The organism is Streptomyces sp. PH9007 (assembly GCF_059813725.1).
On record NZ_CM187440.1, the window covers coordinates 4883442 to 4939734 of the forward strand.

Annotated in this window: 60 protein-coding genes and 3 tRNA genes (2 of these 63 only partly in view); 55 read left to right on the top strand and 8 right to left on the bottom strand. The window is 72.4% G+C overall.

The genetic code is table 11. The annotated features are described in order from the left end of the window. The 13 genes from ACTFAP_RS22605 to ACTFAP_RS22665 all read left to right on the top strand — a co-directional run. On the top strand, window positions 1-388 hold the end of the coding sequence (locus ACTFAP_RS22605; protein ID WP_500467269.1) for a sensor histidine kinase. The gene continues 2414 nt to the left of window position 1, outside the view; 388 of the gene's 2802 nt are visible here — the last part of the coding sequence; its start codon lies off the left edge, out of view; it ends in the stop codon at window positions 386-388. Between the two features lie 10 nt (window positions 389-398). Continuing rightward, complete coding sequence (locus tag ACTFAP_RS22610; protein WP_046725836.1) at window positions 399-812, top strand: roadblock/LC7 domain-containing protein; 414 nt, start codon at window positions 399-401, stop codon at window positions 810-812. 106 nt (window positions 813-918) lie between these two features. Continuing rightward, window positions 919-1497: a DUF742 domain-containing protein gene (locus ACTFAP_RS22615; protein ID WP_500467270.1), complete on the top strand. Its 579-nt coding sequence runs from the start codon at window positions 919-921 to the stop codon at window positions 1495-1497. Continuing rightward, complete coding sequence (locus ACTFAP_RS22620; protein WP_046724918.1) at window positions 1478-2071, top strand: GTP-binding protein; 594 nt, start codon at window positions 1478-1480, stop codon at window positions 2069-2071. Before ACTFAP_RS22615 ends, ACTFAP_RS22620 begins: the two co-directional genes overlap by 20 nt. 119 nt (window positions 2072-2190) lie before the next feature. Further along, window positions 2191-2970, top strand: a complete 780-nt coding sequence (locus ACTFAP_RS22625; RefSeq protein ID WP_386534643.1) for a fumarylacetoacetate hydrolase family protein — start codon at window positions 2191-2193, stop codon at window positions 2968-2970. Next, window positions 2967-4454 carry a glutamate--tRNA ligase gene (gene gltX, locus ACTFAP_RS22630; protein WP_500467271.1) on the top strand — a complete coding sequence of 496 codons (1488 nt, stop codon included), beginning with the start codon at window positions 2967-2969 and terminating at the stop codon, window positions 4452-4454. The genes ACTFAP_RS22625 and gltX overlap by 4 nt, the downstream gene beginning before the upstream one ends. 208 nt (window positions 4455-4662) lie before the next feature. Then, window positions 4663-4848, top strand: a complete 186-nt coding sequence (locus ACTFAP_RS22635; protein ID WP_030738474.1) for a hypothetical protein — start codon at window positions 4663-4665, stop codon at window positions 4846-4848. Window positions 4849-4885: 37 nt separating this feature from the next. Beyond that, window positions 4886-5626, top strand: coding sequence for a hypothetical protein (locus tag ACTFAP_RS22640; protein WP_500467272.1), 741 nt, complete (start codon window positions 4886-4888; stop codon window positions 5624-5626). Continuing rightward, entirely contained in the window at window positions 5623-6528 is a 906-nt protein-coding gene (locus tag ACTFAP_RS22645) for a DUF6895 family protein (protein ID WP_500467273.1), read from the top strand. Before ACTFAP_RS22640 ends, ACTFAP_RS22645 begins: the two co-directional genes overlap by 4 nt. Beyond that, entirely contained in the window at window positions 6525-7625 is a 1101-nt protein-coding gene (locus tag ACTFAP_RS22650; RefSeq protein WP_500467274.1) for a serine hydrolase domain-containing protein, read from the top strand. Before ACTFAP_RS22645 ends, ACTFAP_RS22650 begins: the two co-directional genes overlap by 4 nt. Window positions 7626-7693: 68 nt before the next feature. Beyond that, a tRNA-Gln gene (locus ACTFAP_RS22655) sits at window positions 7694-7765 on the top strand. Window positions 7766-7787: 22 nt separating this feature from the next. Next, a tRNA-Glu gene (locus ACTFAP_RS22660) sits at window positions 7788-7860 on the top strand. Between the two features lie 24 nt (window positions 7861-7884). Further along, window positions 7885-7957, top strand: a tRNA-Glu gene (locus tag ACTFAP_RS22665). Between the two features lie 52 nt (window positions 7958-8009). On the opposite strand, the gene ACTFAP_RS22670 is transcribed toward ACTFAP_RS22665, so the two are convergent. Beyond that, window positions 8010-8645: a MerR family transcriptional regulator gene (locus tag ACTFAP_RS22670; protein WP_500467275.1), complete on the bottom strand. Its 636-nt coding sequence runs from the start codon at window positions 8643-8645 to the stop codon at window positions 8010-8012. A gap of 129 nt (window positions 8646-8774) precedes the next feature. On the opposite strand from ACTFAP_RS22670, the gene ACTFAP_RS22675 reads away from it, so the two are divergent. Continuing rightward, window positions 8775-9260 (top strand): DUF4188 domain-containing protein, encoded by a 486-nt coding sequence (locus ACTFAP_RS22675; protein WP_390123675.1) that lies wholly within the window; start codon window positions 8775-8777, stop codon window positions 9258-9260. A 103-nt stretch (window positions 9261-9363) separates the two neighbouring features. Here the strand turns inward: ACTFAP_RS22675 and ACTFAP_RS22680 are convergent, their stop codons facing one another. After that, window positions 9364-10098, bottom strand: a complete 735-nt coding sequence (locus ACTFAP_RS22680) for an IclR family transcriptional regulator (protein ID WP_030738456.1) — start codon at window positions 10096-10098, stop codon at window positions 9364-9366. 152 nt (window positions 10099-10250) lie between these two features. Between ACTFAP_RS22680 and leuC the strand changes: the two genes are divergently transcribed. The 5 genes from leuC (at window position 10251) to ACTFAP_RS22705 (ending at window position 13688) form a co-directional block, all read left to right on the top strand. Next, entirely contained in the window at window positions 10251-11675 is a 1425-nt protein-coding gene (leuC, locus tag ACTFAP_RS22685) for a 3-isopropylmalate dehydratase large subunit (protein WP_400013000.1), read from the top strand. Window positions 11676-11678: 3 nt separating this feature from the next. Then, on the top strand, window positions 11679-12272 hold the full coding sequence (leuD, locus tag ACTFAP_RS22690) for a 3-isopropylmalate dehydratase small subunit (protein WP_495682134.1): 594 nt from the start codon (window positions 11679-11681) through the stop codon (window positions 12270-12272). Between the two features lie 162 nt (window positions 12273-12434). Then, the gene (locus tag ACTFAP_RS22695; RefSeq protein ID WP_495682135.1) at window positions 12435-12689 is read left to right on the top strand and encodes an SCO5555 family protein; all 255 of its coding nucleotides are present in this window, start codon (window positions 12435-12437) and stop codon (window positions 12687-12689) included. Window positions 12690-12814: 125 nt separating this feature from the next. Continuing rightward, the gene (locus ACTFAP_RS22700; RefSeq protein ID WP_030738446.1) at window positions 12815-13381 is read left to right on the top strand and encodes an HU family DNA-binding protein; all 567 of its coding nucleotides are present in this window, start codon (window positions 12815-12817) and stop codon (window positions 13379-13381) included. Window positions 13382-13484: 103 nt separating this feature from the next. Continuing rightward, complete coding sequence (locus tag ACTFAP_RS22705) at window positions 13485-13688, top strand: hypothetical protein (protein WP_453857115.1); 204 nt, start codon at window positions 13485-13487, stop codon at window positions 13686-13688. Here the strand turns inward: ACTFAP_RS22705 and cofC are convergent. Next, window positions 13660-14319 (bottom strand): 2-phospho-L-lactate guanylyltransferase, encoded by a 660-nt coding sequence (gene cofC / locus ACTFAP_RS22710; RefSeq protein ID WP_436978497.1) that lies wholly within the window; start codon window positions 14317-14319, stop codon window positions 13660-13662. The genes ACTFAP_RS22705 and cofC overlap by 29 nt on opposite strands. 188 nt (window positions 14320-14507) lie before the next feature. Between cofC and ACTFAP_RS22715 the strand changes: the two genes are divergently transcribed. The 3 genes from ACTFAP_RS22715 to ACTFAP_RS22725 are packed head-to-tail and all read left to right on the top strand — an operon-like array spanning window position 14508 to window position 17523. Next, on the top strand, window positions 14508-15347 hold the full coding sequence (locus tag ACTFAP_RS22715) for a lysophospholipid acyltransferase family protein (RefSeq protein WP_400012998.1): 840 nt from the start codon (window positions 14508-14510) through the stop codon (window positions 15345-15347). Then, a complete protein-coding gene (locus ACTFAP_RS22720) occupies window positions 15344-16345 on the top strand; it encodes an NAD(P)H-dependent glycerol-3-phosphate dehydrogenase (RefSeq protein ID WP_390123687.1) in 1002 nt (333 codons plus the stop codon). Before ACTFAP_RS22715 ends, ACTFAP_RS22720 begins: the two co-directional genes overlap by 4 nt. Before the next feature lie 35 nt (window positions 16346-16380). Beyond that, a complete protein-coding gene (locus ACTFAP_RS22725) occupies window positions 16381-17523 on the top strand; it encodes a D-alanine--D-alanine ligase family protein (RefSeq protein WP_390123689.1) in 1143 nt (380 codons plus the stop codon). A gap of 94 nt (window positions 17524-17617) precedes the next feature. Here ACTFAP_RS22725 and ACTFAP_RS22730 read toward each other — a convergent pair whose 3' ends face one another. Both ACTFAP_RS22730 and ACTFAP_RS22735 read right to left on the bottom strand, forming a co-directional pair. After that, window positions 17618-18142 carry a DUF3515 family protein gene (locus tag ACTFAP_RS22730; RefSeq protein WP_495682140.1) on the bottom strand — a complete coding sequence of 175 codons (525 nt, stop codon included), beginning with the start codon at window positions 18140-18142 and terminating at the stop codon, window positions 17618-17620. Window positions 18143-18161: 19 nt separating this feature from the next. Beyond that, window positions 18162-18395 (bottom strand): Lrp/AsnC family transcriptional regulator, encoded by a 234-nt coding sequence (locus ACTFAP_RS22735; protein ID WP_390123693.1) that lies wholly within the window; start codon window positions 18393-18395, stop codon window positions 18162-18164. 132 nt (window positions 18396-18527) lie between these two features. Here ACTFAP_RS22735 and ACTFAP_RS22740 point away from each other — a divergent pair, with 132 nt between their 5' ends. Both ACTFAP_RS22740 and thiD read left to right on the top strand, forming a co-directional pair. Continuing rightward, window positions 18528-19496, top strand: a complete 969-nt coding sequence (locus ACTFAP_RS22740; RefSeq protein WP_200363863.1) for a thiamine-phosphate kinase — start codon at window positions 18528-18530, stop codon at window positions 19494-19496. A 14-nt stretch (window positions 19497-19510) separates the two neighbouring features. Further along, entirely contained in the window at window positions 19511-20338 is an 828-nt protein-coding gene (gene thiD, locus ACTFAP_RS22745; RefSeq protein WP_500467276.1) for a bifunctional hydroxymethylpyrimidine kinase/phosphomethylpyrimidine kinase, read from the top strand. A gap of 120 nt (window positions 20339-20458) precedes the next feature. On the opposite strand, the gene rpmB is transcribed toward thiD, so the two are convergent. Then, complete coding sequence (gene rpmB / locus ACTFAP_RS22750; protein ID WP_078576355.1) at window positions 20459-20644, bottom strand: 50S ribosomal protein L28; 186 nt, start codon at window positions 20642-20644, stop codon at window positions 20459-20461. A gap of 221 nt (window positions 20645-20865) precedes the next feature. Between rpmB and ACTFAP_RS22755 the strand changes: the two genes are divergently transcribed. The 12 genes from ACTFAP_RS22755 (at window position 20866) to mutM (ending at window position 32189) form a co-directional block, all read left to right on the top strand. Next, window positions 20866-22506 carry a DAK2 domain-containing protein gene (locus ACTFAP_RS22755; protein ID WP_500467277.1) on the top strand — a complete coding sequence of 547 codons (1641 nt, stop codon included), beginning with the start codon at window positions 20866-20868 and terminating at the stop codon, window positions 22504-22506. Between the two features lie 80 nt (window positions 22507-22586). Further along, window positions 22587-24866 (top strand): ATP-dependent DNA helicase RecG, encoded by a 2280-nt coding sequence (gene recG, locus ACTFAP_RS22760; protein ID WP_500467278.1) that lies wholly within the window; start codon window positions 22587-22589, stop codon window positions 24864-24866. 108 nt (window positions 24867-24974) lie between these two features. Next, window positions 24975-25511: a wHTH domain-containing protein gene (locus ACTFAP_RS22765; protein WP_500467279.1), complete on the top strand. Its 537-nt coding sequence runs from the start codon at window positions 24975-24977 to the stop codon at window positions 25509-25511. Window positions 25512-25620: 109 nt separating this feature from the next. Next, on the top strand, window positions 25621-26670 hold the full coding sequence (locus tag ACTFAP_RS22770) for a phage baseplate protein (protein ID WP_500467280.1): 1050 nt from the start codon (window positions 25621-25623) through the stop codon (window positions 26668-26670). A 109-nt stretch (window positions 26671-26779) separates the two neighbouring features. Further along, entirely contained in the window at window positions 26780-27205 is a 426-nt protein-coding gene (locus ACTFAP_RS22775) for a DUF6227 family protein (RefSeq protein ID WP_390123707.1), read from the top strand. 159 nt (window positions 27206-27364) lie between these two features. Further along, on the top strand, window positions 27365-28000 hold the full coding sequence (gene rsmD, locus ACTFAP_RS22780) for a 16S rRNA (guanine(966)-N(2))-methyltransferase RsmD (RefSeq protein ID WP_500467281.1): 636 nt from the start codon (window positions 27365-27367) through the stop codon (window positions 27998-28000). Between the two features lie 32 nt (window positions 28001-28032). Beyond that, complete coding sequence (coaD, locus tag ACTFAP_RS22785) at window positions 28033-28506, top strand: pantetheine-phosphate adenylyltransferase (RefSeq protein WP_390123894.1); 474 nt, start codon at window positions 28033-28035, stop codon at window positions 28504-28506. Window positions 28507-28543: 37 nt separating this feature from the next. Then, entirely contained in the window at window positions 28544-29599 is a 1056-nt protein-coding gene (locus ACTFAP_RS22790) for a F0F1 ATP synthase subunit B (protein WP_500467282.1), read from the top strand. A 186-nt stretch (window positions 29600-29785) separates the two neighbouring features. Then, on the top strand, window positions 29786-30367 hold the full coding sequence (locus tag ACTFAP_RS22795; RefSeq protein ID WP_495682144.1) for a YceD family protein: 582 nt from the start codon (window positions 29786-29788) through the stop codon (window positions 30365-30367). A 2-nt stretch (window positions 30368-30369) separates the two neighbouring features. Continuing rightward, on the top strand, window positions 30370-30543 hold the full coding sequence (gene rpmF, locus ACTFAP_RS22800) for a 50S ribosomal protein L32 (protein ID WP_030738386.1): 174 nt from the start codon (window positions 30370-30372) through the stop codon (window positions 30541-30543). A 19-nt stretch (window positions 30544-30562) separates the two neighbouring features. Beyond that, window positions 30563-31336: a ribonuclease III gene (gene rnc, locus ACTFAP_RS22805; protein WP_390123715.1), complete on the top strand. Its 774-nt coding sequence runs from the start codon at window positions 30563-30565 to the stop codon at window positions 31334-31336. Continuing rightward, complete coding sequence (gene mutM / locus ACTFAP_RS22810) at window positions 31329-32189, top strand: bifunctional DNA-formamidopyrimidine glycosylase/DNA-(apurinic or apyrimidinic site) lyase (RefSeq protein WP_390123717.1); 861 nt, start codon at window positions 31329-31331, stop codon at window positions 32187-32189. Before rnc ends, mutM begins: the two co-directional genes overlap by 8 nt. A 49-nt stretch (window positions 32190-32238) precedes the next feature. Here the strand turns inward: mutM and ACTFAP_RS22815 are convergent, their stop codons facing one another. After that, window positions 32239-33168: a CAP domain-containing protein gene (locus ACTFAP_RS22815; protein ID WP_495682146.1), complete on the bottom strand. Its 930-nt coding sequence runs from the start codon at window positions 33166-33168 to the stop codon at window positions 32239-32241. A 134-nt stretch (window positions 33169-33302) separates the two neighbouring features. Between ACTFAP_RS22815 and ACTFAP_RS22820 the strand changes: the two genes are divergently transcribed. The 5 genes from ACTFAP_RS22820 (at window position 33303) to ftsY (ending at window position 41315) form a co-directional block, all read left to right on the top strand. Then, window positions 33303-33614 carry an acylphosphatase gene (locus tag ACTFAP_RS22820; protein WP_400012978.1) on the top strand — a complete coding sequence of 104 codons (312 nt, stop codon included), beginning with the start codon at window positions 33303-33305 and terminating at the stop codon, window positions 33612-33614. Window positions 33615-33950: 336 nt separating this feature from the next. Continuing rightward, window positions 33951-34157, top strand: a complete 207-nt coding sequence (locus tag ACTFAP_RS22825) for a hypothetical protein (protein WP_019435509.1) — start codon at window positions 33951-33953, stop codon at window positions 34155-34157. 226 nt (window positions 34158-34383) lie between these two features. Further along, window positions 34384-38490: an AAA family ATPase gene (locus ACTFAP_RS22830; RefSeq protein WP_500467283.1), complete on the top strand. Its 4107-nt coding sequence runs from the start codon at window positions 34384-34386 to the stop codon at window positions 38488-38490. Window positions 38491-38606: 116 nt separating this feature from the next. Next, on the top strand, window positions 38607-40031 hold the full coding sequence (locus ACTFAP_RS22835) for a sugar porter family MFS transporter (RefSeq protein ID WP_495682148.1): 1425 nt from the start codon (window positions 38607-38609) through the stop codon (window positions 40029-40031). Window positions 40032-40076: 45 nt separating this feature from the next. Continuing rightward, window positions 40077-41315 carry a signal recognition particle-docking protein FtsY gene (ftsY, locus tag ACTFAP_RS22840; RefSeq protein ID WP_495682149.1) on the top strand — a complete coding sequence of 413 codons (1239 nt, stop codon included), beginning with the start codon at window positions 40077-40079 and terminating at the stop codon, window positions 41313-41315. Window positions 41316-41408: 93 nt separating this feature from the next. Here ftsY and ACTFAP_RS22845 read toward each other — a convergent pair whose 3' ends face one another. Beyond that, window positions 41409-42098 carry a bifunctional DNA primase/polymerase gene (locus ACTFAP_RS22845; RefSeq protein WP_495682150.1) on the bottom strand — a complete coding sequence of 230 codons (690 nt, stop codon included), beginning with the start codon at window positions 42096-42098 and terminating at the stop codon, window positions 41409-41411. A gap of 334 nt (window positions 42099-42432) precedes the next feature. Between ACTFAP_RS22845 and nsdA the strand changes: the two genes are divergently transcribed. From nsdA to lepB (ACTFAP_RS22915), 14 genes are all read left to right on the top strand, one after another. Next, window positions 42433-43956, top strand: coding sequence for a transcriptional repressor NsdA (gene nsdA / locus ACTFAP_RS22850; RefSeq protein WP_495682151.1), 1524 nt, complete (start codon window positions 42433-42435; stop codon window positions 43954-43956). A gap of 323 nt (window positions 43957-44279) precedes the next feature. Then, window positions 44280-45569, top strand: coding sequence for an ammonium transporter (locus ACTFAP_RS22855; RefSeq protein WP_400012973.1), 1290 nt, complete (start codon window positions 44280-44282; stop codon window positions 45567-45569). Further along, complete coding sequence (locus ACTFAP_RS22860; RefSeq protein WP_030738355.1) at window positions 45566-45904, top strand: P-II family nitrogen regulator; 339 nt, start codon at window positions 45566-45568, stop codon at window positions 45902-45904. Before ACTFAP_RS22855 ends, ACTFAP_RS22860 begins: the two co-directional genes overlap by 4 nt. Window positions 45905-45960: 56 nt before the next feature. Further along, window positions 45961-48531, top strand: a complete 2571-nt coding sequence (locus tag ACTFAP_RS22865) for a [protein-PII] uridylyltransferase (protein WP_495682152.1) — start codon at window positions 45961-45963, stop codon at window positions 48529-48531. A 78-nt stretch (window positions 48532-48609) separates the two neighbouring features. After that, a complete protein-coding gene (gene ffh, locus ACTFAP_RS22870) occupies window positions 48610-50163 on the top strand; it encodes a signal recognition particle protein (protein ID WP_500467284.1) in 1554 nt (517 codons plus the stop codon). Window positions 50164-50228: 65 nt separating this feature from the next. Next, window positions 50229-51644, top strand: a complete 1416-nt coding sequence (proS, locus tag ACTFAP_RS22875) for a proline--tRNA ligase (RefSeq protein WP_495682154.1) — start codon at window positions 50229-50231, stop codon at window positions 51642-51644. A gap of 110 nt (window positions 51645-51754) precedes the next feature. Continuing rightward, the gene (locus ACTFAP_RS22880; RefSeq protein WP_030738346.1) at window positions 51755-52372 is read left to right on the top strand and encodes a hypothetical protein; all 618 of its coding nucleotides are present in this window, start codon (window positions 51755-51757) and stop codon (window positions 52370-52372) included. 237 nt (window positions 52373-52609) lie between these two features. After that, window positions 52610-53059, top strand: coding sequence for a 30S ribosomal protein S16 (gene rpsP / locus ACTFAP_RS22885; protein ID WP_030738344.1), 450 nt, complete (start codon window positions 52610-52612; stop codon window positions 53057-53059). A 1-nt stretch (window position 53060) separates the two neighbouring features. Then, entirely contained in the window at window positions 53061-53300 is a 240-nt protein-coding gene (locus tag ACTFAP_RS22890) for an RNA-binding protein (protein ID WP_019435522.1), read from the top strand. 102 nt (window positions 53301-53402) lie between these two features. Beyond that, window positions 53403-53954 (top strand): ribosome maturation factor RimM, encoded by a 552-nt coding sequence (gene rimM, locus ACTFAP_RS22895; RefSeq protein WP_390123744.1) that lies wholly within the window; start codon window positions 53403-53405, stop codon window positions 53952-53954. Next, window positions 53951-54760, top strand: a complete 810-nt coding sequence (trmD, locus tag ACTFAP_RS22900; RefSeq protein WP_400012966.1) for a tRNA (guanosine(37)-N1)-methyltransferase TrmD — start codon at window positions 53951-53953, stop codon at window positions 54758-54760. Before rimM ends, trmD begins: the two co-directional genes overlap by 4 nt. Window positions 54761-54893: 133 nt before the next feature. After that, entirely contained in the window at window positions 54894-55244 is a 351-nt protein-coding gene (gene rplS, locus ACTFAP_RS22905) for a 50S ribosomal protein L19 (RefSeq protein ID WP_030738334.1), read from the top strand. A 33-nt stretch (window positions 55245-55277) separates the two neighbouring features. Further along, a complete protein-coding gene (lepB, locus tag ACTFAP_RS22910) occupies window positions 55278-55979 on the top strand; it encodes a signal peptidase I (protein ID WP_400012964.1) in 702 nt (233 codons plus the stop codon). After that, window positions 55972-56293 carry the start of a signal peptidase I gene (gene lepB, locus ACTFAP_RS22915; protein WP_400012962.1) on the top strand. Its footprint extends 848 nt past the window's final position, so only the first 322 of its 1170 coding nucleotides appear in the window; its start codon is at window positions 55972-55974; its stop codon lies off the right edge, out of view. The genes lepB (ACTFAP_RS22910) and lepB (ACTFAP_RS22915) overlap by 8 nt, the downstream gene beginning before the upstream one ends.

Consider the following 56293-nt stretch of genomic DNA (forward strand, 5'->3'; position numbering starts at 1 on the left):
GGAATTCCGTGGTACGACCGGGGCGGGGCTGCCCCGTCGCACACCGCCGGGAACGCAGCGGCACGACCACGCCGAAGCGGCTCCGGCGCAGACACCGGCATCCGGGGAGGCGCAGTGGGACCGTGGGCCACGCCGCGAGGCGCGGCCCGGTGGCACCACCTCCGCCGGACTCCCCAAGCGGGTGCCCCGGGCGAATCTGACCGAGCACGCGCCGGCGGAGCCGGGGGCGGCCGACGGGCCGCAGGTGTCCCGTGATCCGGAAGATGTCCGCGGCAGGCTCAGCAACCTGCACCGCGGTGTACGACAGGGCCGGGGCGGCAGTGACCGCACCGGCCGGAACGAACCGCAGGGCCCCGGCCCTGGTAACACATACGATCAGGAGCGTTAGTGTGAGCCCGATGAGCCAGGCGGCGCAGAACCTGAACTGGTTGATCACCAACTTTGTGGAGAACACTCCTGGGGTGTCGCATACGGTGGTGGTGTCGGCTGACGGTCTTCTGCTGGCGTTGTCCGAGGGTTTTCCCCGGGATCGTGCGGATCAGTTGGCTGCGGTGGCGTCTGGGTTGACGTCGTTGACGGCTGGTGCGTCGCGGATCTTCGAGGGTGGTGCGGTGAATCAGACGGTGGTGGAGATGGAGCGTGGTTTTCTCTTCATCATGTCGATCTCGGATGGTTCGTCGTTGGCGGTGCTGGCGCATCCGGATGCGGATATCGGTCTGGTGGGGTATGAGATGGCCCTTCTCGTCGACCGCGCCGGTACCGTACTGACGCCGGATCTGCGTGCCGAGCTCCAGGGCAGCCTGCTCAAGTAGCGGGCTGCTTGTGCGGATTGGGCCCGCGCACCATAAGGTGCGGGGGTGATGGCGAAGCGGTGAGCGCGTTTCGCGCGGGTCGACGAAGGCAGTCGGAGGAGGACACGTGACAACGCCCCCAGGCGGACAGTACGGCAACGACTTTCCGGCGCAGCCGCACAGCGGCGGGCAGTCCGGACGGTTCAACTTCCCCTCGGCGCCCAGCGGCGGTCACCGGCGCGCCGCGCCGGACCATCGCCCGGCGCCGGACCGGCGTGCCGAGGCGGCGCCCCCGCAGCGGCAGCCGCAGTCTCAGCCGCAGCCGCAGCCCGAACAGCCCAGGCGGCGCTCCTTCGACAGTGAGCCCCAGCCGCTGGTGCGTCCGTACGCCATGACGGGCGGCCGGACCAGGCCGCGTTATCAGCTGGCGATCGAGGCGCTGGTGTCCACCAGCGCCGACCCCGCACAGCTCGGCGGCCAGCTTCCCGAGCACCAGCGGATCTGCCAGCTGTGCTACGAGGTCAAGTCCGTCGCCGAAGTCTCCGCCCTCCTCTCCATTCCTCTCGGTGTCACCCGGATTCTGGTGGCCGATCTGGCTGAGGCTGGGCTTGTCGCGATTCACCAGCCGGGCCATGAGGGGGAGCCCGGCGGTCAGCCTGATGTGACACTGCTCGAAAGGGTGCTCAGTGGACTTCGCAAGCTCTAGCGGTGCGGGCCGTTCGGCTCCTTCCCGTTCCACTACTTCTGCGAAGATTGTGGTCGCGGGTGGGTTTGGTGTGGGGAAGACCACGTTTGTCGGTGCCGTGTCGGAGATCAATCCGCTGCGTACCGAGGCCGTGATGACGTCCGCGTCCGCCGGTATTGATGATCTGACGCACACCGGTGGTAAGACGACCACGACGGTGGCGATGGACTTCGGTCGTATCACGTTGGATCAGGATCTGATTCTGTATCTCTTCGGTACGCCGGGGCAGGATCGTTTCTGGTTCATGTGGGACGACTTGGTGCGTGGTGCCATTGGTGCGGTGGTGCTGGTGGATACGCGTCGTCTGGCGGATTGTTTTCCGGCGGTGGATTACTTCGAGAACAGTGGTCTGCCGTTCGTGATCGCGTTGAACGGTTTCGACGGGCATCAGCCGTATTCTCCGGAGGAGGTGCGGGAGGCGTTGCAGATCGGTCCGGATGCTCCGATCATCGTGACGGACGCGCGGCATCGTGCGGAGGCGAAGTCGGCGTTGATCACCCTCGTCGAACACGCCCTCATGGCCCGCCTGCGCTGAACCCCGTGTTCACCCACCGCCACGCCCGGTGGTCTCCCCGTGCTGGGGAGACACCGCCGCGTGGCGGTTGGCTAGTCTGAGGACAAAGATCCCAGCAGCCAGTGAAGGGCAACGCAGCCGTGCGCATCGCCAGATTCTCCATCGACGGCACCGTCGGGTTCGGTGTGGTGGAGGGGGAGCCCACCGACGAGGACGGGCTCGTACTCGACATCATCAAGGGCCACCCCTTCGCCGAATTCGAGCGCTCGGGCCACCGGGTCCCGCTCAAGGCGGTCCGGCTGCTGCCGCCCGTACTCCCCAGCAAGGTCGTCGCGATCGGCCGCAACTACGCCGAGCACGCCCGTGAGCTGGGCAACGAGGTCCCGGACGTTCCGGTCGCCTTCTTCAAGCCCTCCACCTCGGTGATCGGCGACGGCGACGCCATCCGGTACCCCTCGATCTCCCAGAACGTCCATCACGAGGCCGAACTGGCCGTGGTCATCGGCCGGATGTGCAGGGACGTGCCGCGCGAACGCGCCAAGGACGTCATCCTCGGCTACACCTGCGCCAACGACGTGACCGCGCGCGACGTCCAGGACCGCGAGAAGCAGTGGGCGCGGGCCAAGGGCTTCGACACCTCCTGCCCGCTCGGCCCCTGGATCGAGACGGACCTGGACCCGGCCGACCTCGCCATCATGTGCACCGTGAACGGCGAGCAGCGGCAGCTCGGGCGCACCAGCGAGATGGTCCGTACCGTGGAGGACCTGATCGTGCACATCACCGAGTCGATGACGCTGCTCCCGCAGGACGTCATCCTCACCGGCACCCCGGCCGGCGTCGGCCCGCTGCACGCCGGCGACGAGGTCGCCGTCTCCATCGAAGGCATCGGCACTCTCACCAACAAGGTCGTCAAGGCGTGACTAGTCCCACCACCCCCTCCGTCCGTGTGCGCTTCTGCCCCTCCCCGACGGGCAACCCCCATGTGGGCCTGGTGCGCACCGCCCTGTTCAACTGGGCCTTCGCCCGCCACCACGGCGGCACCATGGTCTTCCGCATCGAGGACACCGACGCGGCCCGTGACTCCGAGGAGTCCTACACGGCGCTGCTGGACTCGCTGCGCTGGCTGGGTCTCGACTGGGACGAGGGCCCCGAAGTGGGCGGCCCGCACGCCCCGTACCGGCAGTCGCAGCGGATGGACCTGTACGCGGATGTCGCGCGCCGGCTGCGCGAGGCGGGGCGGGCGTACCCCTGCTACTGCACCACCGCCGAGCTCGACGAGCGCCGCGAGGCCGCCCGGTCCGCCGGGAAGCACTCCGGGTACGACGGGCACTGCCGCGACCTGAGCGCGGAGCGGATCGCCGCGTACGAGGCCGAGGGCCGGACCCCGATCATCCGCTTCCGGATGCCGGACGAGCGGATCACCTTCACCGACCTGGTGCGCGGCGAGCTGACGTTCGCGCCCGAGCACGTCTCCGACTACGGCATCGTGCGCGCCAACGGCGCACCGCTGTACACCCTGGTCAACCCGGTGGACGACGCGCTCATGGAGATCACCCACGTGCTGCGCGGCGAGGACCTGCTGTCCTCGACGCCGCGGCAGATCGCGCTGTACGCGGCGCTGGCCGAGATCGGCGTCGGCTCCGGGCACACCCCCGCCTTCGGGCATCTGCCGTACGTCATGGGGGAGGGCAACAAGAAGCTCTCCAAGCGCGACCCGGAGTCCTCGCTCAACCTGTACCGCGAGCGCGGCTTCCTGCCCGAGGGCCTGCTGAACTACCTCTCCCTGCTGGGCTGGTCGATCGCCGAGGACCGGGACATCTTCAGCGTCCAGGAGATGGTGGAGGCCTTCGAGATCGGTGACGTCAACGCCAACCCGGCGCGCTTCGACCTGAAGAAGGCCGAGGCGATCAACGCGGTGCACCTGCGCGAGCTGCCGCAGGCCGCGTTCGTCGAGGCGTGCGCGCCGTGGCTGGCGGCGCCGTACGCGCCGTGGAAGCCCGAGGCGTTCGACCGGGCGGCGTTCGAGGAGCTGGCGCCGCTGGCGCAGACCCGGCTGACGGTGCTCTCCGACATCACGGCCAATGTCGACTTCCTGTTCCTGGACGCCCCGGTGGAGGACGAGAAGTCCTGGCAGAAGGCGATGAAGCCGGGCGCGGAGCAGGTGCTCGCCGCGGCGCGGGACCGGCTGGCGGAGGCCGACTGGAGCTCGGCCGAGTCGCTGAAGGAGGCCGTGCAGACGGCCGGTGAGGCGCACGGGCTGAAGCTGGGCAAGGCGCAGGCGCCGGTCCGGGTGGCGGTCACCGGCCGCACGGTCGGGCTGCCGCTGTTCGAGTCGCTGGTGGTGCTGGGGCGCGAGCGCACGCTGGCGCGGGTCGAGGCGGCGCTGGTCAGGCTCGCGGGCTGAGTACGGGCTGAGCGTGGGCTGAGTACGGGCAAGGACGGGCGGGCCCCGTCGCGGTGAGTGCCGCGGCGGGGCCCGCGCGCGTGCGGCGGCGTGCGCGTCCGCCGCAGCGGGCCGGCTCCTCAAAATGCGACATATCGGGTGATGCCGTAGCGTTTTGCTTCGTCAGTATCGCTGACATAGCAACGCACCCGATATGAGGAGGCAATGCATGCTCGCGCAGAAGACACTCCCGCTCGTCGCCGACCCCGCCGAGGCCGCCGCCGCCCAGGCCCTGATGACCGAACCGGAGGCGCCGCTGAGCGACGCCCCGCTGTACTCGCCGGAGGCAGCCGGGTTCCTCCTGCTCCTCCTGCTGCTCTCGCCGAAGACTCCCATGGAGCCGGGCGACAAGTGAGCCGGATGCCGGCGCACGGCGGACGGAGGGAGCACCCGTGACGACGGGACCCGCCGAACGCACCGCCCGTGCCACGTACACGGAAGCGACCGCCGCGCTGGCGAGCTGTGTCCTCGATGCCCTGCGGGGCGTCGGGGACACAGCCCCGCTCGCACGGTTCGCCGAAACCGCGAGCGACCCCAAGGCGGCACTGGCGGCCGTACGCGTCCTGGGGGCCGACGTCCTCGCCCCGTACGCCCTCACCGGCGGCAGCCCGCACCCGCGAGACCTGGCCGTCATCAGCCAGGCCGCCGCGGTCTTCCCCGCACCCGTGTTCACCGCGCCGCCCCCCGAGGGCCCGATCGAGAACTGGGCCATCGCCTGGCGCGACTGGGCCACCGACCGGCTCATCGCCGCCCTCGGCGACGCGGCGGCCCGGGAGAGCCCGCGGCCGCCCACCGGGGAGACCCTCACCGACGCCACCGACTGGCCCCGCTGGGCCGCCGGTTGTGCCCGGCTGGCCCCGCTCACCCTCCCCGGCGTCGGCGGGCCCGTGCCGGCCGCCGTGCGCAGCCACCCCGTACCGCTGGCCCGCGCCACCACCCGCGCCCTGCTGCGCCGCGACTACCCCACCGCGGCCCGGCTGCTGCGCTGGCTGGCCGCCGCCCAGCGCGACGGGGTGACCCTCGCGCTGGAACCCGACCGGATCACCGAGCACATCGCCCTGCACGCCGCCGGCGAGCCGCGCCTCGCCCTCGATCTGGCGGTGGCCCGGCTGCTGCTGGGGAGGACCGCATGACCGCCGCCGTCACCCCGATCGCCCACCAGGTCGCCACCCGCGCCTTCGGCTGGCTGCTCGCGCACCGCGACCACGGCGCGCTGCCCGAGGGCACCACGGCCGACCTCGGGGACCCCAACAGCGTCTACAAGCCGCTGGGCGAGGCCGCCCTGGCCGGCTCCCTGGTGCTGCGCGAATCCGCCGCCGGCAGCGAGAGCATGCGCGCCGCACGCGAACTGCTCGACTTCGGCTGGCGGCAACTGCGCGAGGGCGACCTGCTGTACGAGCGGCAGCTGCGCCACGCGCTGCTCACCGACCCGCTGGAGATGTACGCCCACTTCACGCGCGCCGGCTACCGCCACGACGGGATGGACGCCCTGCTGCGGCACAACGCGGCGCTGCGCTCGGTGCGCGCCGCCGAGGTGGTGCCCAACCGCCGGCTGGCCATCGCCAACGCGGCCCGGCTCGCCGGACTCGACTACGGCTTCGACTGGGCGGCGCTGACCCGCGCCACCTGGCTGGGCGCCACCCCCGAGCCGTGGGCCATCGACTGGATGACCGCCTACTCGATGACCCACACGGTCTTCCACCTCACCGACTGGGGCGCCCGCCCCGAGGGCCTGCCGGAGGAGATCGCGAGCTACCTCACCACCTGGCTGCCGGTGTGGACGGACATCTGGCGCGAGGTCGCCCAGTGGGACCTGGTCGCCGAGCTGATGATCGTCGGCTCCTGTCTGCCGGAGCCGGTGTGCGACCCCGCCGACTGGGCGGCGCTGGCGGCCGTCCAGCACCCGGACGGTCTGGTGCCGCGCGACGGCGATCCGGTCAGCGAGGACCCGGCGCGGCGGTTCGCCGATCACCAGCACACCGCCGTGGTCGCGGCCGTCGCCGGGAGCATCGCGGTCTCCCGCACGCTCGCGTGAGCGGGGTGCGGCGGCAGGCGCGGGCGGTGGCCGGGCCGCTGCTCGCGCCGCTGGCCGCCGCCGCGCCGGGCGCCAGCGCCGTGGCGGTGGCGGCGCACCTGGCGGGGGAGCGGCTGCTGGCGGTCGGCGGCAGCACCGCCCACGGCGCCGCCGGCCTTCCGGCCGGCCCGGAGACGCGGTTCGCCCTCGGCTCGGTGACCAAGACCTACACGGCACTGCTGCTGGCGGAGCTGGTGGCCGGCGGCGACGTCCGGTACGACGACCCGATCGACCGCTATCTGCCGCCCGGCGCGGCCCCGTACCGGCGGATCGGTGGCGCTCCCATCACGCTGCTGCACCTGGCCACCCACACCTCGGGGCTGCCCCGGCTGCCGCCCGGGCTGCTGCGCCGGGCGCTGCCGCGCTGGTTCTCCAATCCCTACGCGGAGTACGGGCCGGGTGATCTGCTGGCGGCGCTGGCGCACACCCGGCCGTTCGCCGCCCCCGGTACCCGGGTGCGCTACTCGAACTTCGGCGTGGGGCTGCTGGGCATGCTGCTGGCCCGCGCGGCGGGGGAGCCGTTCGGCGGGTACGAGCGGGTGCTGGCGGCGCGAGTGCTCACCCCCCTGGGTCTGCTGCGCACCGGCGGGGACGGCGCGGCGGCGGAGGACGCCACCGGCTACTGGCACGGCCGGGCCAGGCCGCCCTGGCGGATCCCCGGGCTGGCCGGGGCCGGGGTGCTGCACGCCGGGGCGGACGAGCTGCTGCGCTACCTGGAGGCGCTGCTGGACCCGGAGCGGGCGGTCGGCGGGAGCCCGCTGGCCACCGCGCTGGCGGAGGTGGCCAGGCCCCGTCTCGTGGTGCGTCCCGGGGAGGACCGGATCGCCCTGGTCTGGAACGCCAGGCAGCGCCCCGGGCATGTGCTGTGCTTCCACTCGGGGGGCACCCGGGGCAGCACGGCGTTCGTGGGGTTCAGCCCCGAGCGGCGGGTGGCGCTGGTCGCGGTGGCCAACAGCGCGCCCGCGCTGAACGGCGCGTTCATCCAGCGGGCGTACCTGCTGCTGAGAGAACTGGCGGGCGGGACAACTCGTTTTGGAGCACCGTCGCCGATCGGGTAATGTTCTTCCTGTCGCCGGGACAGACCGGCGGACGCCAAGCAAAACTTCTTCCGGAAGTTGCGATTTGGTGGGCTATGGTGTAATTGGCAGCACGACTGATTCTGGTTCAGTTAGTCTAGGTTCGAGTCCTGGTAGCCCAGCGCGATCTGTTCGCAGATCAAAGCCCCCGTTGTGTAGCGGCCTAGCACGCTGCCCTCTCACGGCAGTAGCGCCGGTTCGAATCCGGTCGGGGGTACGGATCCTTCGGGATCTTGTGTGGGCCCCCGTTGTGTAGCGGCCTAGCACGCCGCCCTCTCAAGGCGGTAGCGCCGGTTCGAATCCGGTCGGGGGTACGCGAACAGAGCCCCCCTTCTCACCTCGGTGAGAAGGGGGGCTTTTCGCTGTTCAGGGGCGGTGCCCCAGGTGCTGGGAGGCGGTCTCGGCCTGGGCGAGGCGGCGCAGGCTCAGCAGCACGGGTTCGTAGAGCACGGTGAGCGCGACGGCCGCCTCCAGCTGGGTGGTCGGCGAGCTGAACTCACCGATGAGCGCCACCTCGTGCCCGGCGAGCCGGCCGGCGGCCTCGCCGTACGGCAGCAGTTGCTCGAGGGTGCACGGGTAGCCGAGCCGCAGCAGCGCGGTGAGGGCGGAAACCAGCGCCTGGTGGGCCGGGTTGCCCGGCACGACGCGCCAGCCCAGCCGCCGCTGGAGCTCCTCGGCGAGGGTGCGGGCGGCGGCGACGGTCTCGTCGTTCTCCCGTGGCGGCGCGGGGTGGGGGAGGGCGGCGATGGCGGTGCCGATCCGGGTGAGCTGATCGCTCTCCTCGTCCTCGACGGCGGCGAGCACCTCCCTGGCGGTGGCCACCGGGATGCGGCCGACCTGCACCAGCGCCCGGACCAGCCGCAGCCGGCGCAGATGCTCCTCGCCGTACTCGGACTGGGTGGCGGTGATCCGTTCGCCCGGTGGCAGCAGCCCTTCCCGCAGGTAGTACTTGATCGTCGCGGTGGTCACTCCACTGCGCTCGCTCAGCTCCGCGAGCCGCATACGGCCCCAGCTCCTCTTTTTTTCCGGGATCCCCTTGCCAGGATGCGTTGGAGAGTGCGACTATCCAATCATGGATAGCGCGACTATCCAATGCTGCGTGGATGGATTGACTCGGAGAGCGGGGACGGCATGAGCGGCAAGATCGTTGAGGGCCGGATGACGGCGGCGGCCACGGGGGAGGTCACGCTGTTCCTGATCGGCATGCGGATCAACAGCTTCTGGCGGGTGCGCCACTGGGGGCCGGTGCTGAGGGCGATGCCCAGGATGCTGAGCGAGCTGTCCCGCGATCCGGACAGTGGACTGCTCGGGTACCGGCTGCTGTGGGGCGGGCCGCGGCTGATCTACGTGGTGCAGTACTGGTCCTCCCACGAGCGGCTGATGGCGTACGCCTCGGCGCCGGACGGGGAGCACCGCCCGGCCTGGGCGGCGTTCAACCGGCGGATACGGCAGGGCCGGGGCCGGGTGGGCTTCTGGCACGAGACCTATGTGGTCCCGGCCGGCGCGCACGAGTCGATCTACCGGAACATGCCGCCGTTCGGCCTGGGCGCCGCGGGCGGGGTGATACCCGTGGAGCGGCGTGGGGAGAGCGCGGCCGAGCGCCTCGGCCGGGTCTGACCGGTCACCCGGGCCCGGAGACGGGGCGCGGCCGTCGGCGCGAGGCAGGTCGGGGCAGGGCAGGGTGGGGCGGTGCGCGCCCCGATGGTCTCGCCGTGGGCGGTCAGTGGCCCCCGCCGCGCTTGAGCGCCTCGGTCAGGCGTCCGGCGGCGTCGATCAGGGCCTGGGCGTGCATCCGGCCCGGGTGCCTGGTCAGGCGCTCGATGGGCCCGGAGACGGAGACGGCCGCCACCACCCGGTTGGACGGGCCGCGGACCGGGGCGGACACCGAGGCCACCCCCGGCTCCCGCTCGCCGATCGACTGGGCCCAGCCCCGGCGGCGCACTCCGGACAGCGCCGTGGCGGTGAACCGCGCGCCCTGCAGCCCGTGGTGCAGCCGCTCGGGCTCCTCCCAGGCCAGCAGGATCTGCGCCGCGGAACCGGCCTTCATCGGGAGGGTGGAGCCCACCGGCACGGTGTCCCGCAGTCCGGACAGCCGCTCCGCCGCCGCGACGCAGATGCGCATGTCGCCCTGCCTGCGGTACAGCTGAGCGCTCTCCCCGGTGAGATCCCGCAGATGCGTCAGCACCGGTCCGGCCGCCGCCAGCAGCCGGTCCTCGCCGGCCGCCGCCGCCAGCTCGGCCAGGCGCGGGCCCAGGACGAAGCGGCCCTGCATGTCACGGGCGAGCAGCCGGTGATGTTCCAGGGCGACCGCCATGCGGTGCGCCGTGGGCCTGGCCAGTCCCGTGGCCGACACCAGACCGGCGAGCGTCGCCGGACCGGACTCCAGCGCGCCGAGCACCAGGGCCGCCTTGTCCAGTACACCCACTCCGCTGGAGTCGCCACGTGAATTGTCCATGCAACGATACTCGCGTCTCACACTGTGAAACGCAAGTTCCTTTTTTCCGAGAAGGCGCCACCCTGGACTGCCAGGGTCCGCAAAGGGGTGGACCCGGCCACCGTCCGGTACGCGGGGAGCGGACGGCGGCCATGTGGAGCGGAGGGAATGCGATGGGACGGACACTGGCGGAGAAAGTCTGGGACGACCATGTCGTCCGGCGTGCGGAGGGAGAGCCCGACCTGCTCTTCATCGATCTCCATCTCCTGCACGAGGTGACGAGCCCGCAGGCGTTCGACGGGCTGCGCAAGAGCGGCCGTACGGTGCGCCGCACCGACCTCACCATCGCCACCGAGGACCACAACACCCCCACCCTCGACATCGACAAGCCGATCGCCGACCCGGTCTCCCGCACCCAGCTGGAGACCCTGCGCAAGAACTGCGCCGACTTCGGCGTCCGGCTGCACTCGCTGGGCGACGACGAGCAGGGCGTGGTGCACGTGGTCGGCCCGCAGCTGGGGCTCACCCAGCCGGGCACCACCGTGGTCTGCGGTGACAGTCACACCTCCACCCACGGGGCGTTCGGCGCGCTGGCGTTCGGCATCGGCACCAGCCAGGTCGAGCACGTGCTCGCCACCCAGACGCTGCCGATGGCGCCGTTCCGGACCATGGCGATCACCGTGGAGGGCGAGCTGCCCGAGGGCGTCACCGCCAAGGACCTGATCCTGGCGATCATCGCCCGGATCGGCACCGGCGGCGGCCAGGGCTATGTCATCGAATACCGCGGCGAGGCCATCGAGAAGCTCTCGATGGAGGCCCGCATGACCATCTGCAACATGTCCATCGAGGCGGGAGCCCGGGCCGGCATGATCGCCCCGGACGAGACCACCTTCGGCTACCTGCGCGGGCGTGACCACGCCCCCCGCGACGCCGAGTGGGACGAGGCGGTCGCGTACTGGAAGACGCTGCGCACCGACGAGGACGCCGTCTTCGACCACGAGGTCGTCATCGACGCCACCGCCCTGGCGCCGTTCGTCACCTGGGGCACCAACCCCGGACAGGGCGCTCCGCTGTCGGCCGCCGTACCCGACCCGGAGCAGTTCACCGACCCCAGCGAGCGGTTCGCCGCTCAGAAGGCGCTGGAGTACATGGACCTGTCCGCCGGGATGCCGCTGCGCGAGATCTCCGTGGACACCGTCTTCGTCGGTTCGTGCACCAACGGCCGCATCGAGGACCTGCGCTCCGCCGCCGCCGTGCTCAAGGGCCGCAAGGTCGCCGACGGGGTACGGATGCTGGTGGTCCCCGGATCCGTCCGGGTGGCGCTGCAGGCCGTGCACGAGGGCCTGGACAAGGTGTTCACCGCGGCCGGCGCCGAATGGCGGCACGCCGGCTGTTCCATGTGTCTGGGCATGAACCCCGACCAGCTGGCCCCCGGCGAGCGCTCCGCCTCCACCTCCAACCGCAACTTCGAGGGCAGGCAGGGCAAGGGCGGCCGTACCCACTTGGTCTCCCCGCAGGTCGCCGCCGCCACCGCGGTCACCGGCACCCTCGCGTCCCCGGCCGATCTGGCCGGCGTTCCCGTCCCCGTGGAGGTCTGAGCCATGGAAGCATTCACCACCCACACCGGCCGGGCCGTCCCGCTGCGCCGCTCCAACGTCGACACCGACCAGATCATCCCGGCCCACTGGCTGAAGAAGGTCACCCGGGACGGCTTCGAGGACGGCCTGTTCGAGGCGTGGCGCAAGGACCCGGAGTTCGTCCTCAACCGGCCGGAACGCTCCGGCGCCACCGTGCTGGTGGCCGGCCCCGACTTCGGCACCGGCTCCTCCCGTGAGCACGCCGTGTGGGCGCTGCAGAACTACGGCTTCAAGACGGTGATCTCCTCCCGCTTCGCGGACATCTTCCGGGGCAACTCCCTGAAGAACGGTCTGCTGACCGTGGTGCTCCCGCAGGAGACCGTCGAGGCGCTGTGGCGGCTCACCGAGTCCGACCCGGCCGCGCCCGTCACCGTCGACCTGGTCACCCGCACCGTGACCGCCGAGGGCGTCGAGGCCGGGTTCGAGCTGGACGAGAACGCCCGCTGGCGGCTGCTCGAAGGGCTCGACGACATCAGCATCACGCTCCAGAACGAGGACGCGATCGCCGCCTTCGAGGCGCGCCGGCCCGGGTACAAGCCGCGCACCCTCACCCACTGACTCCCGCCCCGCCGGGCCCCGTTCACCACGGCCCGCAACCGCCCGCCCCCAACCGGCCCGCCGGATGGGGGCGGTGGTCGTTCCGGCACCGAACGACACGTCAGGACACGGCCTTTGGGGGCTTACCGGGCGAGAGCGGATGCAAAGTGGCACAATCGGCGTATGGAACGCGACGGTCAACCTGAGCTGTACGACCTCGTCGCCGCTCGGCTGAAAGAGGCGCACCGTGCGGTGCGCACCGCACAAGTGCCCGAGCCCGTACGGCAGGCCCTCACCCGGAAGCTGCTGGTGATCACGGCGGCGGCCAAACAGGACCTGCCGGGCGCCGCCCGCCGTCTGGAACGGCTGATCGCGGACATCGACGCGGGGCGGATGCCGCCCGATCCACCCGGCCACGGCCGCGATGGAACCGCGTGATGGTCGAGTTCGTTGCGACACAAGGGTGATTAGCCCGTTTCACGTTTGATTTGCGGAATATATCTGCCTAACGTGCGAAAAAGCTTGAACAGATTCGTTCCAGCCATGCCTGCGAAGGGGAAGACGTGAACAAGGCGCAGCTCGTAGAAGCGATTGCAGACAAGCTCGGCGGCCGCCAGCAGGCCGCGGACGCGGTGGACATCGTCCTCGATGCCATCATCCGGGCAGTGGTGGCCGGCGAGCGCGTCTCGGTCACCGGTTTCGGGTCGTTCGAGAAGGTCAACCGCCCCGCCCGCTACGCGCGCAACCCGCAGACCGGGGAGCGGGTGCGGGTCAAGAAGACCTCCGTCCCCCGCTTCCGCGCCGGCCAGGGTTTCAAGGACCTGGTCGCCGGTACCAAGAAGCTCCCCAAGAACGACGTCGCCGTGAAGAAGGCCCCCAAGGGCAGCCTCTCGGGTGGCACCACCACCAAGAAGGCGGCCGCGAAGAAGGCCACCGCCAAGAAGACCACGGCGAAGAAGACCACCGCCAAGAAGACCACCGCGAGGAAGGCCACCACCAAGAAGGCCACCGCCAAGAAGACCACGGCGAAGAAGGCCCCGGCCAAGAAGACCACCGCCAAGAAGGCCCCGGCCAAGCGGGCCTCCGCCCGCAAGACCACCGCCAAGAAGGCCACCGCGCGCCGCGGGTGAGCCACGGCGCCCAAGCCTCCGTCCCGCGGGCCGGACTCCCCCACCGGGGAGCCCGGCCCGCGCGCTTGTGTCCGGCCCCCGCCCGCCGCACTACGATGCCCGCATGCAGGCCACCGCGTACACCTACGACTCCGGCACCCGCAGCGGCAGCGTGCTGCTGGACGACGGCACCCCACTGGACTTCGGCCCCGACGCCTTCGACGCCGGAGGGCTGCTGCTGCTCCGCCCCGGCCAGCGGGTACGCGTCGAGACCGAGGACGGCACCCCCGCCGCCCCCATCACCCTGGTGACACTCCAGACACTGTGACCGCGCGGACTCCGGCCGCCGTGCGCGGCCCCACACCCAGCGCCAGCGCCCGCCGCAGATCCGCCCCGGTGTCCACGTCCTGACGCACGCTCTCCACCCCGGCCAGCGTCAGCTCCACCGCACCCGAATCACGGTGCCGCGCCCGGGACGCGCCCTCGAACGCCGGCGCAAGCGCCGTTCCGGGGCCCGCCGTCAGCACCGTGGTGCCCACCCCCGCCGCGTCCGCCACGAACGCCCGCGGATGCCCGGCCGCCGCCGTCAGCACCCGTGCCAGCTCCGCCGGACGCAGCGCCGGCAGATCCGCGCCGAGCGCCGCCACCGCGGCGGGCGCGCCCCGCTCGCGCACCACCCGCTCCCCGTGCGCCAGCGCGGCGTTGAGGCCACCACGCGGCGCGTCCGGCACGACGCGCGCCCCCAGGCGCGCCAGCCGCCGCGCCGCCAGCGGATCATCCGTGACAACCGCCACATCCCGTACCGCCACGCACGCCAGCGCCGCGGCCACCGTGTCCTCGGCGAAGGCCAGGACCAGGGCCGATCGCCGCTCCCCGGCACTCACCGCCACCAGCCTGCTCTTCGCCCGTCCCAGCGGCTTCAGCGGCACGATCAGCGACCATCCGACCTGCTGTGGCATGACGTTTCCCTCCCCGGCTTCCGCCTGTCCGACCAGTCTGCCTGCCCGTCGCGGGCCCCGGGACGTAAGGTCACAGGATGCCCACGGGGTCACAGTGCCCCGCTGGACAGCCAAACCGCCTGGAGCGACACTTGTCCGGCGCTCCCGCAAGGCCGTGCCGGAGCAGTGCAAGAGGAGATGGTGTCCGAGTGTCCCGCCGCAGAATCGGCCTCTATTACCGATGCGCCGCGTTTCTGGTAAAGCCCCCGATGCTGATCCTGTTCAAGCGGGACTGGCGGGGCCAGGAAAACATTCCGGACCACGGCGGATTCATCACCGCCGTGAATCACAACTCCTATCTCGACCCGCTCTCCTACGCCCACTTCCAGTACAGCACCGGGCGGGTGCCCCGTTTCCTCGCCAAGGTCGGGCTGTTCAAACGGGGCTTCGTCGGGTTCATGATGCGCGGCACCGGCCAGATCCCCGTCTACCGGGAGAGCTCGGACGCCGCCGGCGCCTTCCGCGCCGCCGTCGACGCCGTCAACAGCGGGGAATGCGTCGCCTTCTACCCCGAGGGCACCCTCACCCGCGACCCGGACCTGTGGCCCATGGCGGGCAAGACCGGCGCCGCGCGCGTCGCCCTGCTCACCCACGCCCCGGTGATCCCGGTGGCCCAGTGGGGCGCGAACGAGGCCATGCCGCCGTACGCGAAGGACCACAAGGTACGGCTGTTCCCGCGCAAGACCCTCACCGTGGTGGCCGGCCCCCCGGTGGACCTGAGCGACCTGTACGAGTGCGAGCCCTCCGCCGAGGTGCTGCGCACGGCGACCGAACGGATCATGGACGCCGTCACCGGACAACTCGCCGTCATCCGGAAGCAGCCCCCGCCGGACCGCCGCTACGTGTACGACCGGGACCGTACCGAGCCCGCGGAGCACCTGGAGCACCCGGAGCCCGCGGGGCCGGCGGCCGTTCGGCCGGACAGCACCGGGCCCGCCGCCCCGGCGTCCCTGAAGCAGAGCAAGGACATCAAGGAGATCAGCGAGTGACGCGCGTCGCCGTCTTCGGCAATGGTTCCTGGGGAACCGCCTTCGCCATGGTGCTGGCCGACGCCGGTGCCAGGGTGGCGCTGTGGGGCCGCCGCCCCGCTCTCGCCGAGACCATCAACACCACTCGGGTCAACCCGGACTATCTGCCCGGCGTCCGGCTGCCGGACGGCGTGCGGGCCACCGCCGACCCCGCCGAGGCGGCGGACGGCGCCGAGTTCACCGTGCTCGCGGTGCCCTCCCAGACACTGCGGGAGAACCTCGCCGCCTGGACTCCGCTGCTGCCCCCGGACACCGTGCTGGTCTCCCTGATGAAGGGCGTGGAACTGGGCACCAGCAAGCGCATGAGCGAGGTCGTCGCGGAGGTGACCGGCGCCGGCCCGGAGCGCATCGCCGTGCTGTCGGGCCCGAACCTCGCCCGCGAGATCGCCGAGCGGCAGCCCGCCGCCTCCGTGGTCGCCTGCCGCGACGAGGACGTCGCCCGCCGCCTCCAGGCCGCCTGCCACACCGGGTACTTCCGCCCGTACACCAACACCGACGTGGTGGGCTGCGAACTCGGCGGCGCCGTCAAGAACGTCATCGCGCTCGCCGTGGGCATCGCCGGCGGCATGGGCCTGGGCGACAACGCGAAGGCGTCCCTCATCACCCGTGGCCTGGCCGAGACCACCCGGCTCGGCCTGGCGATGGGCGCCGACGCGCACACCTTCGCCGGGCTCGCCGGGATGGGCGACCTCGTCGCCACCTGCTCCTCGCCGCTGTCCCGCAACAACACCTTCGGCACCAACCTCGGCCGGGGCATGACCCTCGAAGAGACCATCGCCGTCACCCGGCAGACCGCCGAGGGCGTGAAATCCTGCCGCTCCGTACGGGATCTGGCGCGCCGCCACGATGTCGACATGCCGCTGACGGAAACGGTGGTGGGCATCGTCCACGAAGGGGTGCAGCCCGCCGCCGCGCTCAAGGAGCTGATGGCGCGCAGCGCCAAGGCCGAGGTTCGCTGACTGCCGGGCAGGTGTGCGAGTAGCCTCATGGGGTTATGAGCAGCGACTCCACACCCCAGAGCCCCAAGCCCCGCGTCGCCGTCGTCTTCGGCGGCCGCAGCTCCGAGCACACCATCTCGGTCCTGACCGCGGGCGCCGTGCTCCGCGCGATCGACCGTGACCGCTACGACGTGCTGCCCATCGGCATCACCACCGACGGCCGCTGGGCGCTGACCGCCGACGACCCCGAGCGGATGGCCCTCAGCGGCCGTGAACTCCCGACCGTGGCCGCCATCGCCGAACCCGGTGGCGGCTCGGTGCTGCTGCCGGTCGACCCCGCGGGCCGCGAGGTCGTCTACTGCGAGCCGGGCTCCGTGCCCAAGGACCTCGGCGACGTGGACGTCGTCTTCCCGGTGCTGCACGGCCCGTACGGCGAGGACGGCACCCTCCAGGGGCTGCTGGAGCTGTCCGGCGTGCCCTACGTCGGCGCCGGCGTGCTGGCCTCGGCGGTCGGCATGGACAAGGAGTACATGAAGCGCGTCTTCACCTCCTTCGGGCTGCCGGTCGGCCCGTACACCGTCGTCCGCCCGCGCGAGTGGGCCGCCGACCCGGCCGCCGCCCGCAAGAAGATCGTGGACTTCGCCTCCGACCACGGCTGGCCGGTCTTCGTCAAGCCCGCGCGGGCCGGCTCCTCCATGGGCATCACCAAGGTGGACGGCCTCGCCGGTCTCGACGAGGCCATCGCCGAGGCACAGGCCCACGACCCCAAGATCATCGTGGAGTCGCTGCTCAGCGGCCGGGAGATCGAGTGCGGCGTCCTGGAGTTCGAGGAGGGCCCGCGCGCCTCGGTGCCCGCCGAGATCCCGCCCGTCTCCGACCACGACTTCTACGACTTCGAGGCCAAGTACCTGGACTCGGCCGAGGGCATCGTGCCCGCGCCGCTGACGCCCGAGCAGACCGCCCGGGTGCAGGAGCTGTCCGTGCTCGCCTACGAGGCGGTCTCCTGCGAGGGCCTGGTCAGGGCGGACTTCTTCCTCACCGACGACGGCGAGTTCGTCATCAACGAGATCAACACCCTGCCCGGGTTCACGCCGATCTCGATGTACCCCAGGATGTGGCAGGCCAGTGGGGTGACGTACCCCGAACTGATCGACCGGCTCATCCAGGCGGCGCTGCGCCGCTCCACGGGGCTGCGCTAGGTCCTGTCCTCGGAGTGCTGGCCGGACGGCCGTACACGCGCTCGCGGGTACGGCCCCGGCCCGGTCCCTTCCGGGGCGGGGGTCGCGGCGCGGGTCAGGAGCCGGGCGGCTGCTCGGCGTACAGCTCGTCCAGCGGTACGTTTCCGGCGATCGCCGCGGCGAGATCGACCAGCGGGTTCACCTCGGGCGCGTACGCGGCCGGCACCGTGACCTCCACGAACACCGTGCGGTGGGTGGTCGTGAACAGCTTCCCGCCGCCCGGGGCGTCCTCCAGCAGCCAGGACACCCCGTTGACGTCCACCGCGTCGGCGAGCGGGTCGTAACCCTGCTCACCCGGGGTCAGCAGCAGCGGCAGCGACACTCCGCAGCGCAGCACGATCCCCGGGTCCCCCCACACAGCGACATGGGCGAGCGCGCCGTCGTCCGTCCGGCCCTGGTCCTCCACCCGCTCCGGCAGCGCCGCGGCGACCGCGTCGCACACCCGCGCCGCCGCCGCGTCCGGGGTCGGCGCCACCACGGCGGTGCCGCCTCCGTCGCCCTCGCCGCCGCATCCGGTCAGCGCCAACAGCGCGGCCAGGGCGGTCGGCACGGCGCCGGCGGTACGTACGGTGAGGCTCACGCCGCCAGCATAGGGTGCCCTACAGATGCACCACCGGGCAGGTCAAGGTGCGGGTGATCCCCGGTACCTGCTGCACCTGAGCCACCACCAGCCGGCCCAGGTCATCGACCGAGGGCGCCTCGGCGCGCACGATGACGTCGTAGGGGCCGGTGACGTCCTCGGCCGTGATCACCCCCGGAACCTCGGAGATGACGTCGGCCACGGCGGACGCCTTGCCCACCTCGGTCTGGATCAGGATGTACGCCTGTACCACAGGTCCTCCACGGCGGCTACGAGGTGCGGGGGCGCTACCGTAGCGCGTCATGACCTGCACCGGGAGACGTCGTCCGGTGCCGATCGCCGCGGAGTGACCGCGGCGGCGCCGAAGAGAGCTGAGGAGAGCCGAGTGAAGGGCAGTGTGGGGGAACTGGGGGAGTTCGGGCTGATCCGGGAGCTGACCTCCCGGATCGGCGACACTCCCGCCGTACGTCTCGGCCCCGGCGACGACGCCGCGGTGATCGCCACCCCGGACCGGCGGGTGGTGGCCAGCACCGACATCCTGCTGGAGGGACGGCACTTCCGCCGCGACTGGTCCACCGCCTACGACGTCGGCCGCAAGGCCGCCGCCCAGAACCTCGCCGACATCGCCGCCATGGGCGCCGTGCCCACCGCCATCCTGCTCGGCCTGGTGGTCCCCGCCGAACTGCCCGTCACCTGGCCCACCGAACTCATGGACGGTATCCACGACGAGTGCCAGGTGGCCGGAGCCGGCGTGGCCGGCGGCGACGTGGTGCGCGGCGATGCCATCACCGTGTCCATCACCGCCCTGGGCGACCTGCGCGACCGCGAACCCGTCACCCGCTCCGGCGCCAGGCCCGGCGACCTGCTGGCCGTCACCGGCTGGCTCGGCTGGTCCGCCGCGGGGTTCACCGTGCTCTCCCGCGGCTTCCGTTCCCCGCGCGCCTTCGTCGAGGCACACCGCCGCCCCGAACCCCCGTACCACGCGGGCCCCGCCGCCGCCGCGCTCGGCGCCACCGCCATGACCGACGTCAGCGACGGACTGATCGCCGACCTGGGGCACATCGCGCACAGCAGCGGCGTACGGATCGACATCCACGCCGAGTCGCTCGACGTACCCGCCCAGATGTCCGACATCGGGCACGCGGTGGGCGTCGACCCGCTGCAGTGGGTGCTCACCGGCGGCGAGGACCACGCGATCGTGGCGACCTTCCCCGCCGACACCAAACTCCCCGCCCGCTGGCGGGTGATCGGCCAGGTGCTGCCCGCGCGGGGCAGCGTACGGCCCCAGGTGACGGTGGACGGGGCCCCCTGGGAACGGGACGGGGGCTGGGATCACTTCGGCTCCGGCGGCTGAATAGGGTCGGGGCCATGACCCGCGCCCCGCACGCCCCCGCGTCCGCCGCCACCACCGCGCCCCCGCCGCGGGTGCTGACCGTCGCCGGCTCCGACTCCGGCGGCGGCGCCGGCATCCAGGCCGATCTGAAGACCATGCTGGCGCTGGGCACGCACGGCATGAGCGTGCTCACCGCCGTCACCGCGCAGAACTCCCTGGGCGTCCAGGGCGCCTGGCCGCTGCCCGCCGAGGCGATACGCGCCCAGTTCCGCTCGGTCGCCGACGACATCGGGGTGCAGGCGGTCAAGACCGGGATGCTCGGCACGGCGGAGACGGTGCGGACCGTCGCCGCGCTGCTGGAGGGCGTCGGGGTCCCCGTGGTGGTGGACCCGGTGGGTGTCTCCAAGCACGGCGACCGCCTGCTGGCCGCCGACGCCGTGCACGCGGTGCGCGAGGCGCTGCTGCCCGCCGCCACCGTGGTCACCCCGAACCTGGACGAGGTGGCCCAGCTCACCGGCGTACGCGTCACCAGCGAGTCCGATCTGCGGGCGGCGGCCGAGGCGATCCTGGCGTACGGGCCGCGCTGGGCGCTGATCAAGGGCGGCCATCTGCCCGGCGGCGACGCCGTCGACCTGCTCACCGACGGCAGCGCCGAACACTGGCTGCGCGCCCCACGGCACTCCAACCGGCACACGCACGGCACCGGATGCACCCTGGCCAGCGCCCTCGCCTGCGAACTGGCGCGCGGCGCCGCGCTGCCCGACGCCGCGCGGACGGCCAAGGAGTACGTCACCGGGGCCATCGCCGCGGGCTTCCCGCTCGGCGCCGGCATCGGGCCCGTCCACCACGGCTACCGGATCTGAAGCCCGCCGCGCCCGCCCCGGCCTCCGACGCCGGGCCGGGGCTGCGGAAACGCCAAAAAGCCGGCCCACCACGAGGTGGACCGGCTCAACGGCTAACGAGCAAACCGCGTGCCGAAGGCGTCAGCGCGCGACCTTGCCCGCCTTGATGCACGAGGTGCAGGCGTTCAGGCGCTTCGGCGTCCCATTGATCACGGCACGCACCCGCTGGATGTTGGGGTTCCAACGGCGGGGGGTGCGGCGGTGCGAGTGGGAGATGCTGTTACCGAAGCCCGGCCCCTTGCCGCAGACGTCGCAGTTGGCAGCCACGGGTCACTCCAAAGACAGGTCAACCCCGCTTACGCGGAGTGACGGAAACGAATGTGGGATCCCGGGGCCAGGACCCTCGGGGATGTGCTCGACAACCGGGAGAACACCCGTACCGAGCAACCGCAGCAGCATACCCCGGGGCTTCCCGAACGGAGAAATCAGCCCTGGTCCGCATAAGCTGCACCCCGCCGACCGCCGAGGAGAGAGCCGAGGTCACCACCGTGCCGCAACCGCTGGACGCCGACGCGGTGCGGCGCTGGTGCCGGATCGCCCTGGACACCCTGGGCCGGGACCGCGCGGAGATCGACGCCATCAACGTCTACCCCGTCCCGGACGCGGACACCGGCACCAATCTCTACCTCACGATGGAGTCCGCCGACCGCGCCCTGACCCAGGCCGCGCACGACGGCGATGCCGGTGGCGGCGTTGGAGCCGGGGACGACCTCGCGGACACCGTGCGCACCATGGCCCGCGGCGCCCTGATCGGCGCCCGTGGCAACTCCGGCACCATCCTCGCCCAGCTGCTGCGCGGCATGGCCCAGGAACTGGCCACCGCCCCCGGCGGGGACGCCGGCGCCGACGCGCTGCGCCGCGCGCTGCGCCGCGCCGCCACCCTGGCCTACGAGGCGGTCAGCCACCCCGTGGAGGGCACCATGCTCACGGTCGCCGCCGCCGCCGCGGACGCCGCGGAGCGCGCCACCGGCCGGCACCCCGCGCAGGTCACCGCCGCCGCCTGCGCGGGCGCCCGCGCCGCGCTCGCCGCCACCACGGCGCAGCTGGACGTGCTCGCCCGCGCCCGGGTGGTGGACGCCGGCGGCTCCGGCCTGGTCACCGTGCTGGACGCCCTGGACGCCGCGCTCTCCGGCCGCGCCCCCGACCTCCTGCCACACCACGGCCTGGGCCGTCCCGCCGGACACCGGCACGGCGCGGCCGGGGACACCGCCGGGACGCACGGGTGCGCGGGCGGCGGCTACGAGGTGATCTACCTGCTGGACGCCGAGGACGCCGCCGTCCCCACCCTGCGCAGGGCGCTGGACGGCCTCGGCGACTCGCTGGTGATCGTCGGCGGCGAGGGCCTGTGGAACGTCCATGTGCACACCGACCGCCCGGGCCCCGCCGTCGAGGCGGGCATCGAGGCCGGCCGTCCGCACCACATCCGGATCACCCAGCTGGCCACCGCCACCCCCGCCCGTCCCGGCGCCGCCGAGCGCGCCGTGGTGTGCGTGATGCCCGGCGACGGCCTGGCCGCCCTGTGCACCGAGGCCGGCGCCACCGCCCTGACCGTACGGCCCGGCGTGACCCCCGCCAGCGACGAACTGGCCGCGGCGATCGACCGCGCCGGCTCCCGGGAGATCGTGCTGCTGCCCAACGACGGCACCCTGTGGCACGTCTCGGCCGCCGCGGCGGAGCAGGCCCGCGAGCGCGGCATCCGGGTCGCCGTCATCCCCACCCGCTCCCCGGTGCAGGGCCTGGCGGCGCTCGCGGTGCACGCCGCCGAACGCCGCTTCGACGAGGACGTGGTCGCCATGACCTCCGCGGCCGGCGCCACCCGCTTCGGCGAGGTCACCGTCGCCGAACGCGAGTACTGGACCGCCGGGGGCATCTGCCAGGCCGGTGACGTGCTCGGCCTGATCGACGGCGACGTCGCCGTGATCGGCGCGGACACCGAACGGGTCGCCGCCGAACTCCTCGCCCGGATGCTGTCGGCCGGCGGCGAGCTGGTCACCCTGGTGCTGGGCGAGCACACCCCCGCCGTACTCGCCGACCGGCTGGAACGCCAGGTGCGCCGCGGCCACCTCGGCGTGGACACCGTCGTCTACCAGGGCCGGCAGGCCGCCCCGCTGCTGATCGGCGTCGAGTAGCCGCCTGATCCGGTGACGAGCCCGGGGCCGGACCACCCGGGCCCGGCCACTGCGCGGCGCTGTCAGCCCCATGGTGTGCAATGGGCAGCGTGACCGCGCTGTCTGAACCCCTCGCCAAGGTCGTCGGCGGTACCACCGCCAAGGTGATGGCCGACCACCTCGATCTGCGCACCGTCGGCGACCTGCTGCACCACTACCCCCGCCGCTACGCCGAACGCGGCGAGCTGACCCGGCTCGCCGAACTGCCGCTGGACGAACACGTGACCGTCGTCGCCGAGATCGCCGACGCCCGCAGCCACACGTTCAACCGGGGCAAGGGACAGCGCCTGGAGGTCACCCTCACCGACGGCAGCGGACGGCTCCAGCTGGTCTTCTTCGGCCGCGGCGTCCACCACCACAAACGCGAGCTGGTGCCCGGCCGCCGGGGCATGTTCGCCGGCAAGGTCTCCGTCTTCAACCGCAAGCTCCAGCTGGCCCACCCCGCCTACGAACTGCTGGCCGCCGACGGCGGGGACGTCCCGGAGGCCGGTGCCGCCGCGGCCCGCGAGTTCGCGGGCCGGCTGCTGCCGCTCTACCCGGCCTGCAAACAGCTGGAGTCCTGGAAGCTCGCCAAGGCCGTCGCCCTGGTGCTCGACTCGCTGGCCGCCTCCGGCTGGGCGGGGCTCATCGACCCGCTGCCCGCGGAGCTGCGCCGCGAACGCGGCCTGATCGAGCTGCCCGAGGCGTTCGAGAAGGTGCACCGCCCCCGGACCAAGGCCGACATCGCCGCCGCCACCGCCCGGCTGAAGTGGGACGAGGCCTTCGTGCTCCAGGTCGCCCTCGCCCGGCGCCGGCACACCGAGGGCCAGCTGCCCGCCACCGCCCGCCGCCCGGCCGAGGACGGCCTGCTGACCGCCTTCGACGCCCGGTTGCCGTTCACCCTCACCGAGGGGCAGCGCACGGTCAGCGCGGAGATCTTCGCCGACCTGGCCACCGAACACCCCATGCACCGGCTGCTCCAGGGCGAGGTCGGCAGCGGCAAGACCCTGGTGGCGCTGCGGGCCATGCTCGCCGTCGCCGACAGCGGGGGCCAGTCCGCGCTGCTGGCCCCCACCGAGGTCCTGGCCCAGCAGCACCACCGCTCCATCACCGAGATGATGGGCGACCTCGCCGAGGGCGGCCTGATCGGCGGCGCCGAACACGGCACCCGGGTCACCCTGCTCACCGGCTCCATGGGCGCCGCCGCCCGCCGCCGCGCCCTGCTGGAGGCGGTCACCGGCGAGGCGGGCATCGTGATCGGCACCCACGCGCTGATCGAGGACGTGGTGAAGTTCCACGATCTGGGCCTGGTGGTGGTCGACGAGCAGCACCGGTTCGGCGTGGAGCAGCGCGACGCCCTGCGCGGCAAGGGCCACCGCCCGCCGCATCTGCTGGTGATGACCGCCACCCCGATCCCGCGCACCGTGGCCATGACCGTCTTCGGGGACCTGGAGACCTCGGTCCTGGACCAGTTGCCCGCCGGGCGCGCCCCGATCCTCAGCCACGTGGTGCCCGCCCGCGACAAGCCGCACTTCCTGTCCAGGGCCTGGGAACGGGTACGGGAGGAGGTGGCCGCCGGCCACCAGGTGTACGTGGTGTGCCCGCGCATCGGCGACGAGGACCCCAAGGGCACCAAGGGGCCGCAGAAGACGAAGAAGACCGCCGAGCCGGACGAGGACACGGGCGCGGGGGAGGACGGGGCCGCGGGCGGCGCCGACGGCGACCGGCGGCCACCGCTGGCGGTGCTGGACATCGCCGAGCAGTTGCGGGGCGGACCGCTGTCCGGGCTCGCCGTGGAGAGCCTGCACGGCCGGATGACCCCGGACGCCAAGGACGAGGTGATGCGCCGGTTCTCCGCCGGTGAGACCCAGGTGCTGGTGGCCACCACGGTGATCGAGGTCGGCGTGAACGTGCCCAACGCCACCGTGATGGTGATCATGGACGCCGACCGGTTCGGCGTCTCCCAGCTGCACCAGCTGCGCGGCCGTGTCGGGCGCGGCACCGCCGGCGGGCTGTGCCTGCTGGTCAGCGAGGCACCCGAGGGCAGTCCGGCCCGCTCCCGGCTGGACGCGGTGGCCGGCACCCAGGACGGCTTCGAACTCTCCCGGATCGACCTCGAGCAGCGCCGGGAGGGCGACGTTCTGGGGCAGGCGCAGTCCGGCGGCCGGTCCAGCCTGCGGATGCTGGCGGTCATCGAGGACGAGGAGATCATCGCCGCCGCCCGCGCCGAGGCCACCGCGCTGGTCGCCGCCGACCCCACGCTGGAGGCCGCCCCCGAGCTGCGCGCCGCCCTCGACGCGCTGCTGGACTCCGACCGCGAGGAGTACCTCGACAAGGGCTGAGGCACGGGTCCGGCGCCCCCGGAATTGTCAGTGGTGGCTGGGAGAATGGAACCAGTCCGCGCCAATCCATCCGGGATTGCGGGCGGTCGAACCACTGGGGGTTGTCTGATGGCATTCCGCCACATCAATGAACTGCCGCTCGGCGACAAGATCTTCCGCGTCGAGCTGGCGAGCGACGACGACATCACCGTGACCCTGACCCTGACCCTGACCGGCTGGCGGGAGGCGGCGCCGCTGACGCCGCTGGCCGGCGGCTCCCTGACCATGCCCCTGGCCGATGTGCCCACCCTGCGCATCGCCCTCAACCGCGGACTGCGCGCCCTGGCGCTGGCCGCCGACGTGGCCGAGCCGATCCCCGACCGGGACATCCTGCGGGAGCTGTTCCCCGGGCACGGCGCCCCCTGGATACCCCAGCACGAGGAGGATCTGACCCAGCGGTTCCACGCCGGGGAGACCATCGCCCGGATCGCGGCGCGCTTCGGGCGCACCCCCGACTCCGTACGCACCAAGCTGCGCGAGCTGGGCCATGACCCGCGCCGTCCCGAGCACTGCCCGCCGGACGGCTGCCTGTCCTGGTCCCGCTACGCCTCGCCCGCGATGCTCGGGGCCGCGCAGGAGCCGGCGGCGGGCACCGCCGCCCCGTAACCTCACCGACCGACCGGCACGGCTGGAGCGGACACCGCCACCGCGTACTACGGTGGCGGTGTTCGGTTTCGAGCCAACACGGCTTTTTCCTTCAGGAGTTGGTCGCTTTATGGCACGCAGCAAGCAGGGTGCGGCACAGCTGAACCGGCGCGGTTTCGTCCTCGGCGCGGGGGCCGCGGCCGTCACCGGCGCCACGGGTCTGGCCCTGAGCACTCCCGCTTTCGCCGCCGCGGGCGAGGGGGTGAGCGCCGCCGCCGCGGGCGGCACGTTCAACCTCTCCGTCGCCGCCGAGCGGTGGATCCGCGAGCAGGTGCTGCACAACGTCACCGTGATGCAGTCCTTCGCCTTCGACGACGTCAACGGTCACCTCTACGCGATCCAGGTGATGCAGGGCGGCCTGCGGCTGTCCGGCGAGTCCGCCGCCGTCTCCGGCGCCGACCGCGCCGCCCGCGGCGACCTGTGCATCACCAAGCTCACCCTGGCCGGCGCCAAGCTGGGCCACATGTACGTGCGGGGCTTCGGCCACGGCGTGGCCATCGGCGTCGAGCACGCCGGCGCCAACCCCTGGCTGTGGACCGAGTCCGACGCCAACCCGTCCTCCGGGTACGGCCGGGCCCTGAGCCGCTTCCGGTTCGCCCACGGCACCGTGCTCGACAGCGGTTCCTCCTCGCTCGCCAAGATCCGCCCGGTGCCCGGCTCCACCAGCAACCAGGTGTCCATCGACAACCTGAACCAGCTGCTGCTGCTCCGCTACCGGCTGAGCGGCGTCGCCCGCTACCGGCTGATGCACCTCGCCGACGTCAAGGCCGGCCGGTTCACCGCCCTGTACGACGTCCCGCAGGCCGGCGTCTCCGCCTCCGAGGTCTTCCAGGGCTTCGCCGTGCTCGGCGAGCACGCCTACCAGATGACCGGCACCTCCTACACGTCCGAGAGCGGCAGCAACCCGCCCTCGGGCCGCGGCAACACCTACCTCACCCGCCTCGACCTGAGCACCGGCACCGTCACCCAGCGCTCGCGCACCGAAGCCGCGTACTCGCTGAGCTTCCGCGAGCCCGAAGGCGTGGCCATCCGGCTGAGCAACCCGCGCCGGCTGTGCATGGGGTTCGCCTCCGGAGCCTCCGGCGCCCGCCGGTTCAGCGTCTACTACAAACCCCAGTGACGCGGGGACCGATCCGGTTTCCCCAAAACCCTCCCCGGCACGCAGTCGTGGCATTACGGTGTGTGCGCGCGGGGACTGAAACCAGCCGTCGTACCGGGAGGATTCCGCCATGACCGACCAGCACGAAGCGGCCGCCGCGACGGCGGCCGACACCTTCACGGTGCTGGACATCGAGGTACCCGCCCCGCGCGGCTACCCCGGACAGGACTCCTCCCGGCACGCACGGCGCCTGCTGGGACGCGCGGAGAACGCCGACCGCCCGGGCGAGGACATCCTGCGCCTGCTGCTCGGCGCCCGCGGCTACGGCATCGAGCGGCTGCCCGAGCCCCGCTCCGCCGTGCCGGGGGAGCGCCGCCGCTGGTGCTCCGTGTACGAGCACGCCTTCCTCCTGGCCGACGACAGCGAACTGTGCCTCTACGAGCTGGAGCACGACCTCACCCCCGACCGCCGCCTGGTCTGCGAGGTCTACCGCGACGAGGTGGCCGCCGGACGCGCCGCACGCCGCCACGCCCACGCGCTGGCCGCCGCCGGCTGAGCCACCGCGCACCGTCCCCGGTCCCCGCCCGCCGCGCCGCCCGCGCTCCCGGTCCGCCCCCGTCCACCTCCCCACGCCCCACCTCGGCGCACGGCCGGCGCACCGCCACGTATAGCGTGGTGCGTGACAGCTGATGACCGAGCGCCGCGAAGGACCGTGATGACCCGCGTGATCGCCGGGACCGCCGGCGGGCGGCGGCTGGCCGTACCGCCGGGCGGCGGCACCAGGCCCACCTCCGACCGGGCCCGGGAAGGACTCTTCTCCACCTGGACCGCCCTGTGGGGCCCGTTGCACGGCGCCCGGGTACTGGACCTGTACGCCGGCTCCGGCGCCGTCGGCCTGGAGGCGCTCTCCCGCGGCGCGGCCCACGCGCTGCTCACCGAGGCCGACGGCCGTGCGGCCCGCACCATCCGTGCCAACATCCGCGACCTCGCGCTGCCCGGCGCCGAACTGCGCACCGGGCGCGCCGAGGCCCTCGTCCGGGGCCCGGCCCCCGACGACCCCTACGACCTGGTCTTCCTCGACCCGCCCTACGCGGTGACCGACGCCGAACTCCACGAGATCCTCCTCACACTCCGTGCGGGGGGCTGGCTCGCCGAGGACGCGCTCGCCACCGTGGAGCGCGGCACCAGAGGAGGGCCCTTCCCCTGGCCCGCCGGCTTCACCGCCCTGCGCTCGCGCCGCTACGGCGAGGGCACCCTGTGGTACGGCCGGCTCGCCGCGGGGGCCGAGCAGCAGCCCGGGCAGGCGTACGCGCCGGAACCCGGGACCGAGCACGACAGCGACCGGTCATGACCGGAACCCCATCACAGCCCGAGGAGTCACCGTTGCGCCGCGCCGTCTGTCCGGGGTCCTTCGACCCCATCACCCATGGCCATCTCGACATCATCGGCCGTGCGTCCAAGCTCTACGACGTGGTGCACGTCACCATGATGATCAACAAGTCGAAGCAGGGCCTGTTCAGCACCGAGGAACGCGTCGAGCTCATCCGTGAGTGCACCCGTGAGTTCGGCAACGTGCGCGTCGACGCCTTCCACGGCCTGCTGGTGGACTACTGCAAGCAGCACGACATTCCCGCCATCGTCAAAGGTCTGCGGGCCGTCAGCGACTTCGACTACGAACTCCAGATGGCGCAGATGAACAACGGTCTCACCGGCGTGGAGACCCTGTTCATGCCCACCAACCCCACCTACAGCTTCCTCTCCTCCAGCCTGGTCAAGGAGGTCGCCACCTGGGGCGGCGACGTCTCCCACCTCGTCCCCGACCCGGTGATGCGGGCCCTGGAACGCAAATTGGCCTGAGCCCACCGCCGCGCGCCGTTGGCCGTACAGTCAACCCGTGGACGTTACGCAGAAACTGGATGAGATCGTCGACACGGTGCGCGGCGCCAAGAGCATGCCCATGTCGGCGTCCTGTGTGATCCATCGTGCCGACCTGCTGGCCCGGCTGGACGAGGTGCGCGAGGCGCTGCCCGGCTCCCTCGCCCAGGCCCAGGAGGTGCTGGGCGACCGGGAGGCCGTCGTCGCCGACGCCCAGCAGGAGGCCCAGCGCATCGTGCAGGCCGCGCACGCCGAGCGCGGCTCCCTTGTCGAGAGCACCGAGATCGTCCAGCGGGCCCGGGCCGAGGCCGCCCAGCTGCTGGAGCGGGCCCGGCAGGAGGCCGACGAGATCAAGGCCGAGGCCGACGACTATGTGGACAGCAAGCTCGCCAACTTCGAGGTCGTCCTGGGCAAGACCATCGGCTCGGTGGAGCGCGGCCGTGACAAGCTGCTGGGCCCCGAGCGGGACCCGGGCGGCGACCTGCCGCAGCAGGCGGACGCCTACGTGGAGGCGCAGTTCGCCGCGATCGAGGCGGTGCTGCGCAAGACCCTGGAGGCGGTCGGCCGCGGGCGGCGGAAGCTCACCGGGCACCGTCCCATCGACGAGCTGGCCGAGCACGTCGCGCAGCAGGACAGCGCCGGTACGGTGCCGGACGCCGGCGCGTACTACGGCCCACGGGACACCGAGCAGGACACCTACGGCTACCTGGGCATGACCGCGCCCGGCGGCGACGGCGGCACGGGCGGCGGCGGTGAGCCCGGCTACCCGCAGTTGCCCGCGGCGGAGCCCGCGCCGTACGCGCCCCAGGACACCGCCGCCTACGCGCGGGAGAGCGGCTACGGCGCCGGTGGCTACGGCCAGGACCCGTACGCCCCGGCCGCCGCCTACCCGGCGGACCCGTACGCCGCGGGCCAGGGCCAGGGCCAGCCGCAGGGGCAGGACGGCCCCGGCTACGGCTACCAGCAGCCCGCGCTCGGCTACCAGGGATCGGGAACGCTGGATGAGACCAGCCTCTTCGACACCGGGATGATCGACCCCGAGCAACTGCGCCGTTACGAGCAGGGACGCCCCTGAGCGGCCCCGCAGACCGCCGATTGGGAGGGGCGCCGACCGTGACGTATGCTGTCTCTTCGGCCGTACCGCATCAGTGATCACGGCTGCCCGCCGGCCCACTTCACCGGGTCGCGCCCCTCACGTCCTGTCCTGCCCCGTAGAAAGCAGAGAGCCCTGAACGCCCCCCTGGACCACCGTGCCCCGCTGGTGTTCGACACCCGCGAGCTGGGGCGGCGTCCCGGTGCGCTCAAGCGGATCACCCGCAGTGTCCCGGCCCCCCAGGGCCTGGGCATCGAAGTGATCGGAGTGCCGGAAGGCGCTCCGCTGGAGCTGGATCTTCGGCTGGAATCGGTCATGGAGGGGGTACTGGTCACCGGTACCGCCCGTGCACCGCTGGCGGGGGAGTGCGTAAGGTGTCTGGAGCCACTGGCCCAAGAGGCCGAGGCGGAGTTCCAGGAGTTGTTCTCCTACCCCGACGCCGGTGACTGGATCCGCTCAGCGGAGCCGGGCGACGACGCCGAGGACGAGGAGCGGCTCTTCCTCGAGGACGACCTGGTCAACCTCGAACCCGTACTGCGGGACGCGATGGTGCTGTCGCTGCCACTGCAACCGGTGTGCCGCGAGGACTGCCCGGGTCTGTGCCCCGAATGCGGAGCACGGCTCGCGGAGGACCCGGAGCACCATCACGACGCTGCCGTCGACATCCGTTGGGCGGCACTGCGGGACTACACGCCCGCGGACCACAAGAAGACACCCCGCACCCGCGGGGACGATCCACAGGAGAAGTAGCCGTGGCTGTTCCTAAGCGGAAGATGTCGCGCAGCAACACGCGCCACCGCCGGTCGCAGTGGAAGGCCACTGCCCCGAACCTGGTGAGCTGCGAGCGCTGCCAGGAGCCGAGGTTGCAGCACATCGCGTGCCCCAACTGCGGCACGTACAACCGCCGTCAGGTCATCGACGTCTGATCGGCGGGTGACAGGCTCCATGTCTCACGCCCACCGGTCCAAGACCCAGGCGTCGGCGGAGGTGGCCTCGTCCCACGCGGTTCTGGAAGGGCGGCTCGGCTATCAGCTGGAGTCCGCCCTTCTGGTGCGTGCGCTGACCCATCGTTCGTACGCGTACGAGAACGGCGGTCTGCCCACCAACGAGCGACTTGAGTTCCTCGGGGACTCGGTGCTCGGGCTGATCGTCACCGACACGCTGTACCGCACCTATCCCGAACTGGCCGAGGGGCAGCTGGCCAAGCTGCGCGCGGCCGTCGTCAATGCCAGGGCGCTCGCCGATGTGGCGCGCGGCCTGGACCTGGGCGCGTTCGTACGGCTGGGGCGGGGCGAGGAGGGGACCGGCGGCCGGAACAAGGCGTCGATCCTCGCCGACACCCTGGAAGCGGTCATCGGCGCGGTCTATCTCGACCGGGGCCTGGAGGCCGCCGACGAGATGGTGCACCGGCTCTTCGACCCGGTGATCGAGCGTTCCGCGAAGCTGGGCGCCGGTCTCGACTGGAAGACCAGCCTTCAGGAGCTGAGCGCGGCCGAGGGCCTCGGCGTTCCCGAGTACGTGATCAACGAGGCCGGGCCCGATCACGAGAAGACCTTCACCGCTGCGGCCCGCGTGGGTGGCGAGACCTACGGCACCGGCACCGGCCGCAGCAAGAAGGAAGCCGAGCAGCAGGCGGCGGAGACGGCCTGGCGGGAGATCCGCGCGGCGGCGGTACGCCGCGGCGGGGACGGCCCGGCACCGGGGCGGTCCGTTGCCTGAGCTGCCGGAGGTCGAGGTCGTACGACGTGGCCTGGACCGCTGGGTCAGCGGCCGCGTCATCGCCTCGGTCGAGACCCTGCACCCGCGCGCCGTACGCCGCCACCAGCTCGGCGCGCAGGACTTCGCGGCGCGGCTGACCGGCGCCCGGGTGGCGGCGGCGCGGCGGCGCGGCAAGTATCTGTGGCTGCCGCTGGCGGACGGCGAGCTGGCCGTACTGGCCCATCTGGGAATGAGCGGCCAGCTGCTGATCCAGCCGGCGACGGCACCGGACGAGCGGCATCTGCGGATAAGGGTGACGTTCACCGACCCGGGCGAGGGCGAGCTGCGCTTTGTCGACCAGCGCACCTTCGGAGGTCTGTCACTGCATCCGGTGACGGCGGACGGCTTGCCGGACGTGATCGCGCACATCGCCCGCGATCCGCTGGACCCCGCCTTCGACGAGGACGCCTTCCACGCGGCGCTGCGCCGCCGGCGTACCACCGTGAAGCGGGCGCTGCTCGACCAGTCGCTGATCAGCGGGGTCGGCAACATCTACGCGGACGAGGCGCTGTGGCGCACCCGGCTGCACTACGAGCGGCCCACGGCCTCGCTGACCCGGCCGCGCACGGCTGAGCTGGTCACCCACATCCGTGAGGTGATGAACGAGGCGCTCGCGCAGGGCGGCACCAGCTTCGACAGCCTGTACGTGAATGTGAACGGCGAGTCGGGGTACTTCGACCGCTCGCTGGACGCGTACGGGCGCGAGGACGAGCCGTGCCGCCGCTGCGGCACGCCGATCCGGCGCCGCCCGTGGATGAACCGGTCCAGCTACTTCTGCCCCCGCTGCCAGCGCAGGCCGGCCTCGGTCGTCTGACGGACGGTGCGGGGCCGGCCGGCCGGGGTTCGCGGCTGTGCGGTCCCGCTCAGTAGCCGAAGTTCTGTGTCCACCAGGGGCCGCCGTCGCCCAGGTGGACGCCGACTCCCAGGGTGGTGAAGTCGCAGTTGAGGATGTTGGCGCGGTGACCCTCGCTGTTCATCCACGAGTCCATGACGGCCTGCGCGTCCTGCTGGCCGCGGGCTATGTTCTCGCCGCCCATGTTCGCTATGCCGGCCGCCTGGGCGCGGTCCCAGGGGGTCCGGCCGTCGGGGTCGGTGTGGGAGAAGAAGCCCCGCTGGGCCATGTCCCGGCTGAAGTCGGTGGCCAGGGTGGCGAGCGCGGCGTCGCGGACCAGGGGCCGGCAGCCGGCCTTGGCGCGTTCCTCGTTCACCAGGCGCAGCACGGCGTCGGCCGAGGCGGAGGCGGCGTCCTGGGACGGGGAGGGCTCGGGATCGGGCGCGGGGGCGCTCTGGGTGGGCTGCGGCGCCTGTGTGGTCGGGTCGGGCTCCGCGGTCTCCGGCGTCGCCGAGGGGCTGGGCTCCTCGGCGGGGGCCTCGGAGGAGGGCTCGGCGGACGGTTCCTCGCTCTCCGGCTCGCTCTCCTCGTCCTGCGACGGGGCGGAGTCCTCCGGAGTCGCGGTGCGGCCCTGTCCGCGGCTGGCGGCCTCCTCGCGCTCCTCGGCGGCCGCGCCGCGCTCCAGGGTGGGGGAGGCGGACGGGGAGCCGAGGATCAGCTTGTCCTCGGTGGGGCCGGGGCGCGCCTGGACATCGTCCGAGTCCGTCAGGGTGAAGCGGTCCGCCATGCCGGGCAGCAGCCCGGAGCCGACGGCCATGGCCCCCACGGTGAGCGCGGCGGAAGCGCCCAGCAGGCCGGCGCGGGCGGGGCTCTTTCTGCGGTGCGTGCCCCGGTGCCCGTCCTCCTCGCGCGGGGCGGGAAGGGGCGTTGGGGTGTGCGCTGAGCGGCGATGGCGACCCATCGGTGGCACCGTCCTCGTCAACTCGACAACTTAAAGATCACTCGAACGAGTGGTCGTTACTGCGGCGTGACTTTACGGCATCGTGAGCGCGGCGTGGCTGCCCCGTGTGCGGATGGCCGGATAGCGTGCGTCACATGAAGGAACCCACACCCCACGAAAACGACCCGTCCCAGCACGTCCGGATGACGGCATGGGTGCGCGGCCACGTACAGGGAGTGGGCTTTCGCTGGTACACCCGGGCGCAGGCGCTCGCCATCGGTGAGCTGCGGGGATTCGCCTCGAACCTCGCCGACGGCCGGGTCCAGATCGTGGCCGAGGGGCCCCGGGAACGCTGCGAGCGACTGCTGGAGTGGGCCAGGGCCGGCGACACGCCCGGCAGGGTGGACGGCGTCACCGAGATTTGGGACACACCCCGGGACCGTTACCCCGACTTCGCCATCCGCTGATCGGGTGATCGACACGAAGCGGGTCCGGTGCCGGAAAGTGGTTGCCAACCCCGCCCCCACGTGCAAGGCTGCCAACCGATCACCGGTCGGTGTACGCGTCGGCGCCCTGTGCGAGCGCCCCACCCCCCGGCGGTGTCCGGTCTTCGTGGGCCCGGCACCCCCGGCGATACGCGGTGTGATCGTGTTGACCGTCCCACTTTTTGGTGAGACTCTGAAATCCCCGCGCATCTCAGCTATGTGGCCTTGAGAACAGGGTGTCGAACACCCATCGCGGACGTTATCCCTCACGACCTACCACGGCTTCGGTCGGTCACTCAGTGTGGAGGACCATCCATCATGGCAAAGGCGCTTCTCGGTCACATCGGTGGCTCGGACCCCCGAGTCCTTGCCGAGATGCGACGGCTTCAGCAGCGCGTACAGGACCTGGAGACGCAGCTTCTGCGGGTACAGGCGGAGAACGACGCGCTGGCCGCCGCCACTCGGCACAGCGACCCGGTGCTCGACGGCATCGATGTGCACAAGGCGGAGCCCGCTCTGACCTGACCTCAAGGATGAGGGCAGGGCACCACGGCTCACTGACCGCCTGCGGATCATGCGAGGGACGCTTCGGCGTCCCTTCGTCATGTGCGGACCACCTCTGCTGTTCTGCTCTGTGCCCGGCCGCCTCCCGGCCGGCCTACGGACCGCGTTGGCTCAACTACTGATGTGCCCCCCATCCCCCGCGTCGAAACGGCCAATCCGCCAAGGCCGGGGAGTAAAGTCCGACGGCGTGCACCTCAAGAGCCTGACCCTGCGCGGCTTCAAGTCCTTCGCCTCGGCCACCACGCTGCGCTTCGAACCCGGCATCACCTGTGTGGTGGGTCCCAACGGGTCGGGCAAGTCCAACGTGGTGGACGCGCTGACCTGGGTCATGGGCGAACAGGGCGCCAAATCCCTGCGCGGCGGGAAGATGGAGGACGTCATCTTCGCCGGGACCACCGGCCGCCCGCCGCTGGGCCGCGCCGAGGTCTCCCTCACCATCGACAACGCCGACGGCGCGCTGCCCATCGACTACGCCGAAGTCACGATCACCCGCATCATGTTCCGCAACGGCGGCAGCGAGTACCAGATCAACGGCGACACCTGCCGCCTGCTGGACGTCCAGGACCTGCTCTCCGACTCCGGCATCGGCCGCGAGATGCACGTCATCGTCGGGCAGGGGCAACTCGACTCCGTGCTGCACGCCGACCCCGCCGGACGCCGCGCCTTCATCGAGGAGGCGGCCGGTGTCCTCAAGCACCGCAAGCGCAAGGAGAAGGCCCTGCGCAAGCTCGACGCGATGCAGGCCAACTTCGCCCGGGTCCAGGACCTCACCGACGAACTGCGCCGCCAGCTCAAGCCACTGGGCCGGCAGGCCGCCGTCGCACGCCGCGCGGCCGTGATCCAGGCCGACCTGCGCGACGCCCGGCTGCGGCTGCTGGCCGACGAACTCACGACGCAGCGCCGCGCGCTGGCCGCCGAGATCGCGGACGAGAGCGCCCTCAAGGAGCGCAAGGAGACGGCGGAGCGACGGCTGCGGGAGGCGGCGCGGGCCGAGACCGCGCTGGAGGAAGAGGTGAGAGCCCTCACGCCGCGGCTCCAGGGCGCCCAGCAGACCTGGTACGAACTCTCCCAGCTGGCCGAGCGCGTACGCGGCACCCGCTCCCTGGCCCAGGCCCGGATCGCCAGCGCGGGGAACGGGCAGCCGGAGGAACGCCGCGGCCGTGACCCGGAGGACATGGCGCGCGAGGCGGCACGGATCAGGGAACAGGAAGCCGAACTCGAAGCGGCCCTGGAGGCCGCCGGGCGTGCCCTGGAGGACACCGTCGAGCACCGCGCCGGGCTGGAACGGGAGCTGGCCGCCGAGGAACGCCGCCTGCGGGACGCCGCCCGCGCGGTCGCCGACCGCCGCGAGGGACTGGCCAGGCTGCACGGTCAGGCCGCCGCCGCGCGCAGCAGGGCCGCCGCCGCCCAGGCCGAGATCGACCGGCTCACCGCCGCGCACGAGGACGCGACGCGGCGCGCGGAGAGCGCGCGGAACGAACACCGGACACTGGGCGACGAAGTGGCGGGGAAGGACGCCGGAGACGGCGAACTGGCCGCCGAGCACGAGCGCGCCGGGGAACGCCTCGCCGCGGCGGACGCCGCCCTGAGCGCGGCGAGGGACGCCCTGACCCTCGCCGAACGCGAACGCGCCGCCCTCGACGCCCGCCACGAAGCGCTCTCGCTCGGGCTGCGCCGCAAGGACGGCTCCGGCGCGCTGCTGGCGGCGGCGGTCACCCTGGGCGGCGTCCTGGGCCCCGCCGCGGAACTTCTGACCGTCACCCCCGGCTTCGAAGTCCCGGTCGCCGCCGCTCTCGGCGCCGCCGCCGATGCCGTCGCGGTGGACGGCCCCGGCACGGCGGTCGAGGCGCTGAGACTCCTCCGCACCACCAACGCGGGCCGCGCCGCCCTCCTGGTCACGACGCCGAAGGCCGTCCCCGCGGCGCGGGCCGCCAGGCCCGCCGAAGGCGCCAGCGGGGAGCACGGACACTCCGCCGCCGCGCGGTCCGGGGACCGGGCCGGACACCACCCCGGCCCCGCTGCGGGCGGCGGCCGGGCCTCCGGCGACCCGGCCGGCCCGCCACACGCCGCCCCGGAACGCCCCGCCGTCGGAGCCCCCGCCGGTGAGGCATCGAGGACACCGGCCCCGCACCCCGTGGAGCCGGCTGAACGGGGCCCCGTGGGCGAGCGGGAGCAGCCCCGGGCCGGCCGGTTCGCGGGCGGCCCGTCCACCGCACCCACCGCCGCCGGGACCGCCGCAGGACCGGAGCACCCCGGTGACGGACAGGGTCCGGGCCGGCCGGGCGGCGCGGAGCGTGCCGTCGCGGCCGGTGCCGGGCGGACCGGTGGGCCGGCCGTCCGGGCCGCCCTCGCCGAGGACCCGGCGCGGGACGACCGTGCCCCCGGGCAGCCGCGCGGCGGGCCGCTGCCCACCGCCCGCTCAGGCGGCGGCCCCGGCCCCGGGCCCGGCGCGCCCCCCGCCCGGGCCGTCGAAGCAACGGAACCCACCGCCCGGCGCGCCGCCGCCGATCTCGTGGACGGTCCCGAGGACATCCTCGCCACCGTCCGCTGGCTGCTGCGCGACACCGTCGTGGTCGCCGGCCTCGACGACGCTGCGGACCTGCTGGCCGGCGCCGGCGAACTCACCGCCGTCACCGCCGAGGGCGACGTGCTCAGTCGCGGTCTTGCCCAGGGCGGTTCGGCCACCGCCCCAAGCCTGCTGGAGGTCCAGGCGGCGGTGGACGAGGCCGCCGCCCGGCTGCGTGAGCTGGAGACACACTGCGAGGAACTGACCCGGGCCCGCGCGGCGGCCGAGGCCGGACGCCGGGAACGCGCGGCGGAGACCGAGGACCTGCGCCGCCGCCTGACCACCGCCGAGCGCGAACGGTCCCGGGTCGGCCAGGACCTGGGCCGGCTGGCCGGCGCCGCCCGCGCCGCCGAGGGCGAGGCAGAGCGCTCCGCCGCCGCTGTGGCCCGCGCCCGCGAGGCACTGGAGACCGCGACCGCGCAGGCCGAGGAACTGGCCGAACGGCTGGCCGTCGCCGAGGACGCGGCGCAGGACGACGAGGACCCCGACACCACCGCGCGCGACCGGCTGGCCGCCGACGGCGCCAACGCCCGGCAGACCGAGATGGAGGCCAGGCTCCAGGTCCGCACCCACGAGGAGCGCGTCAAGGCGCTGGCCGGCCGCGCGGACGCCCTGGACCGGGGCGCCCGGGCCGAACGCGAGGCCAGGGCCCGCGCCGAGCAGCGGCGCGCCCGGCTGCGCCACGAGGTGGCCGTCGCCACCGCGGTGGCCGACGGCGCTGCCCAGCTGCTCGCCCACGTCGAGGCATCACTCACCCGCGCCGAGCAGGACCGCGCCGCAGCCGAGACAGCCCGCGCGGCCAAGGAGGGCGACCTGTCCACCGCCCGCGCCGCCGGACGCGAACTGAAGGCGGAACTGGACAAGCTCACCGACTCCGTTCACCGGGGGGAGGTCCTCGGCGCGGAGAAGCGGTTGCGGATCCGCCAGCTGGAAGAACGGTCGCTGGAGGAACTGGGCGTCGAACCCGAGGCGCTGCTCGCGGAGTACGGCCCGGACCAGCCGGTGCCGCCCTCACCGCCCGCGGAGGGCGAGACGCTGCCGGATGACCCCGCGCATCCGCGCAACCAGCCGCGCCCCTTCCAGCGCGGGGAACAGGAGAAGCGCCTCAAGGCGGCCGAGCGCGCGTACAAGCAGCTGGGCAAGGTCAATCCGCTGGCGCTGGAGGAATTCGCGGCGCTGGAGGAGCGGCACCAGTTTCTCAGCGAGCAGCTGGAGGACCTGAAGAAGACCAGGACCGAATTGCTGGGACTGATCAAGGAGGTCGACGAGCGCGTCGAGCAGGTGTTCACGGACGCGTTCCACGACACGGCCCGGGAGTTCGAGGGGGTCTTCTCGCGACTGTTCCCCGGCGGCGACGGCAGGCTCGTCCTCACCGACCCCGCCGACATGCTGTCCACCGGCGTGGAGGTGGAGGCCAGGCCGCCGGGCAAGAAGGTGAAGCGGCTGTCCCTGCTGTCCGGCGGTGAGCGTTCGCTGACGGCCGTGGCGCTGCTGGTGTCGATCTTCAAGGCGCGCCCCAGCCCCTTCTACGTGATGGACGAGGTGGAAGCGGCGCTGGACGACACGAACCTCCAGCGGCTGATCCGCATCATGCGGGAGCTGCGGGACAGCTCCCAGCTGATCGTGATCACCCACCAGAAACGGACCATGGAGGTCGCCGACGCGCTGTACGGCGTGTCGATGCAGGGCGACGGCGTCTCGAAGGTGATCAGCCAGCGCCTGGCCTGACCTGCGGCGGGCCTCCCCGGGTGGTGGGAGCGGCGCGAGTGTGCGGGACTTGTTGGCGACAGTGTCGTTCGAGGCCGACGGCACGGGTGCCGTCGGCCCGCTCCGGAAAGACGTGCCTGACCAGTACCGCCTCGGCGGAACACCAGGCCCCGCAGGGCCGGCCGCCGCATCTGACCTTCGTCGTCTTCATTGCCGCCACCGCCGCGATGGGCGGCTTTCTCTTCGGCTACGACTCCGCCGTCATCAACGGCGCGGTGGAGGGCATCAGAGGCAGATTCGGGGTCGCCTCCGGAACGCTGGGCACGGTCGTCGCCATCGCGCTGCTGGGCGCGGCGCTCGGCGCGATGATCGCGGGCCGGCTGGCGGACCGGATCGGCCGGATCAGAGTGATGCAGTTGGCCGCGGTGCTGTTCTTCATCAGCGGTCTCGGTTCGATGCTGCCGTTCGCGGTGTGGGACCTGGCCTTCTGGCGGGTAGTGGGCGGGGTCGCGATCGGGATGGCGTCGGTGATCGCGCCGGCCTACATCGCCGAGGTCTCCCCGGCGGAGTACCGGGGCCGGCTGGCCTCGTTCCAGCAGGGCGCCATCGTGCTGGGCATCGCGGTCTCCCAGCTGGTCAACTGGGGCGTGGTCACCATTGCGAACGGTGATCAGCGCGGCCGGCTGCTGGGTCTTGAGGCGTGGCAGATCATGCTGGGCATCGAGGTGCTGCCGGCGCTGGCGTACGGGCTGCTGTCGCTGCGCATCCCCGAATCACCGCGCTATCTGATCCTGCGCGGGCGCGACGCCGAGGCCACACGGGTGCTCGCCGACGTGGAGGCCCGGGGCACCGATCTGCAGGCCCGGGTCGCCGAGATCACCGCCGGCATCCACCGTGAGCACAGGTCCGGCTGGCGGGACCTGCTGGGTGGCCGGGCCGGACTGCTGCCGATCGTCTGGATCGGCATCGGGCTGTCCGTCTTCCAGCAACTGGTCGGCATCAATGTGATCTTCTACTACTCGAACTCACTGTGGCAGTCGGTCGGCGTCAACCCCGACACCTCGTTCTTCTACTCCTTCACCACCTCCATCATCAACATCGTCGGCACCGTGATCGCGATGCTCTTCGTGGACCGGATCGGCCGCAAACCGCTGGCGCTCGTCGGTTCGGTGGGGATGGCGGTGTCGCTGGGCGTGGCGGCGTGGGCCTTCTCCTTCCGCACCGGCACCGGAGACGCCATCCACATGCCGCACGCGCAGGGCACGGCGGCGCTGATCGCGGCGCACTGTTTCGTGCTCTTCTTCGCCCTGTCGTGGGGCGTGGTGGTGTGGGTGCTGCTGGGCGAGATGTTCCCCGGCCGGGTACGGGCCGCCGCGCTCGGCGTGGCGGCGTCCGCGCAGTGGGTCGCCAACTTCGCCGTCAGCCAGAGCTTCCCCTCGCTCTCGGACTGGAACCTGTCCGGCGCGTACGTCATGTACACGGTCTTCGCCCTGCTCTCGATCCCCTTCGTGTGGCTGTGCGTCCCGGAGACGAAGGGGAAGACTCTGGAGGAGATGGGCTGAGTCCCGCGCCGGTGGCGGGGGCCATCCGCGATACTGAGTCGCGTTATGGAAACCGTGATTCTCGTCGTAGTCATCGCTCTGGTCGCCATCGCCGCGATCTCGGGGCTGGTCGTCGGCAGTCGCCGCAAGAAGGCGCTGCCCCGGACGAAGGAGGAAGGCACCGGGACCGGCACCGAAACCGGGACCGGCACCGGTGGCACCGCAGGCACCGGCACCGCGCCGCCCGCCGAGCCGCAACTGGGCGACGAGGCGGAGCCCGCGACGACCGAGGAGGCCCGGCGCACGGTCGAGGACGTGGTGCTGCCGCCCGTCGCCCCGCCGCCCCCCGCGCCGCCGCTGGAGACCCCCGAGCCCACCGCCGGCCGCCTCGTACGGCTGCGGGCCCGGCTCTCTCGCTCGCAGTCGGCGCTCGGCCAGGGGCTGCTCAGCCTGCTCTCCCGGGAGCGGCTGGACGAGGAGACCTGGGAGGAGATCGAGGACACCCTGCTCTCGGCGGACGTCGGCGTGACGCCCACCCAGGAGCTGGTGGAACGGCTGCGGGAACGCGTGCGGGTGCTGGGCACCCGCACCCCCGAGGAACTGCGCGCGCTGCTGCGCGAGGAACTGCTGGCGGTCATCGGTCCCGACCTGGACCGCGCGGTGCACACCGAGGGCGGCGTCTCGGTGGAGGGCGAGGAGCGCCCCGCCGTGGTGCTGGTCGTGGGGGTCAACGGCACCGGCAAGACCACCACCACCGGCAAGCTCGCCCGGGTGCTGGTCGCGGACGGCAAGTCGGTGGTGCTCGGCGCCGCCGACACTTTCCGGGCCGCCGCCGCCGAGCAGCTGGGCACCTGGGGCGAACGGGTGGGCGCCCGTACGGTACGCGGCCCGGAGGGCGGGGACCCCGCCTCGGTGGCGTTCGACGCCGTCAAGGAGGGGATCGCGGAGGGCGCCGACGTGGTGCTGGTGGACACCGCGGGCCGGCTGCACACCAAGACCGGCCTCATGGACGAGCTGGGCAAGGTGAAGCGGGTGGTGGAGAAGCAGGGCCCGGTCAACGAGGTGCTGCTGGTCCTGGACGCCACCACCGGCCAGAACGGTCTGGTGCAGGCGCGGGTCTTCTCCGAGGTCGTCGACATCACCGGGATCGCGCTGACCAAGCTGGACGGGACCGCCAAGGGCGGCATCGTGATCGCCGTGCAGCGGGAGCTGGGGGTGCCGGTGAAGCTGGTGGGCCTGGGGGAGGGCGCGGACGATCTCGCGCCGTTCGAGCCCGAGGCGTTCGTCGACGCGCTGATCGGCTGAAGGACTGCCGGTCGCGGGGGCCGGCGGCCGGCCGGAGCCGGCGACCGGGGGACGGACCGGCCCGGCGGGCCCGCCCCCGCCCCGCGTGGCGGGTCAGCCGGCGGCGCGGTGGCACACGTACGCCAGCGCGCCGACCAGCAGCCGAGCCGGTGGTGGTACGGAGCTCTCCAGGTCCGGCGGGCGCAGCCAGCGCACCGGGCCCAGCCCGCCGTGCTCGCACGGCGGCGCCGTGATGTGCCCCCCGGGCCCCAGGCAGCGCAGCTGCGGCAGCGCGTCGTCCCACCCCATCCGGTACAGCAGCTGGGGGAGCTCGGCGGCGGCGCCGGGCGCGACGAGGAACCACACGCGACCGTGCGGCGCCTCGGCGACCGGCCCCAGTGGCAGCCCGATGCGTTCCAGGCGCAGCAGGGCACGGCGCCCGGGTCCGCGCGGGACCTCGATGACGTCGAAGTCGCGCCCTGTGGGCAGCAGGGCGGTGGCGCCGGGGGTACGGTCCCAGTCGGCCAGGGCCTGCCGCAGTGAGGTGCCCGCCGCGATGGTGAGGTCGTCGCTGAGCGGATGGGCGCCCGGGGAGGCGCAGTCGGGGCGCCCGCAGGAGCACTCGGGGCGCCCGGGTCCAGGCCCGCGCCGCACGGCGCGCGCACCGGGCGTCACGTCCCAGCCCCACAGTCCGGTGTACTCGGCGACCGCCATCCGGACCGGGTTCCGGACCAGTCGGCGCGGTAACCTGCCCGTCAGCCGCAGCTCCCGGATCTCCCGCAGTCCGTCGATCGTGAAGCCCATGCACTCTCCAACGGGTCGGGTATACGGATAGTTACGATCGTCGGGCTGAGGCCGGGGGGAGCACGTTCTCCGCAGCGCGCGCCCCCGCTGTGCTTCCTTCCGCCCGAGGCCGTACATCCCCCGTACCAGTGAAGCGCGCACGCTGGGCAATAGGTTCAATCGGAGGGGTGGCGAATGGTGGCGATTACCCGCCGCACCTCCAGCGCGTCGGTGATCATAGGATTACTTTCGGTAGATTCATAGACGGGATGTCAGCAGACGGCGCGTCAGATCGGTACGGCGAGGCGACGGCCATCGGTCCGCGCGGGATGCGGGCCGGAATGGGGGCGTAACTGTGGGCACTGACGGCGGCACCTCCGAGAAGGTTCCCAACGAACGGCTCACGTCCTGGTTCCAGCGCAGCGGCTGGTCCAAGGGCGAATTGGCCCGCCAGGTCAACCGCCGGGCCAGGGAGCTGGGCGCCCACCACATCAGCACCGACACCTCGCGGGTGCGCCGCTGGCTGGACGGCGAACAGCCGCGCGAACCGATACCGCGCATCCTGTCGGAGCTGTTCTCCGAACGGTTCGGCTGCGTGGTCGGCATCGAGGACCTGGGGCTGCGCTCCGCGCGCCAGTCCGCCGCCGTCTCCGGCATCGACCTGCCCTGGGCCGGCCCGCAGACGGTGGCGTTGATCAACGAGTTCTCCCGCAGTGACTTAATGCTGGGCCGGCGCGGCTTCCTGGGCACCTCGCTGTCGATGTCGGCGGGTCCCGCGCTGATAGAGCCCATGCAGCGCTGGCTGGTGCCCACCTCCGCCGAAGCACCCACCCCCGGGGCCTCGGGCGGCGGCGCCCGGGTCATCGCGCTGCCCGCACCCGCCGGCCCCGAAGGGCGGCGCAGAAATATCTCGGTGCCCGAGCTGGAACAGCTGGAGGCCACCACCGCCGAATTCCGGGCCTGGGACGCGCAGTGCGGCGGCGGGCTGCGCCGCAAGGCGGTCGTCGGCCAGTTGCACGAGGTCACGGACCTGCTCCAGGAGCACCACCCCGAGCCGGTGCGCAGGCGGTTGTTCCGGATCACCGCCGAACTGTCCGAGCTGGCCGGCTGGATGAGCTACGACATCGGGCTGCAACCCATCGCGCAGAAGTACTTCGTCCTCGCGCTGCACGCCGCCAAGGAGTCGGGGGACCGGCCGCTGGGAGCGTTCATCCTGTCCCAGATGAGCCGGCAGATGATCCATCTGGGCCGCGCCGAGGACGCCCTGGAACTGATCCATCTCGCGCAGTACGGCAGCCGCGAGGGAGCCACCGCCCGTACCCAGGCGATGCTGTACGCGATCGAGGCGCGTGCCTACGCCACCATGGGGGCCCCGCCCAAGTGTCATCGCGCGGCGCGCGCCGCCGAGGAGACGTTCGTGGAGGCGGGCCGGGGCGACCAGGACCCACCGTGGATCCGCTTTTTCTCCGAGGCCGAACTGAAGTCGGAGAACGCCCACTCCTACCGCGATCTCGCCTATGTCGCCGGGCGCAGCCCCTCCTATGTCTCGCTGGCCCGCCCGGCGATGGAGCGCGCGGTGCAGCTGTTCGCCGCGGAGTGCGAGGGCAAGGAGAGCGGCGGCCACCAGCGGTCGTATGCACTCAACCTGATCGGCATGGCGTCCGTGCACCTGCTGGAGCGGGACCCGGAGGCCGCCGCGGAGCGGGCCGAGCAGGCCATCGCGCTGGCCCGGCGGCTGCGTTCGGAGCGGGTCAACACCCGGCTGCGCAAGACCTCCGCCAACGCGCTGCGGGACTTCGGCGAAGTGTCCGCCGTACGCGGTCTGACCGAGCGGCTGACCACGGAACTCCCGGAAAACGAGGTGGTACGGGCCTGCTGAGCGCGCCCGTCGCACTCCGCTCATCCCCGGCCGCGGCGGCCGGCCCGGAGCGCCGGACCCGGCATTCACGCCAGGTCGTCTCCGGGTCGGCCCGCCGCGGCCGGTTCCCTGTCCGCACGCCGGGAGGACAGTGCGGCACACCGTAGTACGGGCGTGGTGACGGTCAGGTCCATTTCATCTCTGCTTAACATGCGGCTACTCATCGTCACCCCTGCGAAACATGGGCGGCCATCACCGGAAACGGCCCTCCGAGAGCCTGTGGCGCATCCTGACCCGCCCAAGATCCTGCCCGCACGGGTCGTCATTCTGAGGAGACGTTCACGTTGGAAGCAGCAGATATCGCTTTTGTGGTGATCTGTGCCGCTATGGTCATGCTGATGACCCCCGGCCTCGCCTTCTTCTACGGAGGCATGATCCGTGTCAAGAGCGCCTTGAACATGCTCATGATGTGCTTCATCGCCACCGGCATCTCCAGCGTGCTGTGGGTGCTCTACGGCTTCTCCATCGCCTTCGGTGACAGCGTCAACGGCGAGGGCGGCGGCATCATCGGCAACCTGGACTTCATCGGCTTCAAGGGCATGCTCGGCGTCGAGGGCTCCGAGACTCTCCTCACCTTCGCCGTGTTCCAGCTGATGTTCGCCGTACTCACCCCGGCCCTGATCAGCGGTGCCCTGGCCGAGCGCGTCAAGTTCAGCGCCTGGGCCGTCTTCATCGCACTGTGGGTCTCCATCGTCTACTTCCCCGTTGCGCACTGGGTCTGGGGCGACAACGGCTGGATCGGCGGCCTGGAGATCGACGGACGCGAGGTCATCGACTTCGCCGGCGGCACCGCGGTCCACATCAACGCCGGCGTCGCGGCCCTCGCCGCCGTCCTGGTGATCGGCAAGCGCGTCGGGTTCAAGAAGGACCCGATGCGTCCGCACAACCTGCCCATGGTCATGCTCGGCGCCGCCCTGCTGTGGTTCGGCTGGTTCGGCTTCAACGCCGGCTCCGAACTCGCCGCCAACGGCACCACCGCCCTGATGGCCCTCAACACCATGGTCGCCACCGGCACCGCCGTCCTGGGCTGGCTGGCCTACGAGCGCATCCGGCACGGCGCGTACACCACGCTCGGCGCCGCGTCCGGCGCGATCGCCGGTCTGGTCGCCATCACCCCCTCCGGCGCCAACGTCAACCCCATGGGTGCCCTGCTCATCGGCCTGGTCGCCGGCGCGGTCTGCGCCTGGGCCGTCAGCCTCAAGTACAAGCTGGGCTTCGACGACTCCCTCGACGTGGTCGGCGTCCACCTCTTCGGCGGCATCATCGGCACCCTGCTGGTCGGCTTCCTGGCCATCGACGGTGCCGGCGGCTTCGCCCAGTTCGCCCTCCAGGCCGTCGCCGCGGCCGCGGTCATGGCGTACTCCTTCGTCGTCACCTGGATCCTGGCCAAGATCATCGACTCCACCATGGGCTTCCGCTCCACCGAGGACGACGAGACCGCCGGGCTCGACCAGGTCTACCACGCGGAGACCGGGTACGACTTCAGCCAGACCGGCACCGGTTCGGTGTCCGTGGCCAGCAGCGTTCCGGCGACCGCCCAGACGGCCTCCGGTGAGAAGAAGGTGGACGCATGAAGCTCATCACCGCGGTGATCAAGCCGCACCGTCTCGACGAGGTCAAGTCGGCCCTGCAGGCCTTCGGCGTGCACGGCATGACCGTCACCGAGGCCAGCGGCTACGGCCGGCAGCGCGGACACACCGAGGTCTACCGGGGTGCCGAGTACACCGTCGACCTCGTCCCCAAGATCCGCCTGGAGATCCTCGCCGAGGACGACGACGCCGAGCAGCTGATCGATGTCGTGGTCAAGGCCGCCCGCACCGGAAAGATCGGTGACGGAAAGGTCTGGAGCGTGCCGGTCGAGACGACCGTACGGGTCCGCACCGGCGACCGCGGCCCCGACGCCCTGTGACACCGGGCACCGCGACAAGGCACCACCTGACCATCTGAACAGGAGCTGGGGACCGCATGACGGCGGAGTCGACATCCACCACCGGCACGGACACGGGCCCCAGCGGCGGGTACGCGGCGGCCAGGCTGCGTCTGCTGGGCGAACCATTCGCCGAGCAGACCCGGCCCGGGCCGCCGCGCCGCGCCGAACTCGCCCAGCTCACCGACACCTGGCTCACCGGCCTGCTCGGCCCCCGGCCGCACAGCCCCCGCGTCGCCCTCGTCGCCGTGGGCGGCTACGGACGCGGCGAACTGTCCCCCCGCAGCGACCTCGACCTGCTCCTCCTGCACGACGGCACCGGCAGCACCGCCGAGATCGCCGCCCTCGCCGACCGCGTCTGGTACCCCGTGTGGGACCTCGGCATCGCCCTCGACCACTCCGTGCGCACCCTCGGCGAGGCCCACGCGACCGCCGCGGACGACCTCAAGGTCCATCTCGGCCTGCTGGACGCCCGGCACGTCGCCGGCGACGCCGCCCTCACCACCGAACTGCGCACCGCCCTGCTCGCGCAGTGGCGCGCCCAGGCACCCGCCCGCCTCCCGGCCCTGCACGAACTCGGCCGCGAACGCGCCCGCCGCCACGGCGAACTGCCCTTCCTCCTCGAACCCGACCTCAAGGAGGCCCGCGGCGGCCTGCGCGACGCCACCGCGCTGCGCGCCGTCGCCGCCTCCTGGATCGCCGACGCCCCCAGGGCCGGCCTCGAAGCCGCCCGTTCCACCCTCCTGGACATCCGCGATGCCCTCCACCTGACCACCGGACGCGCCACCGACCGGCTCGCCCTGGAGGACCAGGATCAGGTCGCCAAGGCCCTCGGCATGCTCGACGCCGACGCCCTGCTGCGCCGGGTGTACGAGGCGGCCCGCACCATCTCCTACGCCTCCGACGTCACCTGGCGCGAGGTCGGCCGGGTGCTGCGCTCGCGCGCCGCCCGGCCCCGGCTGCGACACCTGCTCGGCGCCCGCGGCGGCCGCCGGGTCAACCCCGCCGAACAGCGCACCCCGCTCGCCGAAGGCGTGGTCGAGGTGGACGGCGAGGTCGTGCTGGCCCGTTCCGCCCGTCCCGACCGCGACCCGGTGCTGCCGCTGCGCGCCGCCGCGGCGGCGGCCCAGGCGGGGCTCCCGCTGGCCATGCCCGCCGTCCACGCGCTCGCCGCCGGCGCCGCCCCGCTCCCCGCGCCGTGGCCGGCGGAAGCCCGCGAGGAGTTCATCACCCTGCTCGGCGCGGGGCCCGACACCGTCCCGGTGTGGGAGGCCCTGCAGGCCGGCGGGCTGATCGACGCCCTGCTGCCCGACTGGGAACGCGTGCGCTGCCGCCCCCAGCGCAACCCCGTGCACCGCTGGACCGTCGACCGGCACCTGGTGGAGACCGCCGTCCGCGCCTCCGCACTCACCCGCCGCGTGCAGCGTCCCGACCTGCTGCTGGTCGCCGCCCTGCTGCACGACATCGGTAAGGGCTGGCCCGGAGACCACAGCGTCGCCGGGGAGACCATCGCCCGCGACATGGCCGCCCGCATCGGATTCGGCCCCGCCGACGCCGAGGTACTGGCCACCCTGGTACGGCACCACCTGCTGCTCGTGGAGACCGCCACTCGCCGCGACCTGGCCGACCCCGCCACCATCGCCCACGTCGCCAAGGCCGTCGGCTCCACCGGCACCCTCGAACTCCTCCAGGCCCTCACCGAGGCCGACGCCCTCGCCACCGGCCCCGCCGCCTGGTCCACCTGGCGGGCCTCCCTCGTCGACGACCTCACCGCGCGGGTCGCCGCCGCACTGGAGGAGGGCAGCCCCTCGCCGCGCGCCGTCCCGCCCCGGGCCACCGTCGCCGCCGAACGGCTGGCCATCGAGGCCTTCCGCACCCAGGCCCCGGTGCTCGCCCTGCACACCGCCCGCCCCGACCCCGCCACGCCGCCCAGCGGGCGGGAACCGGGCCGCGCCGACGCCGCGCCGTCCCCGGACCTCGCGGACGGCGACGCCGCCGGACCCGAGCCCGTCGGCGTCGAACTCGTCGTCGCCCTGCCCGACCAGCCCGGAGTGCTGCCCGCCGTCTCCGGCGTCCTCGCCCTGCACCGGCTCACCGTCCGCTCCGCCGAACTCAGCAGCGTCGACCCCGCCGGACAGGGCGAGGTGCTGCTGCTCCAGTGGCGGGTCGCCGCCGCGTACGGCTCCCTGCCGCAGGCCGAACGGCTGCGCGCCGACCTGGTCCGCGCCCTGGACGGCTCCCTCGACATCACCGGCCGGCTCGCCGAGCGCGAGGCCGCCTACCGCCGCCCGCGCCGCAGGACGCCGCAGAGCCCGCCGCCACGCGTCACCGTCGCACCGCTCGGCTCGGCCCTGGCCACCGTCATCGAGGTCCGGGCCCAGGACGCCCCCGGGCTGCTGCACCGCATCGGCCGGGCCCTGGAGGGTGCCGGGGTCCGGGTACGCAGTGCCCACGTCAGCACGCTCGGCGCCAACGCGGTCGACGCCTTCTACGTGACCCGCCCGACCGGCGGCCCACTGCCCGCCGAACAGGCCGCGGAGCTCGCCCAGGACCTGGAACGCGCCCTCGCCCCCACCCCCGATCAGGAAGCCGCCGAACCCGCGGGCTGACCGTACCCGTGCCATACGGATACGCTGGAGGGCACCGCTCATCCGAGACCGCCGACGCATAAGGGATCCGCCAGCGCCGTGTTCGACACACTCTCCGACCGCCTAGCGGCGACGTTCAAGAACCTCAGGGGCAAGGGCCGCCTCAGCGAGGCGGACATCGACGCCACGGCGCGCGAGATCCGTATCGCCCTGCTGGAGGCCGATGTCGCCCTGCCCGTGGTGCGCGCCTTCATCGGGCAGATCAAGGAGCGGGCCAGGGGCGCCGAGGTCTCCAAGGCGCTCAACCCCGCCCAGCAGGTCATCAAGATCGTCAACGAGGAGCTCATCGGCATCCTCGGCGGCGAGACCCGGCGGCTGCGGTTCGCCAAGAACCCGCCCACCGTGATCATGCTGGCCGGCCTCCAGGGTGCCGGTAAGACCACCCTCGCCGGCAAGCTCGGCCGCTGGCTGAAGGAGCAGGGCCACACCCCGCTGCTGGTCGCCGCCGACCTCCAGCGGCCCAACGCCGTCAACCAGCTCGCCGTCGTCGCCGAACGCGCCGGGGTCGGCATCTTCGCCCCCGAGCCCGGCAACGGCGTCGGCGACCCGGTCAAGGTCGCCGAGGACTCCCTGGTCCACGCCCGCGACAAGCAGTTCGACGTGGTCGTCGTCGACACCGCCGGCCGCCTGGGCATCGACCAGGAGATGATGGCGCAGGCCGCCGACATCCGGGACGCCGTGCGCCCGGACGAGGTGCTCTTCGTCGTCGACGCCATGATCGGCCAGGACGCGGTCACGACCGCGGAGGCGTTCCGCGACGGCGTCGGCTTCGACGGTGTGGTGCTCTCCAAGCTGGACGGTGACGCGCGCGGTGGTGCGGCGCTGTCGATCGCCCAGGTCACCGGCCGGCAGATCATGTTCGCCTCCAACGGCGAGAAGCTGGACGACTTCGACGCCTTCCACCCGGACCGGATGGCCTCCCGGATCCTGGGCATGGGCGACGTGCTCAGCCTCATCGAGCGGGCCGAGCGCACCTTCAGCCAGCAAGAGGCCGAGGCGATGGCCTCCAAGCTGGCCAAGGGCCCGAAGGAGTTCACCCTCGACGACTTCCTGGCCCAGATGGAGCAGGTCCGCAAGATGGGCTCCATCTCCAAGCTGCTCGGCATGATGCCGGGCATGGGCCAGATGAAGGAGCAGATCAACAACCTGGACGAGCGCGAGGTGGACCGCACCGCCGCGATCATCAAGTCCATGACGCCGGCCGAGCGCGCCGACCCCAAGATCATCAACGGCTCGCGGCGGGCCCGTATCGCGCGCGGCTCCGGGGTCGACGTCTCCACGGTCAAGGGCCTGGTGGAGCGCTTCTTCGAGGCCCGCAAGATGATGTCGAAGATGGCCCAGGGCGGCGGGATGCCCGGCATGCCCGGCATCCCCGGCATGGGCGGCGCGGGCAAGCGCAAGGGCAAGCAGCAGAAGAAGAGCAAGGGCAAGCGCCAGTCGGGCAACCCGATGAAGCGTCAGCAGCAGGAGCGCGCCGAGGCCCAGCGCAGGGCCGAGGGCGGCGGTGCGGCGTTCGGCGTCCCCGGCGCGGGCCAGGACCCGGGCGACTTCGAACTGCCCAAGGAGTTCCGGGACATCCTGCCCCCCAAGTGACCGAAGCGGTGCCCACGGCGCCCGGAGACGTACCGCACGTCTCCGGGCGCCGTACCATGTCCGCCATGGCCAAGGCTCCCGTACTCACCCCGCAGGACCAGGACTTCCCCCGCTGGTACCAGGACCTGATCGGCAAGGCCGAGCTGGCGGACAACGGGCCGGTGCGCGGCACCATGGTGATCCGACCGTACGGGTACGGGCTGTGGGAGCGGATGCAGCAGGAGCTGGACGCCCGGATCAAGGCGGCGGGAGCCCGTAACGCCTACTTCCCGCTGTTCATCCCCGAGTCCTATCTCAGCCGCGAGGCCGAGCACGTGGAGGGCTTCGCGCCGGAGCTGGCGGTGGTCACCCACGGCGGCGGCAAGCGCCTGGAGGAGCCGGTGGTGGTCCGGCCCACCTCGGAGACGATCGTCAACGAGTACTTCTCCAAGTGGGTGAACAGCTACCGCGACCTGCCGCTGCTGATCAACCAGTGGGCGAATGTGGTGCGCTGGGAGATGCGGCCGCGGGTCTTCCTGCGGACCACCGAGTTCCTGTGGCAGGAGGGGCACACCGCGCACGCGAGTTACGAGGAGGCCCGCGACTACGCCGCCCGCATCCACCGCGAGGTGTACGCCGACTTCCTGCGCAATGTGCTGGCCATCGACGTCGTCCTGGGCCGCAAGTCCCCCGCGGAGCGGTTCGCCGGCGCCATCAACACCCTCACCCTGGAGGGCATGATGCGCGACGGGAAGGCGCTGCAGCTGGGCACCAGTCATGAGCTGGGCCAGAACTTCGCGAAGGCCTTCGACACCCGCTATCTCGGTCCGGACGGCGCGCGGCAGCTGGTGTGGCAGACCTCCTGGGGCGCCTCCACCCGCATGGTGGGCGGGCTGATCATGTCCCACGGTGACGACCAGGGGTTGCGGGTGCCGCCGCGGCTGGCGCCGGTGCAGGCCGTGGTGCTCGCCGTCAAGGGCGACGAGGCGGTGCTGACGGCGGTGAGCGAGACCGCCGCGGCACTGCGTGCGGCGGGGGTCCGGGTGGAGACCGATGAGCGCGTGGAGATCCCCTTCGGACGGCGCGCCGTGGACTGGGAGCTGAAGGGCGTACCGGCCCGGGTCGAGATCGGACCGCGCGATCTGGTGGACGGCGCGGCCACCCTGGTGCGCCGTATCCCGGGCGGGAAGCATCCGGTGGCGCTGGCGGCGCTGCCGGGGCTGCTGCCGGGCCTGCTGGAGGAGGACCAGGCGCAGTTGCTGCGCGAGTCGCGCGAGCGGCGTGAGGCCCGTACCGCCGAGGTGTCCGGCGTCGAGGAGGCGGTGGCGGCGGCCGCGGCGGGTGGCTGGGCGCGGATCCCCTGGGCGGATCTCGGCCCGGAGGGTGAGGCGCGCCTGGCGCAGGACGCCGTGTCGGTGCGGGTACTGGTGGCGGCGGACGGGTCGGTGCCGGCCTCGGACGACGCACCCGGTACCGTCGCAGTGGTGGGTCGCGCCTACTGACCGAGATCTCCGGGGATTTCGGCGTCGCCATGAACTGACGGGTAAGTGCAAATTCGCGGACTTGGCACCGGAATCGGAACACCCGGTGGGCCTTGCTCGTTACACACGACGTGAGCACGACACCACCAGTTCTCGCCGCCGAGCTGGCGCACGCGTGGGCCGACATTCAACGGCACCACCCGGAGTTGCCAGACCTGGCCGCCCCTGAATCCCTGATCGGGGAGTCGTCGTCCGCCTGTGGACACGAGCTCTCCTTCGAACGACTGTTGCACGAGGCCGTGCATGGCATCGCCGCCGCCCGCGGAGTGCGGGACACCTCCCGGGCGGGGCGGTATCACAACCGCCGCTTCCTGGCGATCGCCGAGGAGCTCGGTCTCGACCACGCAGAGGATCCGCATCCCAGCAGCGGATTCTCCCTGGTGACCATGAACGCCGAGGCCCGCAGGCGTTACCGACCCACGGCCGAGCGCCTCCAGCGAGCCCTCAAGGCCCACCTGGCGGCGACCGCCACCGACACCAAGCGCAGTTTCCGCGGGCCCGCCGCCCGCCACGGTTCCTCCGGTGGCGGCGTACGGGTCAAGGCCGTCTGCGAATGCGGACGCAATGTGCGAGTCGTCCCCTCCGTCCTCGCACAGGCCCCCATCATGTGCGGCGCCTGCAAGAAGCCCTTCCAGATCGCCGAGACGGCAGTGGCCGGAAAGACGATGGCGGTCGCCGCGTCCGTGTGACGCGATCGGGCCCGTCTCCTGAGACGCCCCCGGGGCGGCGCCGAGCGCCGGTCCCCCCACCTTTTCCCGGGCGTGCTTCGGGCCCTGTGCCCATGTGGCAGAATGAAACGCTGAACTCGACAGTCGTACAGGACCCTCTCGCCTTCGGCTGGCGCGTCCATCGGGCCCTCCTGAGCCGCAACCCCACGTGGCAGAACGCTGTGGCCCATACGTCAAGACTCAGGAGACACCACAGCAGTGGCAGTCAAGATCAAGCTGAAGCGACTGGGCAAGATCCGTTCGCCGCACTACCGCATCGTCGTCGCCGACTCCCGCACCCGCCGTGACGGCCGTGCGATCGAGGAGATCGGCCTGTACCACCCGGTGCAGAACCCCTCGCGCATCGAGGTCGACTCCGAGCGTGCCCAGTACTGGCTGGGGGTCGGCGCCCAGCCGACCGAGCCCGTGCTGGCCATTCTGAAGGTCACCGGTGACTGGCAGAAGTTCAAGGGTCTGCCCGCCCCGCCGCCGATGAAGGTCGCCGAGCCGAAGCCCGACAAGCGCGCCCTGTTCGAGGCCGCGGCCAAGGAGTCGGGTGGCGAGCCCAAGGGCGAGGCCATCACCCAGAAGGCCAAGAAGAGCGACAAGGCCGACAAGAAGGCCGACGCCGAGGGCACCGACGCTCCGGCCGAGTCGACCGAGGGCTGAGATGCTTGAGGAGGCCCTGGAGCACCTGGTGAAGGGCATCGTCGACAATCCCGACGAGGTCCAGGTCGCCTCGCGCACCTTGCGCCGTGGGCGCGTGCTGGAGGTCCGGGTGCACCCCGACGACCTCGGCAAGGTGATCGGCCGCAATGGCCGGACCGCCCGATCGCTGCGTACGGTCGTGGGCGCGCTCGGCGGCCGGGGCATCCGGGTCGATCTGGTCGACGTGGACGAGGTCCGTTAGGACCCGTCGCGATGGCATCACACCGAAGGCCGGGGGCCGAGCACAGCGCCCCCGGCCTTCGGCTGTTCGCGCAGCACTGAGGGAAGAGACGGAACAGTCACCGTGGAGCTGGTTGTAGCCCGCATCGGGCGTGCCCATGGCATCAAGGGCGAGGTCACCGTCGAGGTACGGACGGACGAGCCGGAGGCGCGGCTGGCACCGGGCACGGTGCTCGCCACCGATCCGCCCGGCACCGGACCGCTGACGATCGAGACCGGCCGGGTGCACAGCGGGCGGCTGCTGCTGCGGTTCGCCGGGGTGAGCGACCGGAGCGGCGCGGAGGCGCTGCGCAACACCCTGCTGATCGCCGAGGTCGATCCTGAGGAGACCCCGGACGACCCGGAGGAGTACTACGACCACCAGTTGATCGACCTCGACGTGGTCACCCGTGACGGCACCCACATCGGGCGGATCACCGAGATCTCGCACCTGCCGTACCAGGATCTGCTCGTGGTGGCCCGTCCCGGCGGCGGCGAGGCGCTCATCCCCTTCGTCGAGGAGATCGTTCCCGAGATCGATCTGACCGAGCAGCGCGCCGTCATCGACCCGCCGCCCGGGCTCCTGGAGGAGCCGGCGGACGCCGACGGCGACGGCGCGGAGGACGGCCGGCGGTGAGGATCGACGTCGTCAGCATCTTCCCCGAGTACCTGGAGCCCCTGAACGTCTCCCTGGTCGGCAAGGCCCGCGCCCGCGGACAGCTCGACGTCCGGGTGCACGATCTGCGGCAGTGGACGCACGACCGGCACCACACCGTGGACGACACGCCCTACGGCGGCGGCCCCGGCATGGTCATGAAGCCCGACCCCTGGGGAGAGGCGCTGGACGCGATCATCGCGGACGGCGAGGGCACCCCCGAGCTGATCGTCCCCACCCCGAGCGGAGTGCCGTTCACGCAGCAGCTCGCCGTGGAACTGTCCGCCGCGCCGTGGCTGATCTTCACCCCCGCCCGGTATGAGGGCATCGACCGCCGGGTGATCGAGGAGTACGGCGCCCGGCTGCCGGTGCGCGAGGTCTCCATCGGCGACTACGTCCTGGCGGGCGGCGAGGCCCCGGTGCTCGTGATGACCGAGGCCATCGCCAGGCTGCTCCCCGGCGTGCTCGGCAACGCCGCCTCCCACCAGGACGACTCCTTCGCGCCGGGCACGATGGCGGCCCTGCTGGAGGGGCCCGTCTACACCAAGCCGCCCAGCTGGCGCGGGCGCGAGGTGCCCGACGTGCTGGTCAGCGGACACCACGGGAAGATCGCCCGGTGGCGCAGGGACGAGGCGCTGCGCCGTACGATCGCCCACCGTCCCGATCTGATCGCCGGCGCCGAGCCGGGGGCCTTCGACAAACGGGACCGCGCGACCCTGGCGGACGAGGGCTGGTGGCCGCGGCCGGACGGCCGATTTGGGCCCGGGTCACCGGACGTGGAAGAATAGCCCGGCTCACCCCGCCCGCGCGCGACCCTGCCACAGGGGGATCGACGCCCGCCGGCGGAGAGCGCACCGAAGTGTCCCCACCATGACCAGAACCGCTGATGACCTGTGGCATCCGCGAGGAGAGCAGCCAGACATGACCCACCTTCTCGACTCCGTCGACTCCGCGTCGCTGCGCGACGACGTCCCGGCCTTCCGGCCCGGTGACACCATCAACGTCCACGTGCGCGTCATCGAGGGCAACCGCTCCCGTGTGCAGCAGTTCAAGGGCGTTGTCATCCGCCGCCAGGGCTCCGGCATCCGCGAGACCTTCACGGTCCGCAAGGTCAGCTTCGGCGTGGGCGTGGAGCGTACCTTCCCGGTGCACACCCCCGTCGTGGAGAAGATCGAGGTCGTGACCCGTGGCGCCGTCCGCCGCGCGAAGCTGTACTACCTCCGCGAGCTGCGCGGCAAGGCCGCCAAGATCAAGGAGAAGCGCGAGCGCTGATCGGCCCCGCCCGGTGGCCGGTTACCATCAGGCGTGACCGAATCCGACGCACAACTTCCGGAGCGCGACCGCTCCTCCGGCTCCGAAGGGGGCAGGTGGTGGCGGTCGCGCTCCGTGCGTGTCTGGACCGTCTCGCTGCTGAGTACGGTGCTGATCTTCGGACTCACCAGCGCCTACGTCGTGCAGCCCTTCGTCATCCCCAGCGGTTCCATGGAGGGCACGCTCCAGGTCGGTGACCGGGTGTTGGTCAACAAGCTCGCGTACAGCTTCGGCGGGGAGATCCGGCGCGGCGACGTCATCGTCTTCGACGGCGCCGGCACCTTCGCCGCCGAGCCGGAGGATCCCGGCCTGTTCGGCGGCCTGCTGCGCACGGCGGGCGCCGTGGTGGGTCTCGCACCCGCGTCCGGTACCGACTATGTGAAGCGCGTGATCGGGATCGGCGGGGACCGGGTGGTCTGTTGCGACGCCCAGGGGCGGATCGAGGTGAACGGGGAACCGCTCGACGAGCCCTATCTGTATCCGGGGGACGAGCCGTCGACGGTCAGGTTTGACATCGAGGTGCCGGAGGGACGGTTGTGGGTAATGGGTGACCACCGTTCCGATTCGGCGGACTCCCGGGAGTATCTGGGGGCCCCAGGGGGTGGCACGATTTCCGAGGACAAGGTGATCGGCCGTGCCGACTGGATCGGCTGGCCGCCCCGCAGAATGAGCTCACTGCGGTCCGGCGATGGGTGAGCGGGGGAAGCCCAGAAGCGGGCGCGGACGGCTGGGCCGGGGGACACCGCAGGAGCCGCGGGGCGCGGAGCACGACGCGTCGGAGGATCTGGACGGGCAGCCCGGGGAACAGGCGGGGGAGGCGGCGGACCGGCCGACGCTGCGCGGGCCCGGTGAGGGCCGCGCGGACCGGCGGCGGGCGGCGAAGCGGATCAGGCGGCGACGGCGGCTGCGCGCCACCCGTGAGATACCCATCCTCATCGGAGTGGCGCTTCTGATCGCGCTGGTACTCAAGACCTTTCTGGTCCAGGCGTTCGTCATCCCATCCGGGTCGA

Bases quoted from the DNA above. Each gene is read 5' to 3' on its own strand.
- ACTFAP_RS22820 (WP_400012978.1), top strand. From the start codon at position 33,303: ATGAAGGAACCCACACCCCACGAAAACGACCCGTCCCAGCACGTCCGG.
- ACTFAP_RS22845 (WP_495682150.1), bottom strand. From the start codon at position 42,098: ATGGGCTTCACGATCGACGGACTGCGGGAGATCCGGGAGCTGCGGCTG.
- ACTFAP_RS22770 (WP_500467280.1), top strand. From the start codon at position 25,621: ATGGCACGCAGCAAGCAGGGTGCGGCACAGCTGAACCGGCGCGGTTTC.
- rsmD (WP_500467281.1), top strand. From the start codon at position 27,365: ATGACCCGCGTGATCGCCGGGACCGCCGGCGGGCGGCGGCTGGCCGTA.
- cofC (WP_436978497.1), bottom strand. From the start codon at position 14,319: ATGCCACAGCAGGTCGGATGGTCGCTGATCGTGCCGCTGAAGCCGCTG.
- rnc (WP_390123715.1), top strand. From the start codon at position 30,563: ATGTCTCACGCCCACCGGTCCAAGACCCAGGCGTCGGCGGAGGTGGCC.
- ACTFAP_RS22815 (WP_495682146.1), bottom strand. From the start codon at position 33,168: ATGGGTCGCCATCGCCGCTCAGCGCACACCCCAACGCCCCTTCCCGCC.
- ACTFAP_RS22705 (WP_453857115.1), top strand. From the start codon at position 13,485: ATGCAGGCCACCGCGTACACCTACGACTCCGGCACCCGCAGCGGCAGC.
- ACTFAP_RS22890 (WP_019435522.1), top strand. From the start codon at position 53,061: ATGCTTGAGGAGGCCCTGGAGCACCTGGTGAAGGGCATCGTCGACAAT.
- ACTFAP_RS22725 (WP_390123689.1), top strand. From the start codon at position 16,381: ATGAGCAGCGACTCCACACCCCAGAGCCCCAAGCCCCGCGTCGCCGTC.
- leuC (WP_400013000.1), top strand. From the start codon at position 10,251: ATGGGACGGACACTGGCGGAGAAAGTCTGGGACGACCATGTCGTCCGG.
- ACTFAP_RS22865 (WP_495682152.1), top strand. From the start codon at position 45,961: ATGACGGCGGAGTCGACATCCACCACCGGCACGGACACGGGCCCCAGC.
- thiD (WP_500467276.1), top strand. From the start codon at position 19,511: ATGACCCGCGCCCCGCACGCCCCCGCGTCCGCCGCCACCACCGCGCCC.
- recG (WP_500467278.1), top strand. From the start codon at position 22,587: ATGGGCAGCGTGACCGCGCTGTCTGAACCCCTCGCCAAGGTCGTCGGC.
- ACTFAP_RS22645 (WP_500467273.1), top strand. From the start codon at position 5,623: ATGACCGCCGCCGTCACCCCGATCGCCCACCAGGTCGCCACCCGCGCC.
- ACTFAP_RS22635 (WP_030738474.1), top strand. From the start codon at position 4,663: ATGCTCGCGCAGAAGACACTCCCGCTCGTCGCCGACCCCGCCGAGGCC.
- ACTFAP_RS22695 (WP_495682135.1), top strand. From the start codon at position 12,435: ATGGAACGCGACGGTCAACCTGAGCTGTACGACCTCGTCGCCGCTCGG.
- ACTFAP_RS22675 (WP_390123675.1), top strand. From the start codon at position 8,775: ATGAGCGGCAAGATCGTTGAGGGCCGGATGACGGCGGCGGCCACGGGG.
- ACTFAP_RS22610 (WP_046725836.1), top strand. From the start codon at position 399: ATGAGCCAGGCGGCGCAGAACCTGAACTGGTTGATCACCAACTTTGTG.
- ACTFAP_RS22670 (WP_500467275.1), bottom strand. From the start codon at position 8,645: ATGCGGCTCGCGGAGCTGAGCGAGCGCAGTGGAGTGACCACCGCGACG.
- ACTFAP_RS22775 (WP_390123707.1), top strand. From the start codon at position 26,780: ATGACCGACCAGCACGAAGCGGCCGCCGCGACGGCGGCCGACACCTTC.
- ftsY (WP_495682149.1), top strand. From the start codon at position 40,077: ATGGAAACCGTGATTCTCGTCGTAGTCATCGCTCTGGTCGCCATCGCC.
- ACTFAP_RS22860 (WP_030738355.1), top strand. From the start codon at position 45,566: ATGAAGCTCATCACCGCGGTGATCAAGCCGCACCGTCTCGACGAGGTC.
- ACTFAP_RS22765 (WP_500467279.1), top strand. From the start codon at position 24,975: ATGGCATTCCGCCACATCAATGAACTGCCGCTCGGCGACAAGATCTTC.
- rplS (WP_030738334.1), top strand. From the start codon at position 54,894: ATGACCCACCTTCTCGACTCCGTCGACTCCGCGTCGCTGCGCGACGAC.
- leuD (WP_495682134.1), top strand. From the start codon at position 11,679: ATGGAAGCATTCACCACCCACACCGGCCGGGCCGTCCCGCTGCGCCGC.
- proS (WP_495682154.1), top strand. From the start codon at position 50,229: ATGGCCAAGGCTCCCGTACTCACCCCGCAGGACCAGGACTTCCCCCGC.
- ACTFAP_RS22825 (WP_019435509.1), top strand. From the start codon at position 33,951: ATGGCAAAGGCGCTTCTCGGTCACATCGGTGGCTCGGACCCCCGAGTC.
- ACTFAP_RS22680 (WP_030738456.1), bottom strand. From the start codon at position 10,098: ATGGACAATTCACGTGGCGACTCCAGCGGAGTGGGTGTACTGGACAAG.